At 43.3% G+C, this 57,671-nt stretch carries 59 protein-coding genes, 1 pseudogene and 1 riboswitch (2 of these 61 cut by a window edge); of the genes and pseudogenes, 50 read left to right on the top strand and 10 right to left on the bottom strand.

The genetic code is table 11. The features are described 5' to 3' along the window. Window positions 1-804: the 3' portion of a UDP-N-acetylmuramate dehydrogenase gene (gene murB / locus NYE35_RS17295; protein ID WP_341121772.1), read on the top strand. Its footprint begins 108 nt before the window's first position; the window shows 804 of its 912 coding nt (coding positions 109-912); its start codon lies off the left edge, out of view; it ends in the stop codon at window positions 802-804. A gap of 63 nt (window positions 805-867) precedes the next feature. Here murB and NYE35_RS17290 read toward each other — a convergent pair whose 3' ends face one another. Then, window positions 868-1,203, bottom strand: coding sequence for a hypothetical protein (locus tag NYE35_RS17290; RefSeq protein WP_036687547.1), 336 nt, complete (start codon window positions 1,201-1,203; stop codon window positions 868-870). A gap of 319 nt (window positions 1,204-1,522) precedes the next feature. Beyond that, window positions 1,523-1,566, top strand: a riboswitch (PreQ1 riboswitch). Between the two features lie 163 nt (window positions 1,567-1,729). Between NYE35_RS17290 and queF the strand changes: the two genes are divergently transcribed. The 15 genes from queF to NYE35_RS17215 all read left to right on the top strand — a co-directional run bounded on the left by queF (window position 1,730) and on the right by NYE35_RS17215 (window position 16,968). Continuing rightward, window positions 1,730-2,203: a preQ(1) synthase gene (gene queF / locus NYE35_RS17285; RefSeq protein WP_036687775.1), complete on the top strand. Its 474-nt coding sequence runs from the start codon at window positions 1,730-1,732 to the stop codon at window positions 2,201-2,203. A gap of 29 nt (window positions 2,204-2,232) precedes the next feature. After that, the gene (gene queC / locus NYE35_RS17280; RefSeq protein WP_036687545.1) at window positions 2,233-2,895 is read left to right on the top strand and encodes a 7-cyano-7-deazaguanine synthase QueC; all 663 of its coding nucleotides are present in this window, start codon (window positions 2,233-2,235) and stop codon (window positions 2,893-2,895) included. Then, a complete protein-coding gene (locus tag NYE35_RS17275) occupies window positions 2,895-3,377 on the top strand; it encodes a 6-pyruvoyl trahydropterin synthase family protein (RefSeq protein ID WP_036687544.1) in 483 nt (160 codons plus the stop codon). Before queC ends, NYE35_RS17275 begins: the two co-directional genes overlap by 1 nt. Further along, complete coding sequence (gene queE, locus NYE35_RS17270; protein WP_076316482.1) at window positions 3,370-4,092, top strand: 7-carboxy-7-deazaguanine synthase QueE; 723 nt, start codon at window positions 3,370-3,372, stop codon at window positions 4,090-4,092. The genes NYE35_RS17275 and queE overlap by 8 nt, the downstream gene beginning before the upstream one ends. A 135-nt stretch (window positions 4,093-4,227) precedes the next feature. After that, the gene (locus NYE35_RS17265; protein ID WP_036687540.1) at window positions 4,228-4,749 is read left to right on the top strand and encodes a cysteine hydrolase family protein; all 522 of its coding nucleotides are present in this window, start codon (window positions 4,228-4,230) and stop codon (window positions 4,747-4,749) included. Then, the gene (locus tag NYE35_RS17260; protein ID WP_076142194.1) at window positions 4,750-5,568 is read left to right on the top strand and encodes a VanW family protein; all 819 of its coding nucleotides are present in this window, start codon (window positions 4,750-4,752) and stop codon (window positions 5,566-5,568) included. It abuts the gene before it with no gap. 81 nt (window positions 5,569-5,649) lie between these two features. Beyond that, a complete protein-coding gene (locus NYE35_RS17255; protein ID WP_076142193.1) occupies window positions 5,650-6,786 on the top strand; it encodes a zinc-dependent alcohol dehydrogenase in 1,137 nt (378 codons plus the stop codon). A 142-nt stretch (window positions 6,787-6,928) separates the two neighbouring features. Next, window positions 6,929-7,843 carry a DMT family transporter gene (locus NYE35_RS17250; protein ID WP_176462518.1) on the top strand — a complete coding sequence of 305 codons (915 nt, stop codon included), beginning with the start codon at window positions 6,929-6,931 and terminating at the stop codon, window positions 7,841-7,843. Between the two features lie 32 nt (window positions 7,844-7,875). Next, window positions 7,876-8,721, top strand: a complete 846-nt coding sequence (locus tag NYE35_RS17245) for a class I SAM-dependent methyltransferase (protein ID WP_076106768.1) — start codon at window positions 7,876-7,878, stop codon at window positions 8,719-8,721. A gap of 223 nt (window positions 8,722-8,944) precedes the next feature. Further along, complete coding sequence (locus tag NYE35_RS17240; RefSeq protein ID WP_094900667.1) at window positions 8,945-10,444, top strand: sugar ABC transporter ATP-binding protein; 1,500 nt, start codon at window positions 8,945-8,947, stop codon at window positions 10,442-10,444. Window positions 10,445-10,476: 32 nt separating this feature from the next. Next, a complete protein-coding gene (locus NYE35_RS17235) occupies window positions 10,477-11,469 on the top strand; it encodes an ABC transporter permease (protein WP_051491519.1) in 993 nt (330 codons plus the stop codon). A 60-nt stretch (window positions 11,470-11,529) separates the two neighbouring features. Further along, window positions 11,530-12,510 (top strand): ABC transporter substrate-binding protein, encoded by a 981-nt coding sequence (locus NYE35_RS17230; RefSeq protein WP_094900669.1) that lies wholly within the window; start codon window positions 11,530-11,532, stop codon window positions 12,508-12,510. Window positions 12,511-12,590: 80 nt separating this feature from the next. Further along, the gene (locus NYE35_RS17225) at window positions 12,591-14,201 is read left to right on the top strand and encodes a response regulator (protein ID WP_094900671.1); all 1,611 of its coding nucleotides are present in this window, start codon (window positions 12,591-12,593) and stop codon (window positions 14,199-14,201) included. After that, the gene (locus tag NYE35_RS17220; protein ID WP_341121768.1) at window positions 14,198-15,982 is read left to right on the top strand and encodes a cache domain-containing sensor histidine kinase; all 1,785 of its coding nucleotides are present in this window, start codon (window positions 14,198-14,200) and stop codon (window positions 15,980-15,982) included. Before NYE35_RS17225 ends, NYE35_RS17220 begins: the two co-directional genes overlap by 4 nt. After that, a complete protein-coding gene (locus tag NYE35_RS17215) occupies window positions 15,979-16,968 on the top strand; it encodes a substrate-binding domain-containing protein (protein WP_036687526.1) in 990 nt (329 codons plus the stop codon). Before NYE35_RS17220 ends, NYE35_RS17215 begins: the two co-directional genes overlap by 4 nt. 54 nt (window positions 16,969-17,022) lie before the next feature. On the opposite strand, the gene NYE35_RS17210 is transcribed toward NYE35_RS17215, so the two are convergent. Then, window positions 17,023-17,913 (bottom strand): LysR family transcriptional regulator, encoded by an 891-nt coding sequence (locus NYE35_RS17210; protein WP_036687523.1) that lies wholly within the window; start codon window positions 17,911-17,913, stop codon window positions 17,023-17,025. A 328-nt stretch (window positions 17,914-18,241) separates the two neighbouring features. Between NYE35_RS17210 and NYE35_RS17205 the strand changes: the two genes are divergently transcribed. The 10 genes from NYE35_RS17205 to NYE35_RS17160 all read left to right on the top strand — a co-directional run bounded on the left by NYE35_RS17205 (window position 18,242) and on the right by NYE35_RS17160 (window position 26,477). Continuing rightward, window positions 18,242-19,177 carry a phosphate ABC transporter substrate-binding protein PstS family protein gene (locus NYE35_RS17205; protein WP_076126671.1) on the top strand — a complete coding sequence of 312 codons (936 nt, stop codon included), beginning with the start codon at window positions 18,242-18,244 and terminating at the stop codon, window positions 19,175-19,177. A 90-nt stretch (window positions 19,178-19,267) separates the two neighbouring features. Further along, a complete protein-coding gene (gene pstC / locus NYE35_RS17200) occupies window positions 19,268-20,170 on the top strand; it encodes a phosphate ABC transporter permease subunit PstC (RefSeq protein ID WP_036687519.1) in 903 nt (300 codons plus the stop codon). Next, window positions 20,167-21,063, top strand: coding sequence for a phosphate ABC transporter permease PstA (pstA, locus tag NYE35_RS17195; RefSeq protein WP_036687518.1), 897 nt, complete (start codon window positions 20,167-20,169; stop codon window positions 21,061-21,063). Before pstC ends, pstA begins: the two co-directional genes overlap by 4 nt. Window positions 21,064-21,101: 38 nt before the next feature. Further along, the gene (gene pstB / locus NYE35_RS17190; protein WP_036687516.1) at window positions 21,102-21,878 is read left to right on the top strand and encodes a phosphate ABC transporter ATP-binding protein PstB; all 777 of its coding nucleotides are present in this window, start codon (window positions 21,102-21,104) and stop codon (window positions 21,876-21,878) included. Window positions 21,879-22,029: 151 nt separating this feature from the next. After that, complete coding sequence (locus tag NYE35_RS17185; protein WP_076099095.1) at window positions 22,030-22,632, top strand: nitroreductase family protein; 603 nt, start codon at window positions 22,030-22,032, stop codon at window positions 22,630-22,632. 1,065 nt (window positions 22,633-23,697) lie between these two features. After that, window positions 23,698-23,901, top strand: coding sequence for a helix-turn-helix transcriptional regulator (locus tag NYE35_RS17180; protein ID WP_036676881.1), 204 nt, complete (start codon window positions 23,698-23,700; stop codon window positions 23,899-23,901). Window positions 23,902-23,903: 2 nt separating this feature from the next. Further along, a complete protein-coding gene (locus tag NYE35_RS17175) occupies window positions 23,904-24,371 on the top strand; it encodes a DUF6773 family protein (RefSeq protein ID WP_076099096.1) in 468 nt (155 codons plus the stop codon). Between the two features lie 98 nt (window positions 24,372-24,469). Further along, entirely contained in the window at window positions 24,470-25,186 is a 717-nt protein-coding gene (locus NYE35_RS17170) for an MBL fold metallo-hydrolase (RefSeq protein WP_341121766.1), read from the top strand. After that, window positions 25,187-25,759: a TetR/AcrR family transcriptional regulator gene (locus NYE35_RS17165; RefSeq protein WP_036676889.1), complete on the top strand. Its 573-nt coding sequence runs from the start codon at window positions 25,187-25,189 to the stop codon at window positions 25,757-25,759. 25 nt (window positions 25,760-25,784) lie between these two features. Further along, window positions 25,785-26,477 carry an AlkZ-related protein gene (locus NYE35_RS17160; RefSeq protein WP_076296601.1) on the top strand — a complete coding sequence of 231 codons (693 nt, stop codon included), beginning with the start codon at window positions 25,785-25,787 and terminating at the stop codon, window positions 26,475-26,477. 74 nt (window positions 26,478-26,551) lie between these two features. Here NYE35_RS17160 and NYE35_RS17155 read toward each other — a convergent pair whose 3' ends face one another. The 3 genes from NYE35_RS17155 to NYE35_RS17145 form a co-directional block, all read right to left on the bottom strand. Continuing rightward, complete coding sequence (locus tag NYE35_RS17155) at window positions 26,552-26,734, bottom strand: hypothetical protein (RefSeq protein WP_036676895.1); 183 nt, start codon at window positions 26,732-26,734, stop codon at window positions 26,552-26,554. A gap of 227 nt (window positions 26,735-26,961) precedes the next feature. Continuing rightward, the gene (locus NYE35_RS17150; RefSeq protein ID WP_076143602.1) at window positions 26,962-28,191 is read right to left on the bottom strand and encodes an aminopeptidase; all 1,230 of its coding nucleotides are present in this window, start codon (window positions 28,189-28,191) and stop codon (window positions 26,962-26,964) included. A 44-nt stretch (window positions 28,192-28,235) separates the two neighbouring features. Further along, window positions 28,236-29,468 carry an aminopeptidase gene (locus NYE35_RS17145; protein WP_038571402.1) on the bottom strand — a complete coding sequence of 411 codons (1,233 nt, stop codon included), beginning with the start codon at window positions 29,466-29,468 and terminating at the stop codon, window positions 28,236-28,238. Between the two features lie 178 nt (window positions 29,469-29,646). Here NYE35_RS17145 and NYE35_RS17140 point away from each other — a divergent pair, with 178 nt between their 5' ends. Then, on the top strand, window positions 29,647-29,922 hold the full coding sequence (locus NYE35_RS17140) for a hypothetical protein (RefSeq protein ID WP_038571400.1): 276 nt from the start codon (window positions 29,647-29,649) through the stop codon (window positions 29,920-29,922). 57 nt (window positions 29,923-29,979) lie between these two features. On the opposite strand, the gene NYE35_RS17135 is transcribed toward NYE35_RS17140, so the two are convergent. Next, window positions 29,980-31,296, bottom strand: a complete 1,317-nt coding sequence (locus NYE35_RS17135) for a TrkH family potassium uptake protein (protein ID WP_036677378.1) — start codon at window positions 31,294-31,296, stop codon at window positions 29,980-29,982. Window positions 31,297-31,487: 191 nt separating this feature from the next. Between NYE35_RS17135 and NYE35_RS17130 the strand changes: the two genes are divergently transcribed. From NYE35_RS17130 to NYE35_RS17120, 3 genes are read left to right on the top strand one after another with little or no spacing between them, the layout of a single operon-like run. Continuing rightward, window positions 31,488-31,841, top strand: a complete 354-nt coding sequence (locus NYE35_RS17130) for a VOC family protein (protein WP_036677380.1) — start codon at window positions 31,488-31,490, stop codon at window positions 31,839-31,841. 25 nt (window positions 31,842-31,866) lie between these two features. Further along, entirely contained in the window at window positions 31,867-32,295 is a 429-nt protein-coding gene (locus tag NYE35_RS17125; protein WP_076106756.1) for a GNAT family N-acetyltransferase, read from the top strand. A gap of 24 nt (window positions 32,296-32,319) precedes the next feature. After that, a complete protein-coding gene (locus NYE35_RS17120) occupies window positions 32,320-32,853 on the top strand; it encodes a GNAT family N-acetyltransferase (RefSeq protein WP_076296602.1) in 534 nt (177 codons plus the stop codon). Window positions 32,854-32,903: 50 nt separating this feature from the next. Here NYE35_RS17120 and NYE35_RS17115 read toward each other — a convergent pair whose 3' ends face one another. Continuing rightward, complete coding sequence (locus NYE35_RS17115) at window positions 32,904-34,214, bottom strand: hemolysin family protein (RefSeq protein ID WP_076296603.1); 1,311 nt, start codon at window positions 34,212-34,214, stop codon at window positions 32,904-32,906. Between the two features lie 114 nt (window positions 34,215-34,328). On the opposite strand from NYE35_RS17115, the gene NYE35_RS17110 reads away from it, so the two are divergent. The 8 genes from NYE35_RS17110 (at window position 34,329) to NYE35_RS17075 (ending at window position 45,834) form a co-directional block, all read left to right on the top strand. Next, a complete protein-coding gene (locus tag NYE35_RS17110) occupies window positions 34,329-35,096 on the top strand; it encodes a DUF1836 domain-containing protein (RefSeq protein WP_036676915.1) in 768 nt (255 codons plus the stop codon). A gap of 91 nt (window positions 35,097-35,187) precedes the next feature. Next, on the top strand, window positions 35,188-36,390 hold the full coding sequence (locus NYE35_RS17105) for an MFS transporter (RefSeq protein ID WP_036677382.1): 1,203 nt from the start codon (window positions 35,188-35,190) through the stop codon (window positions 36,388-36,390). A 187-nt stretch (window positions 36,391-36,577) separates the two neighbouring features. Further along, window positions 36,578-38,137, top strand: coding sequence for a TerB N-terminal domain-containing protein (locus tag NYE35_RS17100; protein ID WP_076296604.1), 1,560 nt, complete (start codon window positions 36,578-36,580; stop codon window positions 38,135-38,137). Window positions 38,138-38,152: 15 nt separating this feature from the next. Next, window positions 38,153-39,472, top strand: a complete 1,320-nt coding sequence (locus NYE35_RS17095) for an ATP-binding protein (RefSeq protein WP_036676916.1) — start codon at window positions 38,153-38,155, stop codon at window positions 39,470-39,472. Next, on the top strand, window positions 39,469-41,667 hold the full coding sequence (locus tag NYE35_RS17090; RefSeq protein WP_076223768.1) for a DEAD/DEAH box helicase: 2,199 nt from the start codon (window positions 39,469-39,471) through the stop codon (window positions 41,665-41,667). The genes NYE35_RS17095 and NYE35_RS17090 overlap by 4 nt, the downstream gene beginning before the upstream one ends. A gap of 172 nt (window positions 41,668-41,839) precedes the next feature. Next, window positions 41,840-43,510: a spore germination protein gene (locus NYE35_RS17085; protein ID WP_036677387.1), complete on the top strand. Its 1,671-nt coding sequence runs from the start codon at window positions 41,840-41,842 to the stop codon at window positions 43,508-43,510. Window positions 43,511-43,547: 37 nt separating this feature from the next. Beyond that, window positions 43,548-44,651: a GerAB/ArcD/ProY family transporter gene (locus tag NYE35_RS17080; protein ID WP_076106749.1), complete on the top strand. Its 1,104-nt coding sequence runs from the start codon at window positions 43,548-43,550 to the stop codon at window positions 44,649-44,651. Beyond that, on the top strand, window positions 44,644-45,834 hold the full coding sequence (locus NYE35_RS17075) for a Ger(x)C family spore germination protein (protein ID WP_076106747.1): 1,191 nt from the start codon (window positions 44,644-44,646) through the stop codon (window positions 45,832-45,834). The genes NYE35_RS17080 and NYE35_RS17075 overlap by 8 nt, the downstream gene beginning before the upstream one ends. A gap of 76 nt (window positions 45,835-45,910) precedes the next feature. Here NYE35_RS17075 and NYE35_RS17070 read toward each other — a convergent pair whose 3' ends face one another. Both NYE35_RS17070 and NYE35_RS17065 read right to left on the bottom strand, forming a co-directional pair. Further along, on the bottom strand, window positions 45,911-46,219 hold the full coding sequence (locus tag NYE35_RS17070) for a DUF4190 domain-containing protein (protein WP_036676925.1): 309 nt from the start codon (window positions 46,217-46,219) through the stop codon (window positions 45,911-45,913). Between the two features lie 24 nt (window positions 46,220-46,243). After that, the gene (locus tag NYE35_RS17065; protein WP_341121761.1) at window positions 46,244-47,023 is read right to left on the bottom strand and encodes a GNAT family N-acetyltransferase; all 780 of its coding nucleotides are present in this window, start codon (window positions 47,021-47,023) and stop codon (window positions 46,244-46,246) included. 187 nt (window positions 47,024-47,210) lie between these two features. Here NYE35_RS17065 and NYE35_RS17060 point away from each other — a divergent pair, with 187 nt between their 5' ends. Further along, the gene (locus NYE35_RS17060) at window positions 47,211-48,431 is read left to right on the top strand and encodes an MFS transporter (RefSeq protein ID WP_076106745.1); all 1,221 of its coding nucleotides are present in this window, start codon (window positions 47,211-47,213) and stop codon (window positions 48,429-48,431) included. A gap of 39 nt (window positions 48,432-48,470) precedes the next feature. Beyond that, window positions 48,471-49,001: a GrpB family protein gene (locus NYE35_RS17055; protein ID WP_256717328.1), complete on the top strand. Its 531-nt coding sequence runs from the start codon at window positions 48,471-48,473 to the stop codon at window positions 48,999-49,001. A 10-nt stretch (window positions 49,002-49,011) separates the two neighbouring features. On the opposite strand, the gene NYE35_RS17050 is transcribed toward NYE35_RS17055, so the two are convergent. Beyond that, complete coding sequence (locus NYE35_RS17050) at window positions 49,012-49,875, bottom strand: AraC family transcriptional regulator (RefSeq protein WP_341121759.1); 864 nt, start codon at window positions 49,873-49,875, stop codon at window positions 49,012-49,014. A 257-nt stretch (window positions 49,876-50,132) separates the two neighbouring features. On the opposite strand from NYE35_RS17050, the gene NYE35_RS17045 reads away from it, so the two are divergent. The 10 genes and pseudogenes from NYE35_RS17045 to NYE35_RS17000 form a co-directional block, all read left to right on the top strand. Beyond that, window positions 50,133-51,431: an alpha-glucosidase/alpha-galactosidase gene (locus tag NYE35_RS17045; protein ID WP_341121757.1), complete on the top strand. Its 1,299-nt coding sequence runs from the start codon at window positions 50,133-50,135 to the stop codon at window positions 51,429-51,431. A gap of 180 nt (window positions 51,432-51,611) precedes the next feature. Beyond that, the gene (locus NYE35_RS17040) at window positions 51,612-52,289 is read left to right on the top strand and encodes a M99 family carboxypeptidase catalytic domain-containing protein (protein WP_076106743.1); all 678 of its coding nucleotides are present in this window, start codon (window positions 51,612-51,614) and stop codon (window positions 52,287-52,289) included. Window positions 52,290-52,445: 156 nt separating this feature from the next. Further along, entirely contained in the window at window positions 52,446-52,826 is a 381-nt protein-coding gene (locus tag NYE35_RS17035) for a GntR family transcriptional regulator (protein ID WP_036676940.1), read from the top strand. Continuing rightward, a complete protein-coding gene (locus tag NYE35_RS17030) occupies window positions 52,823-53,692 on the top strand; it encodes an ABC transporter ATP-binding protein (RefSeq protein WP_076106740.1) in 870 nt (289 codons plus the stop codon). The genes NYE35_RS17035 and NYE35_RS17030 overlap by 4 nt, the downstream gene beginning before the upstream one ends. Then, window positions 53,685-54,320: an ABC-2 transporter permease gene (locus tag NYE35_RS17025; RefSeq protein ID WP_076106738.1), complete on the top strand. Its 636-nt coding sequence runs from the start codon at window positions 53,685-53,687 to the stop codon at window positions 54,318-54,320. Before NYE35_RS17030 ends, NYE35_RS17025 begins: the two co-directional genes overlap by 8 nt. A 17-nt stretch (window positions 54,321-54,337) precedes the next feature. Continuing rightward, entirely contained in the window at window positions 54,338-54,976 is a 639-nt protein-coding gene (locus NYE35_RS17020; protein WP_036676948.1) for an ABC-2 transporter permease, read from the top strand. A gap of 81 nt (window positions 54,977-55,057) precedes the next feature. Continuing rightward, a pseudogene (locus tag NYE35_RS17015) lies at window positions 55,058-56,151 on the top strand (ATP-binding protein). Window positions 56,152-56,341: 190 nt separating this feature from the next. Further along, on the top strand, window positions 56,342-56,758 hold the full coding sequence (locus NYE35_RS17010; protein ID WP_036676954.1) for a MarR family winged helix-turn-helix transcriptional regulator: 417 nt from the start codon (window positions 56,342-56,344) through the stop codon (window positions 56,756-56,758). Window positions 56,759-56,820: 62 nt separating this feature from the next. After that, window positions 56,821-57,033: a DUF896 domain-containing protein gene (locus NYE35_RS17005; RefSeq protein ID WP_036676956.1), complete on the top strand. Its 213-nt coding sequence runs from the start codon at window positions 56,821-56,823 to the stop codon at window positions 57,031-57,033. 286 nt (window positions 57,034-57,319) lie between these two features. Then, window positions 57,320-57,671, top strand: partial view of an alpha/beta fold hydrolase gene (locus tag NYE35_RS17000; protein ID WP_341121754.1) — the 5' portion only. It continues 587 nt past the right edge of the window; the window shows 352 of its 939 coding nt (coding positions 1-352); it begins with the start codon at window positions 57,320-57,322; its stop codon lies beyond the right edge, outside the window.

The raw sequence follows: 57,671 nt of genomic DNA, 5'->3' as shown, positions 1-57,671 counted from the left end.
GCTGATATTTTGGCTGCACCAGCTACTTATGATGAAATTCAAAAGATCGTTACATATGCAGAACAAAATGGGATAACCCTTACGGTACTTGGGAATGGCTCCAATGTGATTATCCGTGATGGAGGTGTACGTGGGATCGTTCTGCAAACGGCAGGACTGACCGAAATGGGGATTCGCGACAATCTCTTATATGCGCAATGTGGTGCCAAAATAATTGATGTTTCCAGATATGCGCTTGGTAAGGAGCTTACGGGTCTTGAGTTCGCCTGTGGCATTCCAGGAACAGTTGGTGGAGCGCTCTATATGAACGCAGGTGCTTATGGCGGTGAGATCAAAGATGTCCTGCATAGTGCACTAGCTATAAATAAGAACGGGCAATTGGTAACTCTGCAAGGAGATGAGCTGCAATGGGGTTACAGAAAAAGCGTGTTCGCAAGCGGTGAGTACATTGTACTTGAGGCCAAATTTGTTATGACTTCCGGTGATGTTTTAACGATCAAGGCAAAAATGGATGAACTAACTTATTTACGTGAATCGAAACAACCGCTTGAGTATCCATCCTGTGGGAGTGTATTTAAGCGGCCTCCAGGACGTTTTGCAGGTCAGTTAATTCAAGAGAGCGGCTTACAGGGTACAAGAATCGGCGGTGCTGAGGTATCCAAGAAGCATGCGGGATTTATTGTGAATGCAGATAATGCAACAGCCAGTGATTACATCGGGCTAATCCACCATGTAAGAGCGACTGTGAAGGATAAATTCGGTGTAGAGCTGGAAACTGAAGTGGAGATCATTGGAGAAGAATAAATGATAAGCAAAAAGAGCCCGCAATCGCTGTGGGCTCTTTTTGCTTATCATAATCATGTTCGTTTAATCTACTGAAAGGGTGTAATTAGCTCTGTCCGTAGTTATTTCTGCCTTGCGGTCGGCTAAGTCTACGATTTGAAGACCTTCAACAGCTAAATCATAAGTGGATTGTGGCAGGGATACCAGTTCACCATCGGCGTTAAGTGTGCTGCCGAAACCTCTTAATATCAGTGCACTTCCAAGATATTCATCAATAACATCGTCTGCACTCCGGAAATCTACGGACTCTAAATTGAAATGAACTTTATCCAAATCACGAAGTTCTTTCTTTTCAATAGCGATTGTTTCATTCAAATGATTGTTAAGCCAATCCATAAGCTGCTGTATACTTTGTTCCATAAAATGCTCCCACCCTTAGCTCGAAGATTATTATGAATAAGTTACCCTTTTCTTAGGATTTGAATCCTTTTTTTTGCCGCATCTTAATTAATCATATGAATATTTCATGTCATTAAAAAGAAATCCAAAATCAAATTGGCATTGGTTTTGAGCTTCCTAATCTCTACATACGCAGGTCTATCCACGTTAATCTGGAGTTATTTGCTGATCTGTATAAGGTAACAGTAAAGAGTAGAACTTGTCAGGAGCGGGCTACCCATGGTATAGTTCAAGACGCAATATGCTTTATGCTTTAAGAAGAAGTCTGCACTAAAGTTGTGCAGGAGAGGTTCGCGAACTCCCTCTATAAAAAACTAAGAATATATTAAACAGTACAAGCGGTTGCTGTCCTTTATCCGGACGTTGCTTCCGTTTCTTCTTAGTGGAGCCAAGTTTTCGAAATCTCGTTCTTCTTTCCATTACCGGCCAAGGCCGAAGGAAAAGAGAGGGGTTTTTTGTCGTGTCAGAAGGAAGATTGAAAGAGGAAATGCAAGAAGTTACTTTGCTTGGTAATCAGGGAACACAGTACAAGTTTGGTTATGATCCAGACATTCTGGAGGTGTTTGATAACAAACATCCCGGACGTGATTATTTTGTTAAATTCAACTGCCCTGAGTTCACTAGCTTGTGTCCTGTAACGGGTCAGCCGGATTTTGCCACGCTGTATATTTCGTATATTCCTGAACAAAAAATGGTGGAATCCAAATCATTAAAGCTGTATCTGTTTAGCTTCCGCAACCATGGTGACTTTCATGAGGACTGTGTCAACATTATTATGAATGATCTGATCTCATTGATGGATCCGCGTTACATTGAGGTATGGGGCAAGTTCACTCCGCGCGGAGGCATTTCAATTGATCCTTATTGCAACTATGGAAGACCGGGTACGAAGTATGAGGCGATGGCGGAACACCGCTTAATCAATCACGACCTCTATCCAGAAAAAGTGGACAACCGCTAAATTCCAACTTGTGATAAGGAGAGATTCATATGAACAAAAAAGCACTCGTCGTATTCAGCGGCGGACAAGATAGCACCACTTGCCTGGTTTGGGCATTGCAGCAGTATGAGGAAGTGCAGGTAGTTACCTTCAACTATAATCAACGTCATGCGGCTGAAATCGAAGTTGCAACAGAGATAGCAGCTAAGTTTAATGTAAAACAGCATATTCTTGATCTGGGGCTGCTTAATCAGCTGGCACCCAATGCTCTTACCCGTCAGGATATTGATATCGTGGCTGGGGAAGGGGATGAGCTTCCAAGTACTTTCGTCGATGGACGAAATCTGTTGTTTTTATCTTTTGCCGCAATATTAGCTAAACAACTGGGGTACTCCCATATCGTCACTGGGGTTTGCCAAACGGACTTTAGCGGTTACCCGGACTGCCGTGATGTTTTTGTGAAATCATTGAATGTTACGCTGAACTTATCTATGGACTATGAGTTTGCGATCCACACTCCCCTAATGTGGCTGGATAAAAAAGAAACGTGGAAAATGGCAGATCAACTGGGGTATTTTGATTATGTTCGCGAACACACACTGACCTGTTACAACGGTATTATTGGCAGTGGCTGCGGTACTTGTCCAGCCTGTCTATTGCGTCAGCGTGGTCTTGAGCAATATGAGGCGGAGAGAATGGAGGCCGGCTCTTAATGCTTAACGAGGTTTCAGTCTGCAAAATATTTACGTTCGATGCGGCACACCAGTTAGTGGGACACAAAGGGAAATGCAGCAATCTGCACGGACATACTTATAAGCTCGAAGTAGTGCTTAAGGGCAAACCTATGGCCGCGGAAGGCCACTCGGATGAAGGCTTCGTCATTGATTTCAGCGATATCAAAATGACAGTACAACAAAGCCTTGTAGATCGTTTAGATCACGCTTTTCTTGCTATGGGAAATGAACCTGTGTTAGAGACGTTAACGAATACGGGCTCCAAAGTAGCCTTATTGTCTTTCCGCACCACAGTGGAGAATATGTCTTCATATATTGCCTACAAGCTTAAGCAAGCAGGATTGCCTTTATACTCGGTAAAGCTATGGGAGACTCCAACCTCTTGGGCAGAGGTGCTGGCTGAAGATGTTCCGGATGAAGGGCCATCCTACCGTTTGTATGGAGGCTGTGACTGTGAGTAAGATTCCTGTAACTGAAATGTTCGGTCCAACTATTCAAGGCGAAGGTGCGGTAATTGGAGTGAAGACGATGTTTGTCCGCACCTATGGCTGCGATTATCGCTGCGGCTGGTGTGACTCCGCTTTTACTTGGGATGGTACGGCTAAGAATAAGGTTCGCATGATGGAAGCAGAAGAAATCATAAATGAATTATTGGCGTTAGCTGGAGATAATTTCGACTGTGTTACGATTTCAGGCGGTAATCCTGCCTTGATTGGTGAAGGAATGGGTACCTTCATCAACCTGCTTCATGAGCGTGGAATAAAAGCAGCGATAGAAACTCAGGGGAGTAAATGGCAGGATTGGTTCAATGACGTGGATGTGCTGACAATCAGTCCTAAACCTCCAAGCTCAGGAATGACAACGAATTGGGAAATGCTAGATAACATCATGAGTAAGATGGAGAAACTGGGTCGTTCTACGCATAGCTTGAAGGTCGTAGTGTTTGATGATAAGGATTTTGATTATGCGAAAAACGTTCACCAGCGATATCCGAATGTGCAGCTCTTTCTGCAGCCTGGTAATGATGATGTCACGGAAGAGGGCAACATTTCTGCTCGACTTCTGGGAAGGCTGGAGTGGTTGTTTAATAAAGTAATCGTGGATTCGGATATGAACAAGGTTCGTGTACTTCCACAGCTGCATGCATTGATCTGGCATAATAAGCGTGGCAAATAAAAGATTGATGAAATCGTCCGGGTATCTGCTTACAGATGCTCGGTTTTTATTTTTAACATTTGTAACTTCTAGTAGGTAGATAGTCTGTCCCAGTTTCTGGTATGATTTTGAAAAAAGCTCTTGGAGGTTATTCATTTGGAACAATCAACAGCATTATTAATTATCGATGTTCAAGAAGCCATGTTCTCCTATGAACTAAAGCTGTACGATGAAGAGGGTGTGATGGACAGGATTGTCTCCCTTCAGCAAAAAGCTCGATTAGCAGGTACTCCTATTGTGTATATTCAACATACCGAAGATGAGGAGTACACAAAAGGTACACCCACTTGGCAGATCAGTCACCGCATCACACCGCAGGAAGGCGAAGTTATCGTTGAGAAGCCTACTTGGGATGCTTTTCACCGAACGGAATTGCAAGATGAACTCCAAAAGCTCGGGATCACGAATCTGGTGATCTGTGGGATGCAAAGTGAATTCTGTCTGGATACGACAATAAGACGCGCATACAGCATGGGATATAAAAGTGTACTGGTTTCAGATGCTCATAGCACCTTTGATAATGGGGTTCTGAGTAGTAGGGAGATCGTTAAGCATCATAATGCGATAATTGGAGGTAGATTCGCCCAGTTACGAGCTGAAAGCGAGGTTCAGTTCTAGATGAATACACCCCAGGCTGCCATGAAGCCTATTCAGCGTTCTCGCCTTAGATTGTTTGCTGGCAAACGATATTTTATTTGGAAAAGATATTTGAAATGGTACACTGGACGAAGCAAAATAGCGAAGCAGCGTACGGATGAAACATTATCTTATGCAGCTATGACTCATGCTACCCCGTTATTAAGAAGTCTTCGGAATGTAGATATGCTGCTTCAATACAATAAAATTACTAACTTACGGCTGGCAATTGCGAAGCTGGATGGACTTGTTGTGCAGCCGGGGGAGACTTTTTCCTACTGGAGAAGTATTGGTAAGCCCACTAAACGAAAAGGGTATCTGGAGGGTATGGTGCTGCATTATGGTGGTTTTCATTCCGGGGTTGGAGGAGGCTTATGCCAGTTGTCTAATCTGATCTATTGGATGGCACTGCACACACCACTTACCGTTATGGAACGGCATCGTCACAGCTATGATGTATTTCCAGATGAACAACGTACACAACCTTTTGGAAGCGGGGCGACCTGTTCTTATAACTATTTGGATCTTCAATTGAAAAATAACACCGCTCAAACGTATCAACTAAAGCTCTGGCTGGACGATAGCCATTTACACGGGGAATGGAGATGCAATGAGCAGGCGCTTTATGATTATGAAGTATACGAAAGTGATCATAGGATTAGTCTAGAGCCTTGGGGCGGATATATACGCAGTAATAAGATCAGTCGAAAAGTATATACCCGATCTGGAGATCTAATTGGAGATGAAGCTGTAACTGATAATTACGCACTGATGATGTATTCTCCGCTTCTTCATGGATAAGAGGTTAGGGCTTAGGGATATAACATAGAAAGGTATGATCGTTATATCTCTAGACCATCTCCAAAGGAGCGGATTAACAGCATGAAAGCACTAACCTACCAAGGGAAGAAAAAAGTGGAAGTTAAAGAAGTAGCTGATCCGAAGCTTGAGAAAAAAGATGACATTCTTGTTCGGATTACCACTACGGCGATTTGTGGCTCGGATCTGCACATTTATAACGGAGAAATTCCAGGTATGCATGATGATTATGTTATTGGTCATGAGCCGATGGGGATTGTTGAGGAAGTGGGACCTGACGTAACTAGAGTCAAAAAAGGTGACCGAGTCATCATCCCCTTTAATGTCGCCTGTGGGCAGTGTTTTTTCTGCCAGCATGAGATGGAGAGCCAATGCGACAATGCTAATGACGCCAAGGACACAGGCGGTTATCTTGGTTATTCCGATACTTATGGCGGTTTTGCTGGCGGACAAGCTGAATTGCTGCGGGTACCATATGGTAATTTTGGGCCTTTTGTAGTTCCGGAGGATGCAGAAATGGAAGATGAGAAAATTCTTTTCTTATCTGATATTGTGCCTACTGCTTGGTGGGGAGTAGAAAGCGGGGGAGTGAAGCCGGGAGATACGGTCATTGTTCTCGGCTGCGGGCCCGTGGGACTGCTAACTCAAAAGTTTGCCTGGATCAAAGGAGCCTCTAGAGTCATTGCTGTTGACCATATCGGCTACCGATTGCAACATGCGAAGTTGACCAATAATGTTGAAGTTTATAACTTCGAAGAGATCAAGGACATTGGGGCTCATTTGAAGGAGATCACTCATGGGGGCGCAGATGTGGTTATTGACTGTGTGGGTCTAGATGCCAAAATATCTGCCTTGGAGAAAGTGGAAACGGTTCTGAAGCTGCAAGGGGGCTCGCTCAGTGCATTCAGAATGGCCGCGGATATCGTACGTAAATTCGGAACCATCCAGCTTGTAGGGGTCTATGGACTTAATTACAATATGTTCCCGCTGGGTCAGCTATTTGAACGAAACATCACATTAAAGATGGGACAAGCGCCGGTGATTCACTATATGCCGTTGCTGTATAAGATGATTAAAGAAAATAAATTTGATCCTACAGATATCATTACGCATCGCCTGCCAATTAGTAAAGCGGAGCATGGCTATGACGTTTTTAGTGAGAAAAAAGAAGATTGCATCAAGGTTGTTCTGAAGCCCTAGCCTTTTAAGAAGCATGAGCTTTCGTCAGAAATGACATTGCTTGTGCTTTTTTTAGTGAAATCTTATGAAAAAAGATGCATTTTTTCACGGTCTGCGTTAAATTAACATAAGTGACTTAAGATATTGAAAGGACGCGTAACATGTGAAACTTAAAAAACCGCCACTTCCGATTCCACTATTAATGTTGATAGGGATTGTGGCCATCTCTTTTTCCGCCATTTTTATTAAATGGTCTGATGCACCTGCATCTATACAAGGCATGTACAGATTATTATTTACCTCACTGCTGATGCTGCCTTTTGCAAGACCCTATAGTGGAGCTGCTTTTGCTCTAAGTAAAAAAGACTGGCTAATGCTCATCCTTTCAGGCGCAATGCTTGCGCTGCATTTTTTGCTATGGATGGGATCATTAAAGTATACTTCGGTAGCTAGTTCAACAATGATCATGGCGCTGGAGCCTGTATTTATTATGCTGGGTGTTTATTTTTTGTATAAGGAAAAGACAGCTCTGTCTGCTATTCTAGGGCTTGGCATTGCAATTGGCGGTGTCGTGTTTATCGGCTGGGGTGATATTGGAATCTCTGCAGATAATCTTAAAGGTGATCTATTATCGGTCGGAGGCACTGTCGCGGTAGCTGTACATATGCTGATCGGTCAAAAGCTAGTGGTGCGCATGCCCTCTTATTTATATAGCTTGATTGTCTTCTTGTCAGCCGCTGGCGTGTTCGCCGTATACAATCTGTTCATGGGGATTTCCTTTTTTAATTATCCGGCCAAGGAATGGGGAATCTTTGTATTGTTAGCAGTGGTGCCAACGGTGTTTGGCCATATTTTGTTTAATTGGTTACTACAATATGTATCTGCGACTACGGTTTCAATGAACATTTTAGGAGAACCAGTGGGTGCCAGTATCTTAGCGTATTTACTCTTGGGTGAACAGCTAACAACCTTACAATGGGCAGGTGGGCTGCTCGTTATGATTGGACTCGCAGTATATTTGTACGCGGGAAGAAGGAAAACTATCCGGATGGCTGATGCCATTCAGAATGCTTCATAACAGATATTTTACACATAAAGGGGTAGCAATGGATGGAAGAGCAGAATCAATATTCAAATAATCAGGCAGAAAAAAACGCTGTGCCAACAAGCGAAGAACTATGGAACGAAGATACTTATACCGCTTGGGTAACTCGGTTTGGTACACCGTCAGAAGCAGCTGCAAAATTAATAAAGGAACCAAGTGCAAAGCTTTACCCGCTCCTTTCTTTTTTTGGAGAGGTGAAGGGGAAGAAAATGATGAATTTAATGGGCTCAAACGGAATGAAGGCCGTGGCACTCTCATTACTAGGTGCGGAAGTAACGGTTGCTGACTTCTCGGAAGCCAATGCGCGATATGCGGCTGATCTTGCCCAAGAAGCAGGGGTACCACTAACCTATATCGTCTCAGATATTCTTAAGCTGCCAGAAGACGTCCTTGATGGTTCATATGACATCGTCTTCGCGGAGTTAGGAATTGTTCATTACTTTACCAACCTTACACTATTCATGGAAACAGCTCGCCGATTGCTTTCTCCTGGAGGCGTATTTGTACTCCGCGATTTTCATCCGGTAACGACCAAGCTTATTTCCTCGAAGGGATCTACTGCGAAGGTACGCAAACACAAAGTAAACGGAGATTATTTTGACTCATCATTGGAAGAGAAAAAGGTATCCTATTCCAAGTATTTGCCTTCCACAGGTAAACCAGCAGGTGAACAAGAGCATAGTGTTGTGTATTGGCGCCGCTGGACACTCGGAGAAATTGTAACCGCAGCAGCTAATAGCGGACTAGTGATCCGCCAATTAGTAGAAGAACCTAATCTATCTTCCGACGTGTATGATAAGGGAATTCCTAAGACCTTCACATTGGTGGCTGGAAATGGCGCAAGCCTGTAGGAGGGTTCGCAGACATGTGATTTTTAGGGTATAACATTTGTGCTGAACTGAGGTGCTCTCGGTTCAGTTTTTTTTGTGTAAAACATAAAATTTTAAACTTTTTTACGGAGATTATTCCATTACAATGGCAACTTATAGGGAATACAATGATTTTACATTCCGGATTGAAAGCGATTACTTTAAGGGTTAATGCATTCTCAAAGAATTTGAGGTGGATATCAAAATGAACGAAGTGTTGCTTCGTATGGAGGGAATCAACAAGTTTTTCCCAGGTGTTCATGCTTTGAATGAATGTCAATTTGAGCTGAAGCGTGGGGAAGTTCATGCGTTAGTAGGAGAAAATGGCGCTGGCAAGTCTACCCTTATGAAGATTGCGACAGGTGTCTATTCCAAGGATACTGGTCAAATGTGGTACAAGGGAAATGAAGTGGAGATTGTTAATACCCGTGAAGCACAGGAGCTTGGAATTAGTATCATCCATCAGGAATTGAATTTAATGCCTCATCTTACGGTCGCCCAGAACATTTACATTGGACGAGAGCCGCGAAAAGGTCTGAAATGGTTCGTTGATGATGTGGAGATGAACCGAAAAGTTCAGGTACTGTTTGATCAAATGAATCTGAAGCTGGATCCCAGAGTTTTGGTATCAGACCTGACCGTTGCTAATCAGCAAATGGTTGAAATCGCTAAAGCCTTGTCTTTCCAAGCCGAGGTATTGATCATGGATGAACCAACCGCCGCGTTAACAGATACAGAAATTAACGAGTTATTTCGAATGATTGAGCAGCTACGAGATAAAGGTGTGGGAATTATTTATATCTCTCACCGCATGGATGAATTGAAGCGAATTACAGACCGCATTACAGTTATGCGCGATGGTTGTTATGTTGATACCGTTCGTACCGATTCAATAACGATTGATCAGATCATCAGCATGATGGTTGGACGTGAATTATATCAAACGTCGAAACCAACGATTGCGAAACAGACTCAGCAAGTTGTCTTAGAAGTTCGGAAGCTTTCTAGAGGGCATGCGTTCAAGGATATTAGCTTTCATCTGTATAAAGGTGAGATTTTGGGCTTCGCTGGTTTAATGGGAGCTGGACGTACCGAGGTTGTTCGTGCCGTATTTGGTGCCGATCCCATCGATGAGGGTGAAATTATGCTCCATGGAAAATCGGTTCGTATACGTCAGCCACATCAAGCGGTACAGCATGGTATTGGGTATTTGTCCGAAGACCGTAAACGTTTCGGACTGCTTGTGGATATGGATATCAGCATGAATAATGCGATTGCCTCCTTTTATAAATTCCGTAATTCATTTGGCTGGATGAAGGAGCGGGAGATGCGAAGCTCAGCGGAGCAGCATGTTGAAGCGCTAGCCACCAAAACTCCAAGTGTAGGTCAAAAGGTTAAGTTTCTGTCCGGAGGTAATCAGCAGAAAGTGGTCATCGGCAAGTGGTTGACTAGAGACTGTGATGTACTCATCTTCGATGAGCCTACACGAGGTATTGATGTAGGCGCGAAAAGTGAAATTTATAAGCTGCTGGATCAGCTTGCGAGTCAAGGGAAGGCGATCATTATCATTTCTTCAGATCTTCCTGAGATTCTAAGAATGAGCCACCGGATTATCATTATGTGTGAAGGGCGTATAACAGGAGAACTCCCCGCAGAAGAAGCATCGCAGGAGGCGATTATGAAATATGCGACCAAACGTTCATAACTGTTCAAGAGTTAACCGGAGGTGTCAGGGCTATGAAGATCGCGGATAAAGAGATTAGTCAGCCAGCGGGTATGAAGCAAACGGGAGGGCAATCCGGATTCAAACAAAAATTATTGGCATTTGCCAGTCTGATCATATTGGTCATCGTATTCTCTTTATCTTCCAGCAACTTTTTTCAGTTCTCAAATCTTGTCGGAATTCTAGTTTCTACAGCTGTAATTGGGGTATTAGCGCTTGGAGCTACCTTTGTTATTATTACGGGCGGCATCGACCTTGCTCTGGGTACTGTAATGACATTCTCATCTGTTATGGTTGGAGTCATTATTACCTTCTGGGGTTTGCCCGTCCCGCTAGGTATTGTAGGTGGGATTCTGGCTGGAGCATTGTGCGGCTTCATCAGCGGTTTGATGGTGGCGAAGATGAACATCCCACCCTTCATCGCCACTCTGGCGATTATGATGGTCACCAAAGGCTTGTCGCTTGTCATCACAGGAGCCAAACCCATTTATTTCAACGATGATCCGATCTTTGCCAAGATCGCCATGGGTAAAATGATCCCCGGTATACCCAACACCATCGTTATCTTCTTATTACTCGGTATGATCGCAAGCATAATCTTGTCTAAGACGATTATTGGGCGTTACAACTTCGCGCTTGGCAGTAATGAAGAAGCCACTCGCTTATCAGGTGTGAACACAGTCAAATGGAAGATTATTATCTATTCCATTACAGGAATCTTTAGCGGAATCGCAGGTATCCTGATGGCCTCACGTCTGAATTCAGCTCAGCCATCACTAGGCACTGGCTATGAACTAGAGGCTATTGCGGCAGTGGTCATTGGCGGAACTTCCTTAAGTGGAGGTGTAGGTTCTATTCTAGGCACGATTATTGGCGCACTGATTATGAGTGTGCTGACGAATGGCTTGCAGATTATGTCCGTGGCTCAGGAATGGCGGACGGTTATTGTCGGTGTTGTAATCATCATTGCGGTTTACGCTGATATTCTACGCCGCCGTAAGCAATAAACTTGGTATGATCTCCATCCGGAGTGATATACAAAGCAAATGACGAGGGGGAAGATTCAAATGAAACTGCGTCGTAGAGGGTTTATCATGCTTGCCAGTCTATTGTTAGTCACTACTTTGCTGAGTGCATGTAACAACAATGATAGTAACAAGAGTGCATCCGGTTCAGACAAACTATACATTCCAGTCATATCAAAAGGGTTCCAGCATCAATTCTGGCAAGCGGTAAAGCAAGGAGCGGAGAAAGCTGCTAAGGAGTTTGATGTTGAGATTACCTTCGAAGGTCCAGAAAATGAGAGTCAGGTGGATAAACAAATTGAGATGCTGCAAACAGCTCTCGACAAGAAGCCAGCAGCAATTGCGCTAGCCGCACTAGACAGCAAGGCTGCGATTCCTTATCTAGAAAAGGCAAAGGAAAATAAGATTCCGATCATCGGCTTCGACTCTGGTGTAGACAGTGATATCCCTGTAGCAACAGCAGCGACTAACAATAAAGCAGCAGCTGCTTTGGCCGCAGATAAAATGGCTGAACTGATTGGCAAGAAAGGTAAAGTGGGCCTTGTCATACATGACCAAACGAGCAGCACAGGGCAACAGCGTCGCGATGGCTTCTTGGAACAAATGAAAGCAAAATATCCGGATATTCAAGTGTTAGAGCCGCAATATGGGGGTGGAGATCAGTTAAAGTCCACAGACCTTGCGAAAGCGATGATGCAGGCAAATCCGGATCTGAAAGGAATCTATGGCTCTAACGAAGGTTCTGCTGTAGGTGTGGCTAATGCAGTAAATGAATTGCAAATGAATGGTAAGATCGTAGTCGTCGGCTTTGACTCTGGCAAGCAGTTGATGGATGCTATCCGCAGTGGTGTTGTGGCTGGCGCTGTTACACAAGACCCCATTGGTATTGGCTATCAAGCTGTGAAGGCAGCTGTGCAAGCGATTAAAGGGGAAGCGGTTGAAAAGAACATCGACACGGGGTTCCACTGGTATGATAAAAACAATATGGATTCCGATGAGATCAAACCTCTACTATACGAATAGAGTTTAATAATAGAGGTTGCCTCACGCAGGCGGCCTCTATTATGCTTATGCTGATAAGTTTAAAGTTGTGGAGGTGTTGGATGTATAAGATAATTCTGGTTGATGATGAAGATGAGGTTCGCGAAGGGATCAAACAGAAGATTACATGGAGTAAATATGGGTTTGAGCTGGTTGGTGATTTCGATAATGGCAGAGATGCGCTGGAAGCGATCGAGCAGCATCGGCCTGACGTAATTATTACTGATATTTGTATGCCTTTTATGGATGGACTGGGATTGGCCAAAGCTGTGATGGATAGGTACCGGGATATGAAGGTCATTATCGTCACTGGATATGAAGACTTCGAATATGCGAAGCAGGCCATAACACTGAAGGTGACTGAGTACTTATTAAAACCGATTAATGCACGTGAGTTTGCTGGATTTCTAAGTAAGATGAAGCAGGATTTAGATGAAGAGCATCTACAAAAAGCGAATTTAGTTAAGCTTCGTATGCAACTTAATCAGAGTCTTCCATTGCTGCGGGAACGATTCTTGGAGCAGCTGGTAACTACTCGAATGAAAAGCGAAGAAATCGAGAATAAATTGAGTTATTTTCATATTCAGTTACAGGGTCAAGTGTACCTTGCGCTCGTTATAGATATAGAACTTGAGAAACGAAGCCAGGACCTAGCTTTTGATGCAGAGCTACTGCGTTTCGGAGCCTTTAACATTGTTCAGGAGCAGCTTGAGAAAGAGCAAGACGGAGTGGTATTCCAGACGAGAGATGGAAAAATCGCTGCGATAAGATCCGGCAGTTCAGAGACGTTAGAAGTAGCAACGCAGCTTCTTGCAGAGCAAGTCCAGAGTAGCTTAAATAAATATTTAAAGCTGTCATCAACCATAGGCATCGGTAGAAAATATAATACTTTGCAACAAATTCCACTATCCTTCCAAGAAGCGGTCTCCTCCATAGAATATCGTTACCTTTTAGGCATAGATAAAGTTATCTCCATACAGGATCTTGAGTTTGGCAAGGGATTGGATCAGGCGCATTTCACCTCATGGGAAAAGCAATTCATATCCGCTTTAAAGACAGGTAAAGCTTCTGCTGTATCGGAAATTCTATTGAAGTGGTTTCAGGAGCTTAAAAGTAATACCTCCTCTATAGAAGGCTGCCGTAGCAGCATCTATCAGCTGCTGGTTTCTTTGATGAATTATGTGGTCGACATCGGCTTCCCAAATACAGTAGTTGTTTCGCATAATATGTTTGCAGAGGTTGCTGCGCTTAAGACTTTAGATGAAGCTAGAAATTATCTGGAGAGGACTTGCCATGAGCTGATACTTAAACTATCGGAACAGAGAACAACGGTTCGGACTTCTCAGATGCAAGCCGCAGAAGCTTATATTCGCGAGAATTATTGTAATGACAGCTTTTCACTCAATGAGCTGTGTAGCCATATTTTTATGAGCATCAGTTATTTCAGTGCAACTTTTAAACAGCATACCGGAGAAACATTTATAGAATATCTGACTCGACTCCGTTTGGAAAAAGCAAAAGAACTCCTTACGGTCACACAGTTGAAGACATATGATATCGCTGCCAGAGTTGGTTATGCTGATCCACAGTATTTTAGTGTTATTTTCAAACGTAATGTAGGAAGCACACCGAAGGAATATCGACACCGGCAGAAGGAGAATCTCTCTCTATGAGATCACAGCGCTTTTTCCGCAGCCGAAGTATTCATACTAATATTGCTGTCTCCTTTTCACTTCTTATCCTCTGCACAACTATTGTCCTGAGTTATACTTCCTATCGCCTGTCCTCAGCCGCGGTCAAGGGCAATTCTGTAGCCTACACTTCACAATTAATAGAACAAGTAAAACTGAATATCGAGAATTACATTGGCAATATGGAGAGCATAGCTGCTCTGGTGTTAACTAGCAGTGATCTAGAGAAATATATAAAAGGCTCGAAATTAGATGAAGAAGAAGCGCTTAAGAATAAACTGCTTGCCAGTCATTATCTCCGGTCAGTCGTTCAATCCCGCTCGGATATTTCCTCTATATTATATGCAGACTCAGATGGCATGACTGTTTCGGATCGACAGCATGCTGTTTTGAAACCGCTTCCTGAACTAATAGCTCAAGATTGGTATCAAAAAGCTATGAATCAACTTGACGTTGCAGTTTCTTCCTCACATGTGCAGCACATCTTTCAAGATGAATACCGGTGGGTAGTCTCGATCAGCCGAAAACTCACGAATGCGAATGCTATGACGGAAGCGGATCAACAAGGTGTACTGCTCGTAGATCTCAATTACAGTGTAATTAATAATCTATGTAAACAAATCGAACTGGGAAAGCGCGGTTATGTTTTTATTGTCGATCCCGCAGGCAGCCTTGTCTATCATCCACAACAGCAGTTGATCTACTCCCAGCTCAAGTTCGAACAATTGGAGACGGTCCTTGGGATCAAGAGTGGATCTGTTACGGTTAACACGGGGAATGACCAGAAACTGTACACTGTGGACACTACCAGCTTTGGCTGGAAAATAGTTGGAGTCACTTATCCGGATGATTTGGTCGCGAACAAGCAACGTATGCAAGGAACCGCCGCCTTATGGGGAGCAATTAGTTTGATTTTTGCTATGGCTATATCGATATTTCTCTCGTACGCACTGACCAAACCGCTGAAGAATTTGGAGCTGAATATGAAAAAAGCGGAACGTGGAGAGTTCGACATACGCGTAGAGATTGAGAGCACGAATGAAATCGGCAAGCTTGCTCGTACGTTTAATCTTATGATCATGAAGATTAAAGAGTTAATGGGGCAGATCGTCTTGGAGCAAGAGATGAAGCGTGTCAGTGAACTGAAGGCGCTGCAAGCGCAGATTAAACCTCACTTTTTGTACAATACACTTGATTCGATTATTTGGATGGCAGAGACAGGAAAGATGGAGGAAGTGGTGGAGATGACTTCATCTCTATCCAAGCTGCTCCGTTCAACAATTGGTGAGGGTGAGGAATTGATTCCGCTGGCCAAAGAATTAGAGCATATTCGGCACTATTTAACGATTCAGAACATGCGTTATCGTAATAAATTCACTTATTCCATAGAGGTACAAGAAGATATCCTAACCTGCAGCATTTTAAAAATGGTACTTCAGCCTTTGGTTGAAAATGCGATCTATCACGGCATAAAACATAATCCTGAGCAAGGGCACATTCTGATCCGGGCAAGACAAGAACAGAACGATATTATCGTACAGATCATTGATGACGGTATTGGGATGGATGAAGAGCAGATGGGTAAGGTACTGCTGCAAAAATCAGATTTCAAGACTGGCAGCGGTGTAGGTGTCGCAAATGTGAACCATCGTGTCCAGCTGTATTTCGGTGTGAAATACGGTTTGTCTTTTACAAGCGAGATGGAGGAAGGAACGACGGCCACTTTACGAATACCTGTAATTTATGAGGAGGAGAGTCAATGAGCGCATTACGGTCAAAAATTGGCCTGTATACTCTGTTGCTGCTCTTCATTGTTACTTTGGGTTCATTAGCCTATCGTATGTTTGCAAATGAGCTTGACGCAAAGGTTAGGACCATTATTTATGTGCCCAAGACTATCGACAGCAGTATTGAATTCTGGGAAGTGATGAAACAAGGTGTGGCAACAGCGGCTAAGGAGTTCGGTGCAGAGGTTCGCACGGTTGGAACGGATACAGAGCTTGATGTAGATCAACAAATAGAACTGTTGGAGCAAGCAATTAAGGAGAAGCCTGACGCCATTATTTTATCTGCTACGGATTATTATCGCCTCATTCCAATCGCGGAAAAGATCAAATCAGCTGGCATTACGCTTATTACTGTAGATTCGGGCTTGAGCGGTGGTGTATCAGAGAGTTTTATTGCTACGGATAATTATGAAGCAGGACGTAAGGCAGGGCAGGAGTTAAGAAAATATATCGATCCAGAGGATAAAGTCGCCATCGTTAACTTTGTACAAGGCTCTGCGACAGCAATAGAGAGGGAAAGAGGAGCTCGTGACGCCCTTTTAGAAAATGGAGTTCATGATGTGCAGCCTACATTATACAGTGATGGTTCCGTGCGAAAAGCGTATCAGTTAACTATTGATTTGCTAAAGGACGAGCCAAATTTAAAGGGAATAATCGGTCTTAATGAACCTTCTACACTAGGTGCTGGGGAGGCGATTATGGATATGGGATTTCAGGACAAAGTGAAATTGTTTGGGTTCGACAATTCTAGCAATGAGGTGAAGCTCCTCGAAAAAGGGATTTTGCTTGGCACGGTCATGCAGAAGCCTTTTAATATGGGGTACTTAGCTGTGAAGACGGCGATTGAAGCTGTTGAGGGTGAGGAAGTGGAACAGATAATAGACACAGGCTCCGTGGTCATCACGAAGGAGAATATGTATTTAAGTGAAAATGAGAAATTAATGTTTCCTTTTATAGAATAAATGAACAAGGAAGCTTCTAAAACCGTTTGCGGCTTTAGAAGCTTCCTTGTTTTTTTAAAGATCAAGAGTCGTTACTATTTCAACAAAGGATTGCTGCAACGGTGTTAAAATATGATCTTTACGCCAGCCGAGCACAAACCCGCCGCTTTCAGGCAAAATCCCTGGCAGGTTGGCATAGCTAAGCTTGCCTAGCTCAATCTCAGCTTTAACAGCCGCTTTAGAACATATGCCAACACAGTCACTCCCGCTAACTAGCTGCTTAATCACTTCTGGAGAATTCAACTCGGATCGGTTCCATAAACGGATTTGATTGAATTGTGCCCATTGATCGGCATACCCTCGTAAACAAGATCCTTGCTCATGCTGAATCCACGGCTCATTGGCAATTAGTTCAGGTGTTAATTTCTTTAGGTCTTCAAATGGATGACCAGGTGCAAAAATTAGGACAGGTTCATCACGGACAATAAGCTGAAAATCAAAAGATTCGTCCTGCCAATCCGAGGTATGTAAAATGGCCATCTGAATATCCCGACTACGGAGACGTTCACGTAACAAAGCATCGCTTTGAACCGTCAAGGAGTTGTTAATCCCCGGATAGAGTTTCATGAATTGGATTAACACATTAGGTAAAATATAAGTTGCAGGAATAAAACTGGCTTCCAGCTCTAATGTTCCTTTTGAGGGAGAAGAAAATTGTTTGACTGTACGCTCAGCTTCTGCTGTGAGGGAAACGATTTTGAGGGCGTATTGATAAAGGGCTCGCCCAGCATCCGTAAGCAGCACTCTTCCGCTGCGGTAAAGAAATAGAGGGGTTCCGAGCTCAGCCTCCAGATTCTTCATATGAAAAGAAACAGTAGGCTGTTTAAGGCCTAATTCTGCGGCTACATCGGTTACCTTTTTATATTTTTCAATTAGAACTACGATGTTCAATTTCATAATATTCATGACTTTCCTCCACATAATGCTAAGTTGGATTACAAATTATATCTCCATTATAGATTATATCTATACAGATATACACTTTATATTGGTATTTTTTTCGTTCACTTTACAAAGATAAGAAGTTTCTCTAACGAACGAGCTCTAGAATAAGAAGAGTCAGAGGGGCCAAGAAGTCCCGGACAACATATAACATATGCGTTTGATGAACTTTTACAGTAACCATGCATATGGGGGCCAAGCTCCACAACACCATGTTAAAGCTTTCGAAGCCAGTTTGGTATGAACTGACCAGGGAGCCATGCTAACAAACCATTTAGGAGGAGACAAAACAATGCAATTCAAAAAATCATGGATCATGACTTTGGCTTTAACAAGCGTACTGGCACTATCGGCTTGCGGTAACGGCGGGGCAAACAACACAGGAGGAAACGCTGCAGCAACTAACGAAGGAAGCGGCGGCGCTGAAATAAGTGGTTCGATTCTGGCTTCTGGTTCAACAGCATTACAACCCTTGGTTGAGCTGGTAGCAGAGAATTTCATGGATAAAAACACTGGCGTGGACATTCAAGTTCAAGGCGGTGGCAGTGGTACTGGTCTTACTCAAGTAGCTGAGAAACAAGTAGATATCGGAAACTCTGACGTATTCGCAGAAGAAAAATTAAAAGATGCAGATGCAGAAAAAGCAGCAGCACTCGTAGATCATCAAGTAGCAGTAGTAGCGATCGCAGCAGTATCTCATCCTGATGCTGGTGTGGATAGCTTAACTAAACAACAACTGGTGGACATTTTCACTGGTAAAATCACTAACTGGTCTGAAGTAGGCGGAGCGGATCAAAAAATCCAAATCATCAACCGTCCAGGCAGCTCCGGTACTCGTGCAACCTTTGAAAGCTTTGCACTTGGAACCAAAACAGAAGATATCCCAGGTTCGATTCAAGAAGATTCCTCCGGTACGGTTAAGAAAATGATCGGTGAAACTCCAGGGGCAATCGGATACCTTGCTCTTTCTTACCTGGATGATTCCATTAAAACACTTAGTCTTGACGGTGTGGAAGCATCTGTTGATAATGTTGTTTCTGGTAAATACCCAGTTTGGGCTTACGAGCATATGTACACAAATGGTGAACCTAACGCAACAGTAAAAGCATTCCTCGACTTTTTCTTAACTGACGAAGTGCAAACTGGTGAAGTTGTTGAACTTGGATACATCCCAGCTGTTAAAATGCAAGTTGTTCGCGACGTTGCAGGAACTGTTACCGCTAAGTAATTTAATTCTAGGCAATGTTATTGATTAGAATCTCAAGTGATTAGAGGCGGATACATCTGCCTCTCTTTTCACTTTAGAAAGAGGGAGCAATTGAGGGTGAAACTAAAGAACTCACGATTCGAAAAACATCATATTGAAGATTTTGTTGGACGTACTTATATGTCCTTCTGTGTATTACTGTTGATAACAATCATTGTATCGATGGTATATTTTGTAGCGTCTAAAGGAATTTCAACCTTCACAAGTGGCAATGCTACAGTTTCTGAATTTCTATTCGGTACAAAGTGGTCGCCAGAAGCGGATACGCCTTCCTTCGGAGCTTTTCCATTTATCTCGGGGTCCTTCCTGGTTACTTTGCTTGCCGCATTGATTGCTAGTCCACTTAGCTTATGCGCTGCGTTATTTATGACTGAGATTGTTCCAGGGTGGGGCAAAAAATTACTTCAACCTGTTATTGAGCTTTTGGCAGGGATTCCTTCGGTAGTATATGGTTTCATCGGATTAAGTGTAATTGTACCGTTTTTACGCAACAACCTGCCGGGCCAAGGCATCGGGGTAGCTGCAGGCGCGCTTGTGCTCTCGGTAATGATTCTTCCGACGATTACAAGCGTGGCTGCAGACGCGCTGGCTTCATTGCCGCAAAACTTAAAAGAATCTTCCTATGCGCTTGGTGCCACCCGGTGGCAGACGATTTCGCGGGTGATTATTCCAACAACCTTTCCTGCCATAATGACAGGGATTGTATTGGGAATGGCTCGTGCTTTCGGTGAAGCACTCGCTGTACAAATGGTTATCGGGAACGCGCCATTCGTACCAAAATCACTCTTTGAGTCAGCTTCTACCTTGACCAGTGTGATCACACTCGGTATGGGGAACACGACCATGGGCTCACCTCACAATAATGCACTGTGGAGTATGGCACTGGTTCTCATGCTGATGACTTTCGTATTTGTCTTCTTTGTGAGAATGCTTGAAAGGAGAAATAAAATTTGAAGCCGAGAACCGTAAATAAAATTGCCACCAGTCTTATTGTATTTTTCGCGATGCTCATCGTTGCCATTCTACTTGGACTTTTGGGATATATCCTCTTTAGAGGCTTAAGCCATATCAGTTGGGATTTTCTTTTCTCCGCACCGCAAAAGATTCGTGCAGGTGGAGGGATCGGACCACAGCTATTTAACTCCTTATTCCTGTTAGTACTGACACTTATTATTACAGTTCCGCTTGGACTGGGTGCCGGTATTTATATGGCGGAATATGCTCGTCCCGGTAAGATTACCGGCTTTATTCGCTTGATTGTTGAAGTATTGTCATCTTTCCCTTCCATCGTAGTCGGCTTGTTTGGTCTATTGCTGATTGTTAACTATTTCAATCTAGGCTTCTCCTTAATCTCCGGTGCATTGGCATTGACGGTCTTTAATCTACCACTGATGGTGCGGATTACGGAGCAAGCTTTTCGTAGTGTTCCAAAACAACAAAAAGAGGCCGGTTTTGCACTAGGATTATCCAAGTGGAAAATTGTTACCTCGGTGTTGTTTCCGGTAGCATTACCTACAATTATTACAGGTACTATCTTGTCCGCTGGCCGTGTCTTTGGGGAAGCAGCTGCGTTGATGTTCACAGCAGGAATGAGTAGCCCTAGATTGGATTTCACCAACTGGAATCCACTTAGTGCGAATTCGCCACTGAATCCCTTCCGTCCAGCGGAAACGCTGGCTGTCCACATTTGGAAGGTCAACAGTGAAGGTCTAGCTCCAGATGCTGCACAGATTGCTGCGGGAGCTTCGGCGGTGCTTGTAATTATGGTGTTAATCTTCAATCTGGCAGCACGTTATTTCGGAAGATTTATTTATCGTAAGCTTACAGCTTCAAAAAGAATGAACTAATCATACAAATTAAAGTAGAGATGTAGGAGGAGTAATCGATGGGAACGTCGGCAACAGCAGTGCGTGAATCTTTTCAAACCGAAGACCTGAGTATTTTTTACGGAACATATGAGGCAGTAAAGGGGATAAGCCTTCCATTTGCTGAAAATACGGTTACTGCACTGATCGGCCCATCCGGCTGCGGTAAATCAACCTTTCTTCGTTCTTTGAACCGGATGAATGACGAAATTTCTGGCTCAAAAACAAAAGGAAGCATCTGGATTGATGGAGTGGATATTAATGCTCCGGGTACGGATGTGATTAAGCTGCGTCAGAAGATCGGGATGGTATGGCAAAAGCCAAATCCGTTCTATAAATCGATTTACGATAACATCGCTTTTGGACCTAAGTATCACGGCATTAAAGGCAAAAAGGCTCTTGATGAGATTGTTGAGAGCAGTCTTCGCAAAGCAGCATTGTGGGATGAGGTAAAGGATCGTTTAAAAGATTCAGCACTTGCACTTTCCGGTGGACAACAGCAGCGCCTTTGTATTGCTAGAGCGTTGTCGGTTAACCCGCAAATTCTGCTCTTGGACGAACCAGCATCAGCTCTAGACCCGGTCTCCACAGGTAAAGTGGAGGAGCTTATCAAGGAGTTGAAAGAAGAGCTTCGCATCGTTATTGTGACACATAATATGCAGCAGGCAGCTCGGATCTCTGATTATACCGCATACTTTTATCTAGGCTCCCTTGTCGAATATGATAAGACGGATAAAGTCTTTACCAATCCAGAGAATCAAATGACGCAAGAATATATCATGGGCCGATTCGGCTGAAGCTGTGAACATCGTTCTTTCGGGAACGGTGTTTTTTTGTGAATTCAAGAGTTGTGATTCGAATGGTTGCCTATTATTTGCAAAAGGCAGAAAGATGCTGTATCATTCGTGATAATGATTATCATTATTACTATATTAGGGAGTGGATCTTATGACGCAATCTCAACAGACTCAACAGAATAGTGTGGCCGAAATTATAAAAGAACGACGCTCGATTAAGCTTTTTAAAAAAGATCCACTTCCACAAGGCCTTTTAGAGGAATTATTAAATGTAGCGGTATGGGCACCGAATCATGGTGTGCGTGAGCCGTGGAGATTTATTGCTTTTCAAGGGGAAGGTTCGAAATTCCTAGCTGAATCTGCATTTGCTTTTGTAAAACGTGCTATAGCTGATCCAGAAGTGGCTGCTAAACGTAAAGAATATATCTCGAATATTCCATTAACAGTAATCGTAGTGATGCCTGAAGATCCTCGGCAAAGAGAGTGGGACGAGGATTTTGCAGCAGCGTCCGCACTAGTACAGAACTTCCAGCTCGCAGCTTGGGAACAAGGTGTAGGAACGATTTGGAAGACAGATCCATACATCAACAACCCTGAATTCCGCACTAAAATTGGTGTGAAGCCCGGCGAAAAAATTGTAGCCATGATCCATGCCGGATATCCGGAAACTGTACCTGACAGCCGTCCACGCACAGACGCTTCGGAGCTGCTGAAGATCGTAGACTTCTATCCAGAGAATGGCGTAGTGGAATAAGGAAAGTCGAAGGCATTCGTATATTAAAAGCGGAAAGATCATAAACATCGAAAAAGCGTCGAAATATCAAAAAGATCGAAAGATCATAAGCATCGAAAGATCAAAAGTATCCTTAGGGATGCTTTTTTTTGTTACTTTGACTAGCGATAGTAGGGGGAGGGCTACTGGGTGCTAGGTGCTGATCACGTTTCGCTGCTGGTTCCTCTGCTAATGTGGCTCAACCTTCTACTTACTTCCTAGTGATCTTTGCTGACCTCCAGCGGGCTTCATACAGACCTCCTACGCGCTCCCTAGTGATATCCTACTGACCTCCTACTAACCTCCTGCGGGTTTCCTACTGATCTCCGCATCGGACCGTATTGCAACTATTTGAGCTTTTGGAGTCATTTTGCAGAAGTATCGGACCACATAGCTCTTATAACCATGTAACTGTGCAGAATTGGTGTGGTTTTGAGTAAATAGCTGCAACTGGGTCCGATAGCACGTCAATTAGCTGCAAATATACGAAATAAGGACTCCTCAGTCCGATGCAACGGCGAATAAGCGAACTAACCCCAAACTAACCTAAACTAACTAAAGAACCTCATGTTGCGGACTGTATTGCAGCTATTTGAGCTTTTTGAGTCATTTTGTAGAAGTATCGGACCCCATAGCTCTTATTACCTTGTAAAGGCGCAGAATTGGTGTGGTTTTGAGTAAATAGCTGCAATTGAGTCCGATAACCCGCAGAAAACACTCGAATTTGCATTATAAGGTCATCTGAGTCCGAACTATTGGCAAAAGTGTACTTACATACTAGCCAAGGCGGCGAGTTAGGCATCGCAGCTGACTGGCTATGGACTCAGTTACAATCACTCTTCACCATTTGATCCAACGGTGGGGAGAAAGTATTTCCTGACGGAGAGGGAATGGAAAATGAAGTCTGGATCCTAACATGACACGTCGATCCTAAAGTGAAATGTTGATCCCAATAAACAAATGTAATATATAATGTACATAATGACCGATATAGATTACAATGGTGGAAAATGGAATGCATCACAAACATTAAAGGGAGGTTATGGAGTGGGAGAGAACAAAAACATCAAGTTAAAGCTGGCAAGGATCCAAAAGAATCTTTCCCAAGAACAGTTAGCGGAAGTTGTAGGGGTTACACGGCAGACGATCGGCCTGATTGAAGCTGGTAACTATAACCCGACGATTAAGCTGTGCATAGCCATCTGCAAGGCGTTAGATACGTCATTAAACGATATTTTTTGGGAGGATTAGTTGTGAAAGGGCCAAAGATTAAAGACGAACGAATTATCACAGAAATTCAGAAGTTTAGTACGCACGGATTATTGATTGTGTTAGTGGGATTTATGATCAGCCTTTTGGTAAAAGTATTTATCCTGGAATGGGACATCAAATATTGGGTAGATACTTTTGGGATTATGCTGTTAGGTTGCTTGTATGTTACCGTTTGTTGTGTCAAAGATGGGATATACCTGCTGCCGAGTAAGGAAGGAGAACTCAGACGGTTTAAGAAGATTCATTTAATATCGGGTGTTATCAGCACGATTATTTGGGCCACGCTAACATTTTTGCTTGATTTTAGAGAAGCGGGAGAAGTGGATATTAGAAAAAATATATCGAGTACTCTCGTGGGGGCGGTTGTTTTTTTCATAGGGATCACTTGGGCGATGTGGTACATAATTAATAAATCCAACAAAAATGCTGACAAGAACATTGAGAGTTAAATATTAAAGATTAAAGATTAAAGATAACAATCTCTTGCAAAACTAATATCATTAGTTTATATTTAAGCTAATATCATTAGTTTATCGGAGGGGTAAGGATGAGAGTAACACGTGAGGGTCATTTATTGCAGTTGACTTGGATGCCAAATTTTTTTCCAGTGAATTGTTACATTATTGAGGAAAAGGATGGATTGACTTTAATAGATGCCGCTATGCCATTTAGTCTAAAAGGAATTATGGATACTGAAGTGAAGCTAAATAAGAAGCTTACACGCATAATCTTAACGCATGCGCATGATGATCATATTGGGGCACTGGATGGACTAAAAAAGCAACGTCCAGAGGCTCAGGTGTACATCTCTGAGCGAGATTCGGCATTACTACGTGGAGATCGTTCACTTCGGGAAGGAGAACCTCAGACCCCTATTAAGGGAGGCGTGCCGAAGAAGATAGCTACAAAACCAGATGTCCTTCTCCACGAAGGGGATACCATTGGATCATTAACAGCGATTCACACTCCAGGACATACCCCCGGCTCTATGTCTTTCCTTGATTCACGCAGCGGTGCTGTAATCGTTGGGGATGCTCTTCAGACCTTCCGGGGAACTGCGGTGGCTGGAACCATCATCCCCCTGTTTCCTTTTCCAGCAATGGCTACATGGAATAAAGCTCAAGCTCTGAATAGTGCGATTAAGCTTCTAGAGTTATCTCCAGCTTTACTTGCTGTTGGTCACGGCAACTTACTGAAAGCGCCAAAGCAGGAGATGGAGAAAGCCATACGTAAGGCACAAATGATTCAGGATAGGAGTAATTAAATGTCACCTAGAGCAGGATTAGATCGTCACACACTAGTGATTAGAGCAGCAGAAATTGCCGATGATGAAGGTATAGAGGCCGTTACCTTGGCTGCATTAGCAGGTAAACTAGGTGTTCGTTCCCCGTCATTATACAACCATATAAATGGACTGCAGGATTTGCGGACTGGGCTCGCCATTTACGGATTAGAGTTATTATTTACAAGCATGTCGAACGCAGCTGAAGGATTAAATGGAGATGCTGCTGTACACGCGATGGGCCGGGCATATGTGGATTTTGCTAGGAGTAGACCAGGTCTGTATGAGACTACACTACGAGCGCCTGAGCAGGAGAACACGGAGCTTGAAGCGGCTGGTGAGCATATTTTGCAGTTTATAATTCAGGTGATGAAGAGTTATCAATTAGGCGAAGAAGGAGAACTTCATGCCGTAAGGGGATTACGGAGTATCCTGCATGGATTCGCCTCATTGGAGCAAAAGGGTGGATTCGGTATGGCGCTCGATACTAACGAGAGTCTAACCCGCTTGATTAGCACTTTTATAACCGGAATTGGAAATATGAAATCTGATTAAATTAGATCTAGGAGATGATGAACAAATGGGTCAGGAATATGAACAAGGTAGTGTCACCACTTATGGGGAAACAGCAGAGGTTATTGCGAAATTGGGGATTTTACCGCTTGCTGCGCTCATCCCCGGGCACCCGTCTTTAAACGGCTTAACTAAGCCCGAGAATTGGCATACTGGAACAGATTTAGATCCGTGGTCATGGCGTGCGCAGTTTCCAGGTGAGGGCCTTGCAGGATACGGAAAGTTTATCAAGAAAAAGGCTATTTTGGTCTCAAGGGAGTGGTTCCCGGCATTTGTAGCAGCAGCAGGCAGTACCAAATCTATTGAAGAGCGGTATAAGGATGGGTTGGCTAGTAAAGAAGCTGTGACCTTGCTGCAGATTGTTCGTGAACATGAAGGTATTGATACACGTAAACTTCGGGCAGAGGCTGATATGAAGGCAAAAGAAAAGAAAACAGCCTTCGATAACGCGGTTACTGAGCTGCAAGGATCTTTAGATATGGTGATCTCAGGCATCCAGCAACGTCTGAATGATGAAGGTGAAGTAAATGGTTGGAGCAGTACCTCGTTCGAGACGGTCAGTCACTGGATGTCAGATAACGGTTTATCCGCTTTTGAAGGGGATAGAGAAGAGGCCATAGCTTGGATACAATCGAAGATGAACGGGGTATGGTCGCCTACAGCAATAGCTTGGACAAACAAAGCATTCTCATGGAATTAATAAAAACGGTTAATCACTACTCCATAGAGAGTGATTAACCGTAAGCGTTTTCCAATAAAGTTATATCCATCACATTAAGGTTCCAACATAGGCGCCAAGTAAGCAATCAGGAAATACAAGAATCCAAAAAGCAGCATAACATAGGCAGTGTATTTAATAGCATTAGATGCAACAATTCTTGAATCTACCGGTGGTTGAATTTCTAGCTGTTCTTCTTCGATGCTGTCAACTTCTTTGGATACTGGGTCTCTCAACATGATAATCCCCTCCTTGGAAATTCAATCCTTAATTGTATTGTGACATATTTGTGAACGGAAATCAACAATAGTGTGAACAAATATTGAACAATTATTCAAATTTGGGCATTTTACCACCAGAAATGTTGTTGTTAAAACAAAAACAACCCGCTTACTCTCTAATTAGAGAGCTAAGCGGGTTGTTTGAAGTTGGTTCTATCTAGGATCTAACGGGTGTTGTTTAAGCCTTAAGCCCAATCCCCATTACGGAAGATAGGTACTGTTGTTCCATCATCGTTAATTCCGTCAATATTCATTTCAGGAGAGCCCATCATAAAGTCAACATGGGTATGGCTTTGATTCATTCCTTTTTCCAACAGCTGTTCCTTAGTCATCGTAATTCCTTCTTGAATTGTGAAGGCATAAGCTGCACCTAAAGCCAAATGACAGGAGGCATTCTCATCATACAACGTAGTGTAATAAAGAATACCGCTCTCAGAAATCGGAGAGTGGAAAGGTACCAAAGCAACTTCGCCAAGATAGGAAGAGCCTTCATCCAGCGCGATTAGTGATGCTAAAGTTTCAGCGCCTTCTTCAGCAGTAAAATCAATCACTTTACCGTTCTCAAAGGTCAGCGTGAAGTTATTGATTAGATTGCCGCCGTAGCTAAGTGGCTTAGTGCTGCTCACTTTACCATTAATACCAGACTTCAAAGGGGCAGTAAACACTTCTTCCGTAGGAATATTGGCTAAGAAAGGGACGCCCTTACCGTTCACAGCTCCAGCCTGACACCAGATGTGTCCTTCCGGCAACTCAATAGTTAAATCTGTACCAGGTGCTGTATAGTGCAGCTTGCGAAACTTACTTTCATTCAAGGAAGAGCAACGAGTTTTGAGTCCATCTAAATGGCGGCTCCATGCTTCAATAGGATCGTCCTGATCCGCACGTGTGGCTTTAAAGATGGCATCCCATAACAGTTCAACCTGCTGCTCGGATGGAGCGTCAGGGAACACTTTTGCAGCCCAAGAGGCTGATGGGAAGGCAAGACCGCTCCAGCTCGCATGATTTCCCATTAAGTACTCACGATATGGCGCTAGGGTCTGCCCAGAGATACGCTGATTATCGGCAATTCTTCCAGGTTCAACGCCTTTTAAAAGATCCGGGTCAGCAGAGATAATGGTTAGAAATGCCGCTCCCTTTTTAGCAAGATCCTCTAATTCATCGGCTTGCCACTGCGGCGGCTCCAGGAAGGAATCGGATGGAGCAAGATCATATCGTGTACGTAATACAACTTCATCACTATAATTCACCTTTACAAGTCTCGCGCCGGCTTCATAGGCTTTACGAACCACAAGTCGCACAAGCTCTGCGGATACAATATCTGCATTCACAACGAGTGTCTGACCCGGTTGAATATTAACGCCAATCTTCACGGCCAGCAATGCGTAATTCTCCAGCTTTTGCTTGAAATCCAACATAGTTTCTATTCCTCCCAATATCCTGTATCTCTTGTGTGCTTAAATTAGAACGCCCAGTTTCCATTCAGGAAGACAGGTTCTTCAGTTCCATCAGCAGTTATCCCGTAAATGTTCATCTCAGCTGACCCGATCATGAAATCCACATGGGTTACACTATTGTTGAGGCCATGCTCAATTAACTGCTCTGGATTCATGTCTTTACCGCCTTCTAAACAGAAGGCATAAGCCATACCTATAGCAAGGTGATTAGAAGCATTTTCGTCAAACAATGTGTTGTAATAAAGAATGTTGGATTCAGAAATAGGGGATTTATGAGGAACCAAGGCAACTTCCCCTAAGTATTTCGCTCCTTCATCCATACTAATGAGGTGCTCTAGCGCTTCTTGACCTTGCTCAGCAGTAACACTTACAATACGGCCGTTCTCAAAGCTAATAGAGAAGCCATCGATGATGTTGCCGCCATGACTAAGTGGCTTTGTGCTTCTTACAGTGCCATTAACACCAGTTTTTAGTGGTGCAGTGAAGACTTCTTCGGTAGGCATATTGGCTACAAAAGAATGACCTTTTGCATTAATGCTGTCTCCTTGTGCCCAGATATGGCCTTCAGGAAGCTCGATGCTAAGGTCAGTGCCAGGTGCTATGTAATGCAGCTTTTTATATTTTTTTGCATTGAGTACATTTGCTTTTTGTTCTAAGGTGTCGAGATGCTCCTGCCATGCAGCTACTGGATCTTCACGGTCAAGACGCACGGTGTGGAAAATGGCTTCCCAGAGTTTATCTACACGTTCTTCGGCTGGAACCTCAGGGAACACTTTATCCGCCCAAGCTTGACAAGGAACAGCTACAATACTCCAGCTAACTTTGTCGGACATTTGCATTTCACGATATTTGGTGAGGGCAGCTCCACGTACTTTTTGAAAATTGGAGATACGTACTGGATCAATACCTTTAAGTGCATCAGGATCTTCAGCGATCACGTTAAGGATAGCCGCACCTTTTTCGGCGAATTCAGTCATTTCACCTGCGTACCAAGTAGGAGGCTGAGTGAATACCTCTGGCGCAGCGTGTTCAAACTGTTGGCGTGTAATGCTCGCATCACTCCAGTTCACCTTAACTAAACTTGCTCCGATGGCATATGCCTTAGCGGTAATTAGACGTACGAAATCAGCGGCAAGAATCGGTGCATTCACCACTAGAATTTGCCCGGGTTGAACATTAACACCTATTTGTACAGCTAAATCTGCATATTTACTAAGCTTAGCCTGAAAATCAGTCATTGTAATTTCCTCCATTTACTAATAGTTTAGTACTTTACAAGCATTGTACTAAATTATTAACCGCCGGATGAAAAAAGTCAATTACGTGGAATTTACAGAGCAAAGAGAAGGAATTACAATCATTTCAATGATATACTGAAAGGGTAGCTGATTTGATGATAGGAAGGAAGATAAGTGGATGAATTTAGAGATCGTAAGTGCTGAAATGAGCCGTAAAGAAGATAAAAGTTATGTAGGGAGGACTGTATTCACTCTCGAAAATCATAAGGCTCCATATGAAATTACTTTCTTCAGTACAAGAGGAACGGAATGGGATTACAGTCTAAGCTTTGCGGGTGAGCCTGGGAGCGAGGAACAGTTCTTAGAAACGGATGCATTGCTGGAGAATGACGATGATGTGTACAATCAGTTGCTGGATGCGGCACTTGATCAACAAGAAATCGTGGAAGAATAATACTATTATTGATATGACGCCAGCGGCATTATCTGGTAGCCGCTGGCCATATCATGACTATCCAATCGTTATCTTACCTTCTGGGTAACGATACAGTTCTTTACTACCTTTTGGTTTCAAAGCATAAGCAAGTGTAAGTGGTCCGGTCCGGCCCATAAACATCAGGATAATCACTAGAACCTTTCCTGCCGTAGTCAGTTCCGGAGTAAGGCCCATAGATAAGCCTGAGGTTCCAAAAGCAGATACAGCTTCAAAAAGTACAGTTAGAAATTCAGCGCTCTCGGTCAAGGATAATAACATCGTAGCGATGACAAGCAGCATGAGAGACATTAATGTGATGGTAAGGGCTCTATATACATTTTCTTTAGCGATCCGGTGGCGAAACATTACAATATCTTCTTTCCCCCGTAATCGTGCAGCTACCGCAGTAACCAGTACGGCGAATGTAGTGATCTTAATTCCTCCACCCGTCGACCCAGGTGCAGCTCCGATAAACATCAATAGAATCATCAGAAATTGTGTGGATTGCCGTAAAAGTGGAACTTCAATGGTGGTGACACCACCAGATCGCGGAGTTACCGCTTGTAAAAAGGTCGCCCAAAACTTTCCGCTTGCACTCAAGGGCTTCAGCGTAGAATTATACTCCAGTAAGAAAAACAGCCCCGCACCAATAATAATCAATATAAGAGAAGTCCAAAGAACAACCTTTGAATGAAGAGTGAGTCTTCTGCGTTTAGGAAAGTCCATAAGATCAGACAGAACGATAAAACCAATCCCTCCAAGAAATATGAGGCTCATTGAGGTGAAGTTAACAATGGGATCATTTACAAAACGAGTAAGTCCGCTAAAGGGTCCATGAATATCACCGAAGAGATCAAAGCCTGCATTATTAAAGATAGATATACTATGAAAAATCCCATAATATGCTGCTTTCCCAAAGGGCATATCCATCATAAACCTTCCAGCAAACAACACGGCACCCGACAGCTGAATAACAAGAGAATAGATCAGGACTCTACGGATTAAGAGTACAATTCCCTGCATCGAATTTTGGTTCATAGATTCTTGCAAAAGGATTCGCTCTTTCAAGGATATCCGTTTATTAAGGACCAAGGTAATCAAAGTAGCCATCGTTACAAAGCCTAATCCTCCGATTTGAAATAAAATGAGTAGAACAACTTGTCCGAAGGTAGTTAGCTGAGTTCCCGTATCAATGACTGCAAGACCTGTAACACATGTGGCTGAAGTCGCCATAAACAAGGCATCGATAAAGGATATTTGTCCGGATGTTGAGGAGACCGGGAGACTAAGCAGAAAAGTCCCGGCAGTGATAAGGATTAAGAATCCTAGTGATAAAACTTTGGGCGGGGTCATTTTAAAACCACCGAAGTTCAGGTTAGCCAATGTAATTCTCCTGACGTACGTGATATTGGAGTAATGCTCACAGAATTATAACACAACTTACCAGCCCTTCCCTAAATGGAGGGAGGTAATTGACATATTTTATCGAATTATTCTAGAATAACACCCTATCCGTCAACTTTAAAGAGGAGGCTTTCTTAATGATGATAAGTCCGATTCTGAATCAGATTGGTGCTGTTTTTATTCCGGTAAAGGATATTGAGAAATCTAAACAATGGTATTGCCAATTGCTTGGACTGCCACTAGATGGAGAGGTATTATTCGGCCATTTATATGTAGTCCCTATGCAGGGACCGGGCATCGTTTTGGACAGTAAGATTTACACCGCTGAATCTGTTCTAAACATCCCTTCGTTTCATCTAAACACCGAGGACATTGATGCTGCTTATGATTATGTAAAGGCCAACGGAGGAGAGATTCTGACGGATATCGAACATGATCATTGGTTTAATTTTAAAGATCCCGATGGAAATGTGATTATGGTCTGTCGTTGTTAAGCGTTATATAGAAGGGAGTAGACGAATGATAAGAGAAGCTGTGCCCAAAGACGCTATCAATATTGAAGAACTATACCGGATTTTGCTACCTGAGCATCCAGCTATTCATGTATCCCCTGAGCGACTGAAGCAGATAGCAGATCATCCGGATAGTTTTCTTTATGTGTACGAAGAACAAGGAATAATTGTCGGGTCGTTACATCTTCATTTTTGTATGGATGCTTTGTGTGACGATAGGCCCTTTGCTGTTATAGAAAGAGTTATTGTGGCTGAAAAAGTACGAGGAAAAGGGTATGGCGCAATGCTAATGAGACATGCCGAGAATGTAGCAATCTTCAAGGGAGCCCTTAAGATTATGTTATCAAGTGCTGCAAAGAGAGAAGAAGCGCATCGTTTTTACGAGCATCTAGGTTATGATGGCAGCTCCAGCAAGTTGTTCAAGAAGTATTTATAGTTATTTACGATTGGAAGTGATGATATGATGGTCACACTTAGAGAGCTGGTGCCGGAGGATGCAGGTGAATTGCTTCGACTTCAGCATCAGTTAGACCAGGAGTCCAAATTTATGTTATTGGAACCGGATGAAAGACAAGCTAGTCTTTGTCAGGTCAAAGAAATGCTCGAAAGCTTTCTGGCAGGGAAAACTTCAATTCTTATAGGGGCAGAGGTTGACAATCATTTGGCAGGTTACTTGTCTGTTAGAGGTGGAAGTGTTAGACGCAATAGACATAGCGCGTACATAGTGATTGGGATTCAGAAACAATATCAGGGGAATGGGATTGGAGCTGGCCTGTTCCGTGAGATGGACATCTGGGCTATGAACAATGGGATTGTTCGTCTTGAGTTATCCGTCATGACCCATAATCAAGCTGCTTTGGCGCTATATATCAAGAACGGGTTTGAAATCGAAGGGACGAAGCGGAAATCTCTTATTATCGATGGTGAGTGGGTGGACGAATATTATATGAGCAAAATTCTCCCAAAAGAAAAAAGGATAGAGGATCAGATTTAATCTGATGACTCTATCCTTTTTTTTATGAATAAAGGTTATGATTTCGTAATTTATGATGATTCAGTGTTGCTTGATTGTTCGATAACAACTTCAACCTTGCGGACACGGTATCTGTTCATCTCGCGGATGGTCAATGTTACATGGTCACGAACAATACTTTTGCCAATGGCTGGATCTGTAATATGACTATATACCCAACCTCCAACTGTAGTCACTTCTTCATCTTCGAAATCAAGCCCTGTAAGTTCCTTGACCTCTAACAGAGATACTTTACCATCGAACAGATAGTTAGTATCGCTTATTTTTTCGACTTCTCTGCGTTCATCACCGTCAAACTCGTCACGGATTTCACCAACGATTTCTTCCAAAATATCTTCAATCGTGATGAGACCGGATGTTCCACCATATTCATCAAGCAGCAAGGCAATATGCACACGTTCCAACTGCATACGAGTTAGAAGATTCTTGACTGGTGTAACCTCAGATACTGTCAGGACGGGTTGAATCAAACTTTGGAAATCAAAATCAGGATTGTTATCATACTGCAAATAGAGCTGTTTTGTATTGATCATCCCGATAATATTATCCTTGCTGCCTTGTGCCACAGGGAAACGAGTATATTGCTCCTTGCGGATAATTTCGAAATTTTCTTTCAACGAATGATTGGTAAAAAGACATACCATATCGGTTCGCGGAACCATGATTTCTTTGGCGAGCATCTCATCAAAAGTAAAGATTCGGTTAACATAGCCATATTCGGCTTTATTGATTTTCCCGCTTTCGTAACTCTCGGACAAGATCAAACGAATCTCATCTTCACTATGCGCGTCTCCATGCTCACTAGCTGGTTTCATCCCGAAAAGACGAACAAGCATATTAGCGGAACCGTTCATGAACCAAATGAGAGGGTACAAAATTCTGTAGAACCAAATAATCAGCGGTGAAGTAATTTGACCGATTTTTTCCGGAATGTTTATAGCTGCCGTCTTCGGAGCAAGTTCTCCGACAACAACGTGTAAGAATGTTGCAATGATGAATGCGAGTAAAAACGCAAGAGGGTGACTCACACTAGAACTGATATTGGCCCAGTCGAAAATCGGAAGCAATAACTGTTCGAATGCAGGTTCTGCCAGTGCACCAATACCCAGCGCAGTGATTGTAATCCCGAGCTGACAAGCGGATAAATAGCCATCGAGATTAGCGGATACCTTCTGTACTGCTAAGGCATTCTTCTTTCCGTCAAGCACCATTTGACTGATCTGGCTACCTCTAAGTCTCACCAATGCAAATTCTGTTGCTACAAAAAAAGCGGTTAAAATAATCAAAATAACCACCAACGTCAAACTAAGTCCTATACCCATATAATCTTTACCATCCCTTTCGTTCCTAAAATAGGTTATACTCATTATTATGAGTTCTTATGAACTATTCTACGAACTTTTCAGTAAAATATCAAATGGTGGAGGGAAACAGATATGGAATCATTTGCATTGACTCGTGTGGAGATGTCCAGTCTACTGCTCTCATTGACCGGATTGTCAGACCGGAAACCGCTGAATATCCTCCAAGAGGCATGGGCAAAGTTTCACCGTGAAGAATTACAAAAGGGGACTTCGTTACCCGCTTTTTTATCAACCAATGTTCCACCCATATTACAAAAGATCATTAAAGGCGGCCATGTAAAAGGCTTTTCACTTGGTGAAATTGCTTCATTGGGCCATCTTATAGAGTATTCCACATTGACCGTCACAGCTATGCAAAATTGGGTCAAGCGCGACTTCAAGGAATATCTCGGTTCGCCTAAAGAAGGAAAGAAATATTCGGTTAATCAGGCGGCGCTTTTGTTTATTATTGATGATCTCAAATCAGCCCTTAACTTTGAAAGTATTCGCCAATTGTTCCAGCTAATGTTCCTAAAGCCGGATCGCGATGATGATGATCTAATTGAACCGGCCAAGCTGTATTACGCATATGCAGGGCTTTTTGAGGAGATCAAAAGCAATCCATCGATTCAGACGCAATGTAAAGTAGATCAAGTGTTGCACAAGGAGTTCTCTTGGAAAGAAGATACCTCGTTAAAAAGCTCTATAGATCGTGTAATTAACCGGCTGACACATTTGTCGAGAGCGCAGAGAGAATCCGTTCGTAATATGCTGCTTATCGCCACAATTTCTGTGCAGACCTGTTATTTTCAATCGCTGGCTAGGCAATACTTTAATGCTGCTTTATTTCTTGATTTTTGAGCACTTCAATTTTAAAATGTATAAGTGAAACAATCAAAAGTAAGTTTTATTAGTTAGCAGGTTGAAATAAGGGGGCTTCGAAGTGAATCAAATGACACTGCTGCGGAATCCGAAACAAAGGAAATTACTCTTCAGCGCTGGCTTGAGCTGGATGTTCGATGCGATGGACGTCGGAATGATTTCTTTTGTTGTAGCAGCTTTAGCTAAGGATTGGAATCTGGGACCGGAGCAGATCGGTATATTGACTAGTATTAATTCCGTCGGTATGGCAGTAGGTGCTGCAGCGGCAGGAATATTAGCAGACCGCTTTGGTCGTAAACCGGTATTGCTGTGGACACTCCTTATTTTCTCGGCGGCAAGCGGATTATCTGCATTTGCAACAGGCTTTGCGATCCTCTGTGTGCTTCGTTTTATTGCTGGGTTTGGCCTTGGCGGAGAGCTGCCTGTCGCTTCTACCTTGGTCTCAGAGAGCATGCCTGCTCAGGAGAGAGGCCGTGCGGTTGTGCTTTTGGAGAGCTTTTGGGCAGTCGGTTGGATTGCATCTGCATTAATCGCGTTCTTCATTATCCCTGATTATGGCTGGCGTATAGCTTTCGGAATTGGGGCTGTACCTGCACTCTACGCTTTATATCTAAGACGGGCGATTGATGATTCACCGAAATTTGCTGAGATTAAAAAGGCACCCGTTTCCTTAAAGAAACGAATCGCTACCGTATGGTCGCCAGAATATCGCCGTTCTACAATTATGTTGTGGATTTTATGGTTTACGGTGGTGTTCTCGTATTATGGCATGTTTCTATGGCTGCCTACAGTTATGGTACTTAAAGGCTTCAGCTTGGTCAAAAGCTTCGAGTATGTGCTTATTATGACGCTCGCTCAGCTGCCTGGGTATTTTACTGCCGCTTACTTTATTGAAAAGTTCGGACGTAAATTTGTCCTAGTCATCTATATGCTGTTCACTGCGGTTAGCGCTGCATGGTTCGGAAATGCGACTACTGAAGGTATGCTGATGGCTGCCGGAATTTGTTTATCCTTCTTCAATCTTGGCGCTTGGGGTGGCATGTACGCTTATACGCCAGAGCTGTACCCAACGGCTATTCGTTCCACAGGTGCTGGTTTAGCAACGTCCTTTGGCCGGATTGGGGGCATTATCGCACCTTTGCTGGTAGGGGTTCTAGTAGGTAAATCTATGGCGATTGGCTCGATCTTTATGTTATTTTTTGTAACAATTATTATCGGTGCATTAGCGGTATTGTTCCTTGGCAAAGAAACAAAGGGTACCGAGCTTCTCTAAAGTGTGATTCTGCATTACATACTTGATGTTAATCTATCAACAGTGCTAAAATATCAAGAAGAAACGATGTTGTCGTCCTGTATGGACGACCACTACTATTACGTAAGAACAAAACGGTTCCTTCACAGTTGTGAACAGGACCGTTTTTTTACATTAATCCTTATTTATAAGGACGGAGCGATCGCACATGAGTAATGATAGGAAGCAGCCGCATTTCACAGAATTAGTCTGGGAAAGTACGGAACAAAATGTACCGATTCCGCCGCGAAATTCCCCTGAACCTGCGCTGCCTAAGTCATCTTCTAAGAATAATGGCAAAACAAATTCCACCCCTGAACCTTCATTACAGCTGCAGCTTTGGGATACAGAGATGGAAACGCCGGAGCCTGTGACTACCACCGAAGGGCAGTTCGTAACAAGAGCGAAGGAATTGGTTGATAAAACTGAGGATTCAGCGCTATTTGTTCCTTTTAAGAGTTACTGGCCTACATATGGCCATATGACAGGCACGCAAAGCAGATGGTATTTTTATTGGCGGAATGAAGTTAGACAAGGCAGATATCTGAAAACAGATCTTTCTTATATTTTTCTGCATGTATATGAGCTTATTAATGGCGTGGGGTGGACTGATCCTTATGATGGCTATAGGCAGCTAAATCAGATGTGGGAAGCTTACCGGGAAAGTTATAAACGCTTGGATCAATATCTTGGCGGCTGGATCGCGGACTTCTCTTTTGTACATCACTTGGATGTCCCGCTTTCTATCATTGTGGCTCGTTCACGTGGTCTTGCAGGAGATCTGGCGGAACTTGAATTAATGAGAGGCTTGACCGCAGCGCCTGAGCAACTAACCTTTGCAGTATTAACGGCAATGTCGGACTATGATATTAGTAAATCCAAGTTCTACATCGGAGAAGGCAAAGAAGCTCTTGAACAATACATTCCGCAGGTCGTGGCGTTAATCAATGCTTATGTCACCCGAAAACACGGCTCCAATCTAGTTGAAATGTTTCCACCTGGACCAGCGGTGATGCGGGAGCGTTATTTATTCCGAAGTGCCGTATATGACATTTCATTATATGGCTATTCTGTTCTTATACCGGTTGTACGTATTAGTAAATCTCCACCACTTCGCAGTCTGATTACCAGGCTATTTCGTCTGACTGAGAATAAACTACGGGAACTGATGGGCTACCGCGGACGACTTAAAGGTGTTAATGTGGATGCCGATATGGACGATTTGATCACTCGTTTTCTAAAGCGTGAGTACCTTAAAGAGACGCAGGAAGACAAGGGGCCGGCAGTCGTCATAGATCCGGAGAAGCTAGAACGCCTGCAAAGTGATTCTGAAATTGTACGGACGATGCTTACGGTTGAGAATATGGACGAGCAGGAAGATTACGAGGATAGCGAGATCGATGTAACTATCGATGAAATCGGTCCAATAAAAGACAGCAAGGAAGAATTGTTGCCTGTAGATGTGATGGAAGAAGCTCAAGTGGTTAACATAGGGTCGGAGGCAGAACAGTTTGCCAATGCTTTAAGTCCACTACAACGGGAAGCACTGTTTGCTCTTTTGGATGAGGATGGAAGTCAATCTATGCTGAAGCTGGCTGCTGCCAATGGCACGATGTCAGAGCTTTTAATTGATGAGATTAATGAAATCGCAATGGATATTCTCGGTGATCTGATCATTGAGGGTGAAGATATTGTTGAGGAATATATCTCTATGCTGCGCAATATTTAATGAGGTGAACTTTGGATGAGTGAATTAAAAATACCTAAACGAATGACAACTGCGCTAGTCAATTCGTTGACGGCTGGTGTTGTTCCGCGTATCGGACTAGAGCATATAGCCGTTGGCCGCCGGCCGGAGATTGAAGCCATATTAAGAGATATGGAGAACATTGCAGAGGGTGGGGCAGCTTTTAAGCTGATTACAGGCAAATTCGGCAGCGGCAAAAGCTTTCTGCTTCAGATGATCCGTAATTACGCGATGGATCGTGATTTTGTAGTAGCAGATGCTGACCTCTCCCCTGAGCGCAGATTAGTGGGAACCAAAGGACAAGGCCTAGCGACTTACCGGGAGTTAATGAGCCATTTATCGACCCGCACACGTCCAGATGGTGGAGCGTTGGAGATCATCCTGCAGAAATGGATTATTACGCTACAGCAGTCCGTGATGCAGGAGAAGGAATATGGACCTGATCACCCTCAGCTTGGTGAAGAAGTAGAGAAGCGAATTTACGCTGTAGCCTCTGAAATGCGTGGTTTGGTGCATGGTTTTGATTTTGCCAAAGTACTCGCCTCTTATTGGAATGCACACAAGCTGGCTGATGATGACCAGAAACAGGATTCGCTTCGCTGGTTGCGTGGAGAATTTGCAACTCGGACAGAAGCCCGCAAAGCGCTTGGAGTTGGCGTGATTATTGATGATGATAATTGGTATGACTATATGAAGCTTTGGGCGGAATTTACCGCGGCTATTGGCTATAAAGGTCTGCTGCTGTTTATTGATGAAGGTGTCAATCTCTATAAAATTACGAACAGTATTTCCCGCCAGAGCAACTATGAAAAGCTGCTTACCATGTTCAATGATACGATGCAGGGGAAGGCAGAGAACCTTGGGATTTTTATAGGGGGAACACCGCAATTTGTGGAAGATGGACGGCGCGGATTATTTAGTTATGAGGCACTGCGATCGAGATTGGTTGCAGGCCGGTACGGGGCGGCGGGTCTGAACAATTATACTGGACCTATCATTGCACTGGACATGTTATCACACGAGGAAATTCTGGTACTGCTGCAAAAGCTTAAAGGGATTCACGCCCTACATTATGGTTATGAAGCGCGTTTATCACAGGAACAATTGGTTCATTTTATGGAGGAAGCGGTTGGAAGATTAGGGGCTGAGGAACTCTTGACTCCACGGGAGGTAGTTCGTGATTTCATGGATCTGCTGCATACGCTCCACCAGCATCCGGAGATTACTTTTGAACAGCTAGTGGGCGAAAAAACAGCTAAGCCAGCTGAGACCGAGCAAAATGAACTGGATGGGTTCTTAGCGGAGTTTGAATTATGAGTGATAATCCGTTCTATAGGCTGGCACCCTTCATTAAAGAGTTTATTTATAAGAACCGCTGGGAGACTTTGCGTGAGGCACAGGTGGATGCCTGCCGTGTGCTTTTTGATACCCCGCATCATCTGCTGATTGCCTCAGGTACCGCTTCAGGTAAGACAGAGGCAGCTTTTTTCCCTGCGCTTACTGAGCTGTATGAACGTCCTTCCGGTTCGGTTGGCATTTTGTATATCGCCCCTTTGAAAGCTTTGATCAACGATCAATTTACACGTTTGAATGATTTGCTTCGCGAAGGCAACATTCCGGTGTGGCACTGGCATGGAGATGTACCACAAGCTGATAAAACAAAACTGGTGCAGAATCCTTCAGGCGTGCTGCAAATCACCCCTGAATCGCTTGAAGGATTGTTGATGAACCGCCCGAATGCTATTCCAGCGTTGTTCCATGATCTACGTTTTATTGTCATTGACGAGGTGCATGCCTTTATGGGAGCTGACCGGGGGATCCAGGTGTTAAGCCAGCTGGCGAGAATTTCACGAATGGCGGGATGCCATCCTCGCAGAATCGGTCTATCTGCTACGCTGAGCGACTACGCTTCTGTCACGGAGTGGCTAGCGGCAGGCACACGGGAGAGCGTTGAAGTGTCCGCTCCACAAGGCGGGCGTAAGCTCAGGTTAAGTGTGGAGCATTTCTCTTTCCCGGATGCACGGGATGAGGTGCAGGCGGAGCATTTAGAACGTGCGAAGCAGTCTTATTACGATTTTATTTATGATCATACGCATCTGAAGAAGGCGTTGATCTTCACCAACAGCCGCTCAGATGCGGAGACGGCGACCCTAGAGATGCGGAGAACGGCCGCGAAGCGTGGTGAACGGGATGTGTTTCACGTTCACCACGGCAGCATCTCCGCGATGCTGCGTGAAGAGACGGAAGCCGCGCTGCGGCAAGGCACCGGACCGGCTGTTGCCGCAGCGACGTTGACGCTGGAGCTGGGCATTGATCTGGGCGAGCTGGAGCGAGTGCTACAGGTCGGCGCTCCCTATAGCTGTGCTAGCTTTGTGCAGCGGTTAGGCCGCTCGGGCAGGCGTGGAGACGATGCATCCGAGATGATCTTTGTCACGCCCGAGGAAGAGGACGAGGAAGCTCAGCTTCCGGCGCGGATGCCGTGGACACTGCTTCGAGCGATAGCGGTTATTGAGCTATATGTGCGCGAGAAATGGGTTGAACCCCTGGTCGTGCGTCAGCTGCCAGTTGGACTGCTATACCATCAGACGATGAGCATTTTGAAAAGTATGGGTGAGGCCGAACCGGATGATTTAAAAGAAGCGGTTCTGAGTTTGCCTTCGTTTAAAACCATAGATCCTACTGATTATGATATTTTCATGACCTATATGTTAGGCATGGGACAAATTGAGAAGATGGACGAAGGCAGCTTGATCATCGGGATGGCGGGAGAGAAGATCGTGAATAACTTCCGCTTCTACGCGGTCTTCAAAGATGATGAAGAGCATGTGGTCTATAACGGAACTGAGGAAATCGGATCGATCACAACGGTTCCACCACCAGGCTACTGTTTTACTCTAGCAGGTAAGCTTTGGAAGGTAGAAGAGGTGGATAATCGCCATAAAGCCGTTTATGTGAAAACCTCACGCGGCAAAGTAGATACGTTGTGGCTTGGTGCGGGTGGGGATGTACATACACGCATCATGAACAAGATCCGTGAAATCTTAGGAGCCACTTCATTGTATCCGTATTTAGCTCCGAGTGCGGCTGCGCGGCTCGAACGAGCTCGTCGTTTAGCGAAGGAAAGCGGAATGCTTGTGCGATCCGTTATGCCGGCGGGTGGAGATTCTATGTTCATTCTGCCCTGGGCGGGCAGTCGACAATTCCGCACGCTGGAGCGCCTTCTGAAGAACAATCTGAAGAGCCCTCTGGGACTGCGTTCTATCGTTCCGATGGAACCTTATTATATGGTTGTTGCGGGTAAAACTGATGCAGAAACGCTGGAAGCAGAGATCATTGCCGAAAGTATGGCTGCCACAGATCCATTATCATTGTTATCACCAGATGAAGCGCCCTACCTCGGAAAATACGATGAGTTCATCCCGCATGAGCTGCTGCGCAAAGCTTTTTCCTTGGATGGATTAGATGTCCCGGGTCTGATTGAAGTTTTAAAGCAGTGGCAGCAACCTAATTAACCTTGAGCAGTAAACACCGAAAATACTCTAAATTGCAGACGCCCGCATAAGCGGGCGTTTTGTTATGTCCGGATCCATGGTGATATATGAACTTTCCTTAAGTTTCAAATGTTGCATAAGAATAGGGTGGAAGGAGAATAGTACTAACAGATTCCTATAGAGGATGATTGCGATGTGGCCTAAAATAGTCTCTTATATTCCGGACTGGACAATTTTTATGCAGGCGGCGATTACGCTGCTCTTTCCCGTAGGGATTTTTTATCTTTACAGGCATTTGTATTTTTATGTTGGAAGCGGACGCTCTAAGGAAACAGAGGCCAAATCACAGGATGCGGAACTGAAGAAGAATGACAATCGGGAAGTAAATCCGCAGCCTCCTGTGTCTACTGCTTTTACTCAGGACTATGATGCCGATCTGACAGCGATAAAAACGGCATTGGGGGAGAACAGTGATGTACATTTTCGTGAATTCTCAGTTAAAGGTATTCAGGCACGTGCCGCATTAGTCTATGTAGAGGGGATGCAGCACGAAGAACTGATCAATCAGCAGGTGCTGCAGAATTTGATGTTTGCCGGCGAAACGCAGGCTTCAGAAGGAATATACAACTACTTGAAACAGAATATGCTCCCGCTAGCTCAGCTCAGTGAAGCCAAGGATTTAGACCAGCTGCAGGAGTTTGTCCTATTCGGATACACTGCGCTGATTGTCGAAGGCATGTGTGAGATGTTGCTGGTGGGTTCTCCGCATGGAGCAGTGCGCTCGATTACTGAGCCGACCTCAGAGGCTTTGCTGCGGGGGCCTCGGATTGGCTTTACCGAGGTGCTCAGTGAGAATACCTCTATGCTGCGGCGCCAAGGGCTTAATAAGAATCTGGAAATGAAAATGGTTGAAGTAGGCAGCGAAATCAAGAAGAACCTGGTTATCGCTTATATGAAAAACATTGTAAATCCTGATCTGCTCCAGGAAGTGAAGGAACGTATCTCCAAAATTGATATGGACTTTATTCTGGAATCCGGCTATGTGGAACAGTTGATCGAGGATGATTATTTAAGCCCGTTTCAGCAGACACAGAATACGGAAAGACCCGATCGGGTAATTGCTTCCTTGTTAGAGGGAAGAGTCGCTATTTTGCTGGATGGCACACCGTTTGCACTCGTTGTTCCAGTGACGTTCAGTATGCTTTTGCAGTCTCCTGAGGATTATTATGAGCGCTGGATTCCGGGTACACTTTTGCGGATACTCCGGTTTTGCGCATCATTTCTGGCTCTGTTGGCTCCGGCGCTGTATATTTCCTTTATCTCCTTTCATCCGGGACTGATTCCTACACAACTGGCGATCTCCATTATCGAAACACGCCAAGGTGTACCCTTTCCTGCATTAATTGAAGTGTTGATTCTGGAAATTTCCATTGAAATCTTGCGTGAAGCTGGAATCCGGCTGCCGAAGCCCATAGGCCCGGCAATGGGGATTGTCGGAGGTCTGATCATTGGAGATGCCGCGGTACAGGCTGGTATTGTGAGTCCGTTTCTGGTAATTGTTGTAGCCGTGACAGCGATCTCTTCGTTTTCCATACCGATGTACAGTGCGGGGATTACTCTCCGGATCTTACGATTCGCAGGCATGTTATTTGCGGCGGTCCTGGGCATGTTCGGAACCATCCTTTTCTTCCTGCTTATTTGCAGTCATCTGACTCGGCTTTCAAGCTTTGGAGTTCCTTACGTCACCCCTATTTCCCCTTTCCGGTTAAGTGACTGGAAGGATTTGTTCGTTCGTGCACCGTTATCGATCATGAAGCGAAGACCGGAGATGCTGAAGACCCAGAAGAAAAAGCGCAGGTCCTAGAGAATGTATTCTTAGCAGGAGCAGAGGGGAGACCACAGTGTTCAAACGAACTGATGACAAGATCACAACCTCGCAGGCTTCCATAATCTTGACCAATTCAATGCTAGGTGCGGGAATTTTGACTTTGCCCAGAAATGTTGTTAAGGCTGTACAGACTCCCGATGCCTGGATTTCAGTAGTGCTGGGAGGTATCACCGTATCTTTGGTGATATTGGTTATGGTGAAGCTTAGCCAGCAATTTCCAGGGAAGACTGTCTTTCAGTATTCTAAAAGAATTGTTGGGAATCTTCCAGGCAGTGTAATGAGTACAATATTGATTCTGTACTTTATTGTGATAGCGGGTTTCGAAATCCGCGTTTTGGCGGAAGTAACGTTGTTTTTTCTTCTGGAAGGGACACCGATCTGGGCGATTGTGATGCCGTTCATCTGGGTTGGCACTTATTTGGTGTATGGTGGGATTAATTCCATGGCCCGCGTGTTTCAGATTGTATTTCCGATCAGTATTTTTATCCTGATAATTTGTTATATCTTAAGTACCAGAATATTTGATATCCAGCATTTGCGTCCTTTTCTGAGTGAAGGTATGATCCCGGTGATCCGAGGCATGAAATCGAGCATCCTGATCTTTACCGGTTGTGAGGTTGTGATGACAATGACGGCCTTTATGGAGCATCCACAGCAAGCAGTCAAGGGAATGTTGGTTGGTTTAAGCATACCATTTGTATTATATTTGGTTACTGTTGTAATGGTTATCGGCGGCTTATCTATTAATTCTGTAATCTCCAGTACCTGGCCGACGATAGATTTGGTGCGGAGCTTTGAAATTTCAGGGTTCTTTTTTGAACGATTTGAATTTCCGTTGCTGGTTATCTGGCTGATGCAGATGTTCTGCAATTTTTGCAGCTTTTTCTTTAATGCGTCACTCGGAATCTCCCAGGTGTTTCACCTAAAGATCCATCCGGTTATGTTCGCTTTAATGCCCATCATCTTCATCTGTACGATGATCCCTCAACGCATCAATGATGTCTTCAGTCTTGGTGATGCGATTGGCTATATGGGTGTGCTGATCTTTATATTGCTGCCACTGTTATTGTCGATTGTATTAATCATTAGGAAGAAAGGACTCAAGCAGAATGTTTAGACAGCGGGTTATTCGCTTACTATTGGTATTTATGATTCTGCTTACGCAGTCTGGCTGCTGGAGCAGTAAGGAAATTGAAGACTTGAGTGTTTATACGGGATTGGCGCTTGACAAGGGGGAACCCCAAACAGTCGAAAAGAAATTTGAGGAACTCGGAGGAAGTTACCTTAAGCATAATAAATTGACGGCTACGGTACAAATTGTGCCTGAAAATGTAATTGGAAACTCCGGCAAAGAAGGTGAAACACCCAAAACTCATTTCCATAATATTTCAGAGTCTGGAGATTCCCTGCTTGAAGTATTCCGCCAGATTTCGATCCGCAAGAACCGTCCGATTATAGGCCATCACCTCAAGGTTGTTGTCATATCCGAGAAATTGATACAACAGGAGAAAATCCGACGGCTAATGGACTTTCTGTTGCGTGATAACGATATTCGCCCTAGCTGCCTCATCTTTCTTAGCCAAGGACGTGCGTCTGATACGCTAAACACGACAGCAGAGGAGGTTCCTTCTTTTCGTCTGGAGGACATGGTCCATAACCACTTCAGGACTAGTAAAGTTATGAAGGGCATAACATTGTCGAATCTAGATGCATTGATGTATTCGAAGCAAAGCTTTGTTTTGCAGAACGTTATTGAGGCAAATGGTGAGGTGGAGTTTTCCGGCGCCGGTATTATCAAGGGAGACACAGGACATTGGATCGGCAATCTGAACCAACAGGATGTGGAGAGTATTGCCTGGATCAAAGGCGATGTTAAAGGCGGGAGCATCAAAACATATGATCAGTCAAACGAAGCAATTACTTATGAGATTAAATCAGTCAAGAGCAAGATTACACTGAAGGAGACTGCTGATGAGAAGTTTTCCTTTCATGTTGCGATTGAGTCTGATGGACGTCTTATTGAGCATTGGGATGATAATGAGCATTCCGCGGAAGTTGCCTATTTCAAAGAATTGGAGAAGATATTCGAGGAGAGATTGACCGAAAAAATTAATGCTCTTATTCACAAAATGCATTCCACCTATAAAGTAGATGTGGCAGGGTTCGGAAATTGGTTCAGCATAGAAAAACCGCAGGTTTGGAAAAAGGTCAAGGATCATTGGGACGAGGAATTTATTCGGATGCCATTAACCTTTGATGTAAAGCTTAAAATCACCGATTTTGGTTCCACGACTGAATGAAGGGTTCACTTGATAAACGTGTTAACTCAAAACGGATCTCAGCAGCCGATGATGGCTATTGAGATCCGTTTCGTGGTTAGTAAGTAGAAGCTGCAAAAACAAACACAACGACGAATAATATAATAATTGCGTACATCAGCGTGCCCACAATTCCACATACCAGACCTGCAATCGCTAAGCCTTTGCCTTGTTCATAACGATTACGGATTTCCTTCAGCGATAAGGCGGATAGAATAATCGCAATAATTCCTAACAGAAAACCAATATAAGGCACAACAATGGAGAGGATTCCCAAGACAAAACCAGCGATTGATTTGCCATTGGTTGGTGCCGGAGGGGGTGGAGGCTGATAATAGTTCAAATTGTCGTTTGGTGGATAGCTCATTAAAATCACCTCCAATAGAAATTGTTATTGAATGTAGTTAATCCAGTGCTCTAGCTGCACACAAGGGACAAGTCCAATAGATTCAGCTAGACGAATGGACGCTTGATTTCTTTCAAGGACGTGATAGCGTGGAATAAAGCCTCGTTCTAACGTTTCTTGTATGGCTGTGCGAACTACCATTTTCGCGTATCCGTAGCTTTGAAATGCTTCTAAAGTATGTACAGCGCCGATTTCCCAGATCTGCTCTTCATTGCGGAACGCTAGGCAGGTACTAACCGGATTGTCGCCCTGAAAGATTGAAACGGAAAACGCTCCTTTTTGGAAATATTCCTCAATTTCTTCCTTATTGTAATGGTTAGCAGCCCAAAGTGGAAGTAGTCTGTCGTCAAATGAATGATTGATTGTTACCTCTTTGTCCTTAACATACCTTAACCCCTCAGTTGTGCTGTAAGAGAAAAACCCCCGAACTTTTTCTAAAGAAAAATGCGCAGACAGTGCCTCTTGGTACTTCACATCCTGCAGTTTAAAAACAAGCTTCGCCTCTGTGGGGAGCAGCGTTAGTAATGCTGGAAATATATCGGGGCAGCTGTAATCCAAAAATACGATGTAATCCGCTTGAGGATATACCCTATGATCATATGCGTATGCTGTGGCTGGAAGAAGTAATACAATACCCCACTGATCACCATGCTCAACTAGATGTGTTTCCATGACTTCGTGGAAGGAGGTTAACATTTTTAACAAGCTTACATTCTTTAAGGGGTTCTTTTGTAGTTTGTTTATGATTTGTTCGTTCTGGTGCACACCCATCCACTCCTAGCTCAGATTTATATATTTTACTATAAATTGTACTTATGCAGATATTTATATTTTTCCTTTACTAATCATTAATCTATTGAAAAAAGAAGGTTGACAGTGACTGCTATAATATATTAGGGAAAATAAAGCTCGCTGTTTGAAGCAGCATACGTGAACGGAGGCACATAATTTCATGACACAATCTATCACAGGCGCTGCTGTTCGTGTAGGAGAAGGTCTATCTAAGCAATTCATCCTAATTCTAGCCATTGCATCAGGACTAAGCGTGGCAAATATGTATTATAATCAGCCGCTCCTAGCTGAGATAGGACGCACATTTAATGCTTCCTCTAACGCAGTGGGATATGTATCGATGCTTACTCAAATCGGCTACGCGCTGGGAATGTTATTTTTTGTTCCACTAGGTGACATTCGTGAACGCAGAACACTGATATCCGGACTTCTTATTGCTGTATCACTGTCCCTAATTGGTTTCGCTACCGCACAAAACCTCACTTGGATGTATATCGCCAGCTTTGCTATCGGCATAACTACGGTGGTGCCGCAGGTCATCATTCCTCTCTCGGCTGAGTTAGCTTTACCGGAGGAGCGGGGGAAGGTTATAGGTACAGTAATGAGCGGATTGTTTTTTGGTATTCTGCTAGCAAGAACAATATCCGGAATTATAGGGGATATGTTCGGCTGGAGAGCGATGTACTGGATTGCCGCAGTAGTTATGTTATTGCTATCCCTTATTCTTTATCGGCTAATCCCGGCAACGAAACCAGACAATAATTCTTCGTACTCCGATCTGCTGAAATCAATGGGGCAACTGATTCGCAGATATTCGACGCTTCGTGAGTCATCTTTAATTGGGGCTTGCATGTTTGGCGGCTTCAGTGTGTTCTGGACTTCTCTAGCTTTCTTTCTGGAAGGAGAACCTTATCACTACAGTAGCTCAATCACAGGATTGTTTGGTCTTATTGGTGTAGCAGGTGCTGCTGGTGCTCCATTTATCGGGAGGTTAGCAGACAGAATTGCTCCCAAAAAGATTGTAGGGATCCTACTGTTAATTACATTGATTGCTTACGGATTTTTTGGTTTAGCCGGATTTACAATCTGGAGTTTGATTGCAGGAGTTATTATTCTGGATCTTGGGGTACAGGGATCACAGGTCAGTAACCAAACACGGATATATGCACTTGAACCAGCGGCTCGAAGTCGTATAAATACTGTTTTTATGGTCAGCACTTTTACAGGTGGAGCGATTGGATCCACGCTGGGAAGTTTTGCATGGCAGCATTGGGGCTGGAGTGGCGTCTGCTTAATGGGGGGAACGCTTGTTGTAGCCGCTCTATGCATATGGATAGTCTATAGAGTGATAGAGAAAGAGGATATACCGGAGATTAGCTAGAAACGTATTATATTACCTTTTATTATACCCGGGAGGTGTTTGATCATCGCTGAGAAGACGAAAGTTATAGAGGTTGTCCCGTATAACCCAGAGTGGAAGGCAGAATTCAATAGATTAAAAGAACAGCTCTTATCTTATGTCGGAGATCTTATTATTTCTATCGAGCATGTGGGCAGTACTTCCATTGAAGGGCTGGCTGCTAAACCTATCATCGACCTAGATCTTGTGATGGAAAGCTACGATGTACTCCCACAAATCATCGAACGTTTACAACAGCGTGGTTATGAACACCAAGGGAACTTGGGAATAGAGGGCAGAGAAGCTTTTCAAAGACTTCAGGATGACGGGTTTATGAAATATCATCTGTATGTTTGCCCTAAGGATGGAAAAGGCTACTTGGAGCATATCGCTTTCAGAGACTATCTGCGATCGAATACAGCAGCGCGTCAAGCGTATGCAGAGGTTAAACAACGCTTGGCAGAACAACATCGTTATGACATTGATGCTTATTGTGAAGGAAAGACGACGTTTGTTAGCTCAATTTTATCTAAAGCCATGAAAGAAACGTAAGAAAGATCAATCATTTGCCCGTTCGAAGATGATTTCGAAATTCACTGGGAGACATGCCGCTCCACTTACGAAACTGCTTGGAGAAGTATAACGCGTCATTGAAACCGACCGAGGAAGAGATCTGGTCGATGGTCAGCGTTCCTCCTAGCAGTTTTTTTGCTTTATCCATCCGAACCTTTAATAAATATTGTTTGGGAGACATGCCGATCTTTTGTTTAAAGACTTTAGAGAGGTGTGCTCTATGATAGCCAAGGGAGGATGCCATATGGTCGATACTGATCTGTTGATGAAACTGTAGAGAAATCCAACGGATCGCTTGATCGATCTGGCGGTCGATAACATCCGGTAATTCTATCGATTGAGAGGGCAGCGAACTTATGTTCGCAACACCGAATTTGTGCACTAGCAGCCGCAGCCAACCCGAAGCTTCTAAGCTCTCCAGTCGAGGATAAGCAGATTGCTGAAAGGATAAACGAATATGTTCATATATCTTATGTATCTCTATTAGGTTATCTAAGTGGATTATTGGCTTGTCCCTTGTAATTCCCACTTCCTGTAGTAGCTGTTCAACCGTTTCCCCTTGTAAGGCCACCCATACATATGTCCAAGGATGATCCATGTCTGCCTGATAGCTAAATAACGCCCCCGGAAAAATAACAAAGGTATCCCCCTTACTACATCCCTGCGAATTACTGCCACTTTGAAAAACACCTTCACCATCAATTACTGTATGAATGAGATAGTAATCATGCACAGAGGGGCCCATTTTATGGCCAGGAACAGGCTTGCCTTCTCCGCTGAATAATACAGATAGGTCATGATCATCGGGAGCCAGATTAAACCCTGCTGTAAAATGATAATGCTCTGAAGCCATTCACTTAGAACCTCCCCAAGATTGCTTTTATAATACATTTAGATTATAGGATTGAATATACAAATGCAACAAACGTCCATATATCTCTTGTATTTCTCCATACTCATTGGGACCGCTCTCATTTATAGTGATTAGTGAAGAGAGCAGACGGTTATGATCTGACATCCTAGTGTTGATAAGGGAATTATAGTTTACTCTACTCCATAAAACTGCGATGTTAACACCGTTCACCTCACCTATAAGGAGGAATATTTCACATGTCTAAAATTACATTTATCGGAGCGGGTAGCACCGTATTCGCCAAAAACGTGTTGGGAGATTGTATGAGAACGCCAGCCCTGCAAGGGTTTGAACTTGCCCTGTATGATATTGATCTACAACGCCTTAAAGATTCCGAGAATATGCTTAATAATATAAAAGAGAGCAGCGGCAGCACTTGTGTTGTGAAATCCTATACGGATCGTAAAGAAGCTTTGCGTGGAGCTAAATATATCATTAATGCAATCCAAGTGGGAGGTTACGATCCTTGCACCATCACAGATTTTGAAATTCCGAAGAAATATGGCTTGCGGCAAACGATTGCGGATACGGTTGGCATAGGCGGGATTTTCCGTAACCTGCGTACTATTCCAGTGATGCTGGACTTTGCTGCGGATGTACGGGAGGTTTGTCCGGACGCACTCTTTATGAATTATACGAATCCTATGGCAGTTCTGACCAATGTGATGAATACCTATGGCGGTGTAAAGACGGTGGGATTATGTCATAGTGTGCAGCATTGTATTCCGGGTTTGTTCGAGCATCTGGGTATGGATCAGACAGGTGTTCAGGCTAAGATCGCTGGGATTAACCATATGGCTTGGTTATTGGAGGTTACTAAAGACGGTGAGGATTTGTATCCGGAAATTAAACGCCGTGCCGCTGAGAAGCAACAAGAATATCACGGAGACATGGTCCGTTATGAAATGATGCTTAAATTTGGTTACTACATTACGGAATCTTCGGAACATAACGCAGAGTACCATCCTTATTTTATCAAACGTAATTACCCTGAGCTTATCGAACGGTTTCAAATTCCACTCGACGAGTATCCACGCCGCTGTGTAGATCAAATTGAACGTTGGCAACAAATGCGTGAAGAATTGGTTAATAACAAAGAACTTAAACATGAACGTTCGCATGAATATGCGTCTTATATCATGGAAGCCATCGAAACTAATGTGCCTTTCAAAATAGGTGGCAATGTTATGAATACAGGTCTTATCACCAATTTGCCAAAAGAAGCATGTGTAGAGGTCCCTTGTTTAGTAGATAGAAGCGGAGTAACTCCGACCTACGTGGGAGATCTGCCTCCGCAGTGCGCCGCACTAAATCGTACAAACATCAATACACAACTGTTAACGATCGAAGCAGCGATTACCCATAAGAAAGAGCATATCTATCACGCCGCAATGCTCGATCCACATACAGCTGCTGAATTGTCGATGGATGACATTACAAATATGTGCGACGAGCTGATCACAGCCCATGGAGACTGGCTCCCAGCGTATAAATAAATTAACTAGTTAGGACTAAGGAAGCCTGAGAAATCAGGCTTTTTTTGATTGTATTTCTACGAAAAACGAATGTTATCTTTAAAAAAGACAACGTCGTTTCTTCTTGCTTATCTGTCTAGGACAACTGGGGGACATCGGAATACACATATATGGATTATCTAAATGTGGAGGTGATCCTTTATGATCGTTGAAAGCTATACCTTAGCATCGTCCACAGCTTATGCTACCCCTTATTATGTGATTAGAGGTGAGCTTCCTGGTCCTGTCTTTATGGTGGTGTCGGGGATACATGGGAATGAGACAGGAAGTATTCGTGCCGCACAGATCATTGTAGAACGTTTTAACCAGAGAAGGTTGTATATACACCGGGGCACGATCATTGTAGTACCTCTAATGAATCAAAAAGCTTACCGCAAACGGATCAGAGGTGTACCCGATTTAAATCGCACCTTTCCACGTTCTAACAAAGTAGTGGCAAAACATCCATTAGCTTCAGCTTTGCTACAGCTAGTACTAAGATATCGTCCCACCTGGTTTCTGGATCTTCATGAAGCAAATGGGTTGTCACAAAAAAATCCGAAGCGACTTGGTCAGTCGATCATCGTCACTCCGGGAAGCCGAGGAATAGGTACAGCAAAACGTGTCATCAAAGGCATTAATCGAACGATTCCCAAAACCGCTTATCATTTTAATATCCGTTTACGGGAGCGCCCCGGCTCCTCAAGGGCAGCCGTTACCCGTATATTAGGGGCTAAAGCATTTACTGTGGAAACCTGCTGGAGCCTTGATCGTGAGCTACGGATTCGCTATCAGATAGATATTGTTAGCCGTTTTTTAAAAAGTGCTGGATTATTGTGATGGAGAAAATATCTGATAACTGTGTAAGCTGGTTCTTAGATCCTAGGAATCAGCTTTTTTGCCGATACAAGAAAGGTAATTGACAACATTGAGTATAGTGTATATATTACGTATATACATTGATAACACATAAACTAGGAGTGAGGGCACGATTCCATGAACATATTGATATCCAACACTTCCGGTGAACCCATCTATGCACAGATTGTCAGCCAGATCCGCCAGATGATTCTGCAAGGAGAATTAGTGTCTGGTACCCCATTACCTTCTATCCGGCTATTAGCCAAAGAGCTGCAGATTAGCGTAATTACAACGAAACGAGCCTATGAAGAACTGGAGAGAGAAGGGCTTATCAATTCAATTGTGGGGAAAGGTTCCTTTGTTTCTGGTGCAGATCAGGAGTTTATTCGGGAACAACGGCTACGGATTATGGAGCAAAAAATGAAGGAGATTATCGACGAGAGTAAAATGCTGGGGATTAATTTTGCTGAGTTTAGTGAGATGTTGAAATTGCTTTATGAGGAGGAGACAGAATGAAAGAAGTCATTCAATTGGACCAAATTTCTAAAAAATATGGCCATTTTAGCCTATGCGAACTTACGTTCGGTATCAAAGAAGGGTATATCACGGGGCTAATTGGGCCGAATGGGGCAGGGAAAACAACAATAATTAAAATGATGATGGGGATGGTGTTTCCTGATCGCGGCAGCGTCAAGATTTTTGACCAAGAGATGTCTATTCATGAAGCAGAGAATAAGGATCGGATTGGCTATGTCTCCGATGAGAATTACTTTTACGATCAATTAACCATCGATCAGATGAGTAAGATTATTGCTCCTTTTTATAGTCGTTGGGATCAAGAAACGTATAGGAAATACATAGAGATGTTCAAGCTTTCCCCGCGGAAAAAGATTAAGGAGCTCTCCAAAGGAATGAAAATGAAGTATTCGCTCGCTATTGCCTTATCACATGGTGCAGATCTGCTCATTATGGATGAACCTACTGCAGGACTTGATCCTATATTCCGAAGAGAGTTGCTTGATTTGCTTAGTGAGCATATCCAGGATGAGAAGAAGTCTATTCTTTTTTCAACGCATAATACGACTGATTTGGACCGGATCGCAGACTATATTGTTTTTGTGAATGAAGGGCGCCTAGTATTTAATGAAATGAAAGAATCTCTAGCCAACAAATACATGCTGGTTAAAGGCAACAAAGAGTTGCTTGATCGGGATGTACGAAAATGGTTCATCGGGCTTAGAGAGACGGAAGTTGGTTTCGAGGGGCTTCTGAACAATCGCTCTGAGGGGGAACACTTCTTTAGGGGTCATGCCATATGCGAAACACCTACTCTGGAAGAAATCATGTATTTTACGGTAAAGGGAAACACTTTGTATGTTTAATCTCTTTTTGCTGATTCGAAAAGACTTTATTCTCCTGCGGAATTTTATCCCTATATTTCTCTTGAGTATCTTGTTTATCGCATATGTTCAACTGGATAACTCCAGCATGTTTGCTACATTTCAATCTTTACTGTTGCTCGTATACTCCTGTTCTATGGATGCACAGAATAACAACACAAAGTTTGTTATAGGGTTGCCAGTAAGACGGCAAGAGATTATCTTGGCTAAATACTTATCACTTGTTCCTTATTGTTTCATCGGTTTGGTTTGCTCTTTAGCTTTGTTACTAATTTCCTTTTCATTTGGATATTCCATTAGCCCGTTTTATTGGATAGGGGTATCTTTAACATTACTGATGATTCCTTTGACTGCGTCTATTTATCTGCCGATTCATTATTGGCTTGGTTCCAAAAACTATTACTTCAATATCCTTTTTAATGTAGTAATAACGATTACCACCCTAAACACTGGATCTTCACTCTCAAATTCATCCTTTTTCTTAACAATTACCCATTTAAAGCTGCAGGATCATCTGGTGCCGATTGGTTTGACAGGGATTGTTTATCTATTCATATTGTACTGCTCTTATAGGATTTCACTACGATTGTTTAGCAAGGAAGAGTTATAAGCTAAGGAGGACGTAAAGTGTATAAATCATTTTTTTTAATTCAAAAAGACTTCATTCTTTTGCGTAAATTTCTGATGCTGCTAATCCCTTTCTTTATTTTTATAGCGTACTCGAACTATCATAGCTTCAGTTTATTTACGGTAATGCCACCCATGCTGTTATTGATAAGCTCCTGCTCAATGGATACTCAGCAGATGACACAACGGTTTCTCGTTAATCTCCCTGTAAGGAGACAAGAGCTTGTCCGTGCCAAATATTTTTCGATCCTTCCGTTTGCTCTTGTCGGGCTGGCAGCAACGGCCTTTACCTATCTCCTGATTGTTGTGACAGGTAAAGCCGTAACCCCTCATTTTTGGCAAGAGGTTGGTATTACGATATCTATTTTCCCTCTCCTTGCGATGCTTTATTTACCGATTCATTACTGGTTAGGGGCAAAGGGAGCACAAGTGGTTAATCTTGTTTTTATGATGATTGTTATGTTTGGCCCGAACGTGTTTAGCTTTTTGATCCAGTGGATACCTGATGTGAACAGATGGCTAAGTTTTGGAGTGAAAGGTACGGTCATTCCCTTTATAATCCTAGGGCTGGCTTATATATTCTTGCTTAGCTGTTCATATATCATTTCTCTGCGGATTTTTGTGCGGAAAGATCTTTGATTCGAAGGATTTGAGATTTTGAATGAATTCATATACCATTGTCACTACAAAGATAAATAGTAGGGGAAGGGTATACAACCAATGCCTAAAATGATTTATAGCTTTCGTACAAAAATGATTATGCTGCTGATGGCCAGTATGCTTGTATCCGGTGGAATTACCTTTTCAATCTATAAAATTCTGCAGAGATATTACCGATCAGAGGTCTTATTAGAAAATCCATTGACTAAAGTTCGCTACTTGATGCGGGATATCGGTGATGTTAATGCGTTTTTGATTATCTTCATTCCTTTGGCCATCTTATTCTTTTTTATATTTACTAAACCATATGCAAATTATTTCAAGGAAATCTCGAAAGGGATCCATCAGCTGGCGTCGGGTGATTTCTCGGAGCGGGTGGATATCCCTTCTAAAGATGAATTCGGCCTTATTGGCCATGATATCAATCTGGCTATTGATCATCTTCAGGAAGCTATTGAGCGGGGAGACTTTGCGGAGAGCAGTAAAGATCAACTTGTGTTAAATCTGGCACATGATCTGCGTACTCCACTTACCTCAGTTATAGGTTATTTGGATTTTATCCTTAAGGACAATGAATTAACGCCAGAACAGACCAGACATTACACAACGATTGCTTATACTAAATCTCAACGTTTGGAAAAATTAATTGATGAGCTATTTGAAATTACAAAATGAACTACGGTAAGCTTACGCTTGAGAAAACCTCGATCGACCTTAGTGAGCTTCTTTTACAATTAAATGAAGAGTTATATCCCGTTTTTGAGAAAAATGGTCTTACTTCCCGCTTGGATGTAACCCAACCTCTGAAGATAGAGGGTGACGGTGAGCTGCTGGCACGTGTATTTGAGAATCTTCTCACTAACGCAGCGCGATACGGAAGCGACGGTCAATTTATTGATATTCATGGGTATTTAGAAGAAAACGAAGTCGTTATTGAGATTATTAACTATGGAGATTGTATTGATCCGGAAGAGCTGCCGCGTATTTTTGATATGTTCTACACCGGGGATCGAGCGCGAACGCATCCCACAGGGAGTACGGGACTGGGCTTATTTATCACTAAAAACATTGTGGAACAACATGCTGGAACAGTTTCTGCACAAAGCAGTGTAGTGCGGACGATGTTTGAAGTGCGGCTTCCACAAAATAATTGAGAACGAAGTCAAGTGTTGACTGGGCAGGAGTAAAAAAACAAGATCTACGTGATCTTGTGGTTTTACTCCTTTTTTAATGGTTTGGTTAGCAAACAGGATGAACGTTACGAACATTTATTTGAAATTTTTAATAAATCGTGATATTATTAGCTTGCTAAGTAATTTGTAAGGCAGTACGGAGGAAATATCTGTGATAGAAAATGAGATAAGGGAACTACTGGATAGAATATCAGCGGAAATGCGTAGAGATTATGCAGAGCTGCTTAGAGAACTAAATCTTCATGTGGGTCAAGAACAGTTATTATGCCGGTTATGGAGAACAGATGGAATGACACAGATACAGCTAAGTGAACGCTTGAATTGTGAGCCTCCAACCATAACAAATATGGTGAAATCTCTTGAAAATCATGGGTTTGTTGTTCGAAAAAGAGATCCTGAAGATGGCAGAGTTAGCCGAGTGTATCTAACCCCAGCCGGACGTAATCTCTGCGAACCTGTGGAACAGATCTGGAACAAACAGCTGGATAAATTACTAGCCGGAATTATACCTGAAGAACGTTTATTATTAAGAAGACTTATGAAACAAATGGCTGATAATTTAGCTTGAATCTGGAACTAATCGCCATAACCGTTAGTAAGCTAATTAAAACTAAGAAAAGAGGAATATAGATGATTACAAGTTTGACTCGCATCAATGAATTAGCTAAGAAAGAACGTGAAGTAGGTCTGACACAAGGCGAATGGGTTGAACAGATCGCATTGCGTGAAGACTACCTGCGTGAAATTCGTGGACAAGTTCGTAACAGTCTTTCTGGAGTGACAATTTTAGATCCGGATGGAAATGATGTAACTCCTGAGAAGCTTCGTGCAGCGCGTAAATAATCAATGAACTAATAAGTGGAAACTACACCTTTAGAAAACGTTGAATTGGCCTATGGCCTATGGTTAATCGACGGATAACTAAAGGTGTTTTTTTGTTATTCCAATCTTAACAGAAGCTTAAATCGTTATCATTAGGGGCTGTTGAAAGTTAAGAATCAATTAAACTTGCGTTACACAGGATCTAAGACTGGATTGATAGAATGGAATAGACAACAGATAAGGGATAACAAGAAGGGGTGCAGAAGTTGGAGAAACTAAAAGAAACATCAAGGAAGGAAATGAAAGTATGAAGAAAACATTATTAATTTTACTTAAAGTAATAGTCGCTATAGTCATACTCATAGCACTTTTTCTGGTCATCGTTTTTACAGTCAATGTGATCAGCAATAAAGTGGAGAAAGGAAAAATAGAACCCTATGGTCAGCTTGTACCTGTCGACGGGAAAAAGATGAATGTAACCATACAAGGGCAAGGCAAGGAAACGGTCGTGTTACTCCCAGGGTTTGGAACCGCATCACCCGTAATTGATTTCAAACCACTTGTAGATGAACTGACTCCTTTCTATAAAGTTGTAGTAGTTGAGCCGTTTGGTTATGGACTAAGTGATGTCACCACAAAAGAACGAACAGTCGACAATA

Origin of the sequence: Paenibacillus sp. FSL L8-0494, assembly GCF_038003695.1 — a bacterium.
Taxonomy (GTDB): Bacteria; Bacillota; Bacilli; order Paenibacillales; family Paenibacillaceae; genus Paenibacillus_AQ; species Paenibacillus_AQ odorifer.
This window is presented reverse-complemented; position numbering and strand designations above follow the sequence as displayed.

What these genes read in the sequence shown, in the direction of transcription:
- NYE35_RS17075 (WP_076106747.1), top strand. Translation starts at nt 44,644, where the DNA reads ATGTTTAGACAGCGGGTTATTCGCTTACTATTGGTATTTATGATTCTG.
- NYE35_RS17120 (WP_076296602.1), top strand. Translation starts at nt 32,320, where the DNA reads ATGATGGTCACACTTAGAGAGCTGGTGCCGGAGGATGCAGGTGAATTG.
- NYE35_RS17160 (WP_076296601.1), top strand. Translation starts at nt 25,785, where the DNA reads ATGGGTCAGGAATATGAACAAGGTAGTGTCACCACTTATGGGGAAACA.
- NYE35_RS17225 (WP_094900671.1), top strand. Translation starts at nt 12,591, where the DNA reads ATGTATAAGATAATTCTGGTTGATGATGAAGATGAGGTTCGCGAAGGG.
- NYE35_RS17255 (WP_076142193.1), top strand. Translation starts at nt 5,650, where the DNA reads ATGAAAGCACTAACCTACCAAGGGAAGAAAAAAGTGGAAGTTAAAGAA.
- NYE35_RS17100 (WP_076296604.1), top strand. Translation starts at nt 36,578, where the DNA reads ATGAGTAATGATAGGAAGCAGCCGCATTTCACAGAATTAGTCTGGGAA.
- NYE35_RS17040 (WP_076106743.1), top strand. Translation starts at nt 51,612, where the DNA reads ATGATCGTTGAAAGCTATACCTTAGCATCGTCCACAGCTTATGCTACC.
- NYE35_RS17230 (WP_094900669.1), top strand. Translation starts at nt 11,530, where the DNA reads ATGAAACTGCGTCGTAGAGGGTTTATCATGCTTGCCAGTCTATTGTTA.
- NYE35_RS17110 (WP_036676915.1), top strand. Translation starts at nt 34,329, where the DNA reads ATGGAATCATTTGCATTGACTCGTGTGGAGATGTCCAGTCTACTGCTC.
- NYE35_RS17085 (WP_036677387.1), top strand. Translation starts at nt 41,840, where the DNA reads ATGTGGCCTAAAATAGTCTCTTATATTCCGGACTGGACAATTTTTATG.
- NYE35_RS17260 (WP_076142194.1), top strand. Translation starts at nt 4,750, where the DNA reads ATGAATACACCCCAGGCTGCCATGAAGCCTATTCAGCGTTCTCGCCTT.
- NYE35_RS17135 (WP_036677378.1), bottom strand. Translation starts at nt 31,296, where the DNA reads ATGACCCCGCCCAAAGTTTTATCACTAGGATTCTTAATCCTTATCACT.
- queC (WP_036687545.1), top strand. Translation starts at nt 2,233, where the DNA reads ATGAACAAAAAAGCACTCGTCGTATTCAGCGGCGGACAAGATAGCACC.
- NYE35_RS17115 (WP_076296603.1), bottom strand. Translation starts at nt 34,214, where the DNA reads ATGGGTATAGGACTTAGTTTGACGTTGGTGGTTATTTTGATTATTTTA.
- NYE35_RS17215 (WP_036687526.1), top strand. Translation starts at nt 15,979, where the DNA reads ATGAGCGCATTACGGTCAAAAATTGGCCTGTATACTCTGTTGCTGCTC.
- NYE35_RS17095 (WP_036676916.1), top strand. Translation starts at nt 38,153, where the DNA reads ATGAGTGAATTAAAAATACCTAAACGAATGACAACTGCGCTAGTCAAT.
- NYE35_RS17235 (WP_051491519.1), top strand. Translation starts at nt 10,477, where the DNA reads ATGAAGATCGCGGATAAAGAGATTAGTCAGCCAGCGGGTATGAAGCAA.
- queF (WP_036687775.1), top strand. Translation starts at nt 1,730, where the DNA reads ATGCAAGAAGTTACTTTGCTTGGTAATCAGGGAACACAGTACAAGTTT.
- NYE35_RS17035 (WP_036676940.1), top strand. Translation starts at nt 52,446, where the DNA reads ATGAACATATTGATATCCAACACTTCCGGTGAACCCATCTATGCACAG.
- NYE35_RS17070 (WP_036676925.1), bottom strand. Translation starts at nt 46,219, where the DNA reads ATGAGCTATCCACCAAACGACAATTTGAACTATTATCAGCCTCCACCC.
- NYE35_RS17245 (WP_076106768.1), top strand. Translation starts at nt 7,876, where the DNA reads ATGGAAGAGCAGAATCAATATTCAAATAATCAGGCAGAAAAAAACGCT.
- NYE35_RS17090 (WP_076223768.1), top strand. Translation starts at nt 39,469, where the DNA reads ATGAGTGATAATCCGTTCTATAGGCTGGCACCCTTCATTAAAGAGTTT.
- NYE35_RS17140 (WP_038571400.1), top strand. Translation starts at nt 29,647, where the DNA reads ATGAATTTAGAGATCGTAAGTGCTGAAATGAGCCGTAAAGAAGATAAA.
- NYE35_RS17290 (WP_036687547.1), bottom strand. Translation starts at nt 1,203, where the DNA reads ATGGAACAAAGTATACAGCAGCTTATGGATTGGCTTAACAATCATTTG.
- NYE35_RS17105 (WP_036677382.1), top strand. Translation starts at nt 35,188, where the DNA reads ATGACACTGCTGCGGAATCCGAAACAAAGGAAATTACTCTTCAGCGCT.
- NYE35_RS17185 (WP_076099095.1), top strand. Translation starts at nt 22,030, where the DNA reads ATGACGCAATCTCAACAGACTCAACAGAATAGTGTGGCCGAAATTATA.
- NYE35_RS17155 (WP_036676895.1), bottom strand. Translation starts at nt 26,734, where the DNA reads ATGTTGAGAGACCCAGTATCCAAAGAAGTTGACAGCATCGAAGAAGAA.
- NYE35_RS17165 (WP_036676889.1), top strand. Translation starts at nt 25,187, where the DNA reads ATGTCACCTAGAGCAGGATTAGATCGTCACACACTAGTGATTAGAGCA.
- NYE35_RS17130 (WP_036677380.1), top strand. Translation starts at nt 31,488, where the DNA reads ATGATAAGTCCGATTCTGAATCAGATTGGTGCTGTTTTTATTCCGGTA.
- pstB (WP_036687516.1), top strand. Translation starts at nt 21,102, where the DNA reads ATGGGAACGTCGGCAACAGCAGTGCGTGAATCTTTTCAAACCGAAGAC.
- NYE35_RS17240 (WP_094900667.1), top strand. Translation starts at nt 8,945, where the DNA reads ATGAACGAAGTGTTGCTTCGTATGGAGGGAATCAACAAGTTTTTCCCA.
- NYE35_RS17145 (WP_038571402.1), bottom strand. Translation starts at nt 29,468, where the DNA reads ATGACTGATTTTCAGGCTAAGCTTAGTAAATATGCAGATTTAGCTGTA.
- NYE35_RS17060 (WP_076106745.1), top strand. Translation starts at nt 47,211, where the DNA reads ATGACACAATCTATCACAGGCGCTGCTGTTCGTGTAGGAGAAGGTCTA.
- NYE35_RS17025 (WP_076106738.1), top strand. Translation starts at nt 53,685, where the DNA reads ATGTTTAATCTCTTTTTGCTGATTCGAAAAGACTTTATTCTCCTGCGG.
- NYE35_RS17005 (WP_036676956.1), top strand. Translation starts at nt 56,821, where the DNA reads ATGATTACAAGTTTGACTCGCATCAATGAATTAGCTAAGAAAGAACGT.
- NYE35_RS17220 (WP_341121768.1), top strand. Translation starts at nt 14,198, where the DNA reads ATGAGATCACAGCGCTTTTTCCGCAGCCGAAGTATTCATACTAATATT.
- NYE35_RS17150 (WP_076143602.1), bottom strand. Translation starts at nt 28,191, where the DNA reads ATGTTGGATTTCAAGCAAAAGCTGGAGAATTACGCATTGCTGGCCGTG.
- NYE35_RS17050 (WP_341121759.1), bottom strand. Translation starts at nt 49,875, where the DNA reads ATGGCTTCAGAGCATTATCATTTTACAGCAGGGTTTAATCTGGCTCCC.
- NYE35_RS17125 (WP_076106756.1), top strand. Translation starts at nt 31,867, where the DNA reads ATGATAAGAGAAGCTGTGCCCAAAGACGCTATCAATATTGAAGAACTA.
- NYE35_RS17170 (WP_341121766.1), top strand. Translation starts at nt 24,470, where the DNA reads ATGAGAGTAACACGTGAGGGTCATTTATTGCAGTTGACTTGGATGCCA.
- NYE35_RS17275 (WP_036687544.1), top strand. Translation starts at nt 2,895, where the DNA reads ATGCTTAACGAGGTTTCAGTCTGCAAAATATTTACGTTCGATGCGGCA.
- NYE35_RS17210 (WP_036687523.1), bottom strand. Translation starts at nt 17,913, where the DNA reads ATGAATATTATGAAATTGAACATCGTAGTTCTAATTGAAAAATATAAA.
- NYE35_RS17045 (WP_341121757.1), top strand. Translation starts at nt 50,133, where the DNA reads ATGTCTAAAATTACATTTATCGGAGCGGGTAGCACCGTATTCGCCAAA.
- NYE35_RS17030 (WP_076106740.1), top strand. Translation starts at nt 52,823, where the DNA reads ATGAAAGAAGTCATTCAATTGGACCAAATTTCTAAAAAATATGGCCAT.
- NYE35_RS17205 (WP_076126671.1), top strand. Translation starts at nt 18,242, where the DNA reads ATGCAATTCAAAAAATCATGGATCATGACTTTGGCTTTAACAAGCGTA.